Here is a 56,055-nt window from a genome sequence, read left to right on the forward strand (position 1 = left end):
CTCATCCGGGCGCTCTACACCGACCGGCGGCAGGCCGACGCGCTGGCTGCCTACCAGCGCTGCCGCACCCTGCTCGACCAGGAGCTCGGCCTGCTGCCGAGCCCGGAGCTGCGGGAGCTGGAACAGGCGGTGCTGCGGCAGGAGCCGCTGCCGGCCTCCCGGGTCGCCGTGGTCGCCGCCCCCGTCGAACCCCGCGCGGAGCCGCCCCGGCTCGTCGGGCGGGCGGCGCAGCACCGGCGCGTCCGCGACCGGGTCGCCGAGGCCGCCAAGGGGGCCGGCGGGGTGCTGCTGATCGGCGGGGAGGCCGGGATCGGGAAGACCACGCTGGCCGAGGCCGCCGCCGAACTGGCCGCGGAAGAGGGCTTCACCACCGCGTGGAGCCGCTGCGCCGAGGACGCGCCCGCGTTCTGGCCGTGGATCCAGGCCCTGCGGCTGCTCGACCCGCCGACCGCCGAGCGCCTGTCGGCCCCCGGCGAGGCCGCCGACCCCGACGCGGCCCGGTTCCTGCTGCTCGACGCCGTCGCCCGCGCCCTCGAACAGCGCGCCGCCCGGGGCCCGCTGCTGATCGTGCTGGAGGACGCCCACTGGGCCGACGCGGCCACCCTGAAGCTCCTCACGTTCCTCGGCGCCGACCTGCACCGCATCCCGGTCCTGGTGATCGTGACGGTACGCCACCACGACGCCCCCCAGCCGGTGGACGTGTTCGCCGAACTCGCCCGCCAGCGCGGCACCGAACGGCTCACCGTCGGCCCGCTGACCGCCTCCGACGTCGCCGACTACCTCGACGCCCGCGACCCCGGCCTGCTCGCTCACGTGGCCGTGCTCCACGACCGGACCGGCGGCAACCCCTTCTACCTGGGCGAACTCCTTCGTCTCGCGGCGAGCACCCGGTCACCCGACATCGCGGCGCTGCCCGTGCCCGACGGCGTCCGCGACGTCATCGCCCAGCGCGTCTCCCGCCTGCCCGAGGAGACCCAAGCGCTGCTGCGCACCGCCTCCGTCGCGGGCCGGGACGTCAGCTCCGACGTGCTCGCGGGCGCCGCCGGGATCGACCCGGCCCGGCTGCTCCTGCTGCTCGAACCGGCCGTCGCGACCGGCCTGCTCGTCGAGATCGACGGTGGCTGGGACTACCGCTTCTCCCATGCCCTCGTCCAAGAGGCCCTGTACGGCGAACTCACCCGCCTCCAGCGCGCCCAGCTGCACGGGAGGATCGGCGAGGCCGCCGAGTCCCTGGGGGGCGGCGACCTCGACCGCGTCCCGGTGCTGGCCCACCACTTCGCCCAGGCCGCCCGGGTCGGCCATGCCGAGAAGGCCGTCGCCTACGCCGTCAAGGCCGCCGAACAGGCCGCCGCCGGCCTCGCCTACGACGAGGCGGTGCGTTACTGGGAGCTCGCGCTGGCCGCGCACGGCCCGGCGGGCACCTCCCGCCGCTGCCGCCTGCTGATCGAACTGGGCCGGGCCCGCCGCCTGACCGGTGACGTGCTCGGCGCCCGCGCGCCCCTCGACGAGGCCGTCGACCTGGCCACCCGGCTGGGCGAGGACGACGCCGCGATCGAGGCCGCCAGCGTCTTCGGCGGCGTGACGCTGTGGAACTGGCGCTCCTACGGCGTCGTCGACCCGCGCATGGTCAGCGTCCTGCGCGACCAGCTGGCCAAACTACCGGAAGGCGACCTGCGCCGCCGCGCCGAACTCCTCGGCACCCTCGCCGTCGAGCTCTACTACGGCCCCCTGCGCGCCGAAGGTCTGGCGCACGCCACCGAGGCGGTCTCACTCGCGCGGCGGACCGGCGACCCGCACCTGCTGGCCAGGACCCTGAACAACTACGTCATCGCCGCCTGGTCGCCCGAGCGCGACGCCGACAGGTTCGCGGCGGCGGCCGAGATCCTCACCCTGCCCGGCCTGGCGAAGCTCACCGAGGTCATCTCGCGGCTGCACCGCATGCAGGGACTCATGCAGGACGGCCAGATCGCCGAGTACGACGCCGAACTGGCCCGCTGCCAGCGCCTCACCGGCGAACTGCGGATCCCGGAGATCACCGCCCAGGTCAACTACGCCGCCTCGGGCCGGGCCGTGCTGTCCGGCGATTGGGCCGAGGCCCGCCGCCTCAGCGCGCTGGCCAACGAGTGGTACCGCCGCACCAGCCTGTGGGGCCCCGACGTCATCGACCTGATGAGCGAGTTCTACTCCGGCTGGTCGGCTGGCGAGGTGCCGCCCGCCCTGGTCACGACCCTGGTCGACCGTGCCGACGACCCATCGGACCGGCTGCTGCGGCCGACGGCGATCCTGGCCACCTGGGAATCCGGGCGGCGATCGCTGTCGGAAGATCTTCTCGACCGCTGGGGCGCCACCATCGACCGCGACTGGTCATGGCAGTTCACCGCCTGGCAGTGGGCCCTCGTCGCGGCCCGCCTCGGCCGCCCGGCCCCCGAGACGATGCTCGGCACCCTGCTCCCGGTCGCCGGCCAGATCGCCACGTTGGGCACCGGCTGCGTCTCGTGGGGCTCGATGCACGAGGCCGTCGCCGAGCTGTACGAGGCCCTCGGCGACCCGGACCGCGCCCGCGACCACGCGCGGCAGGCGGCCCGGACGCACCGGGAACTGGCCATCCCCCACCTGGAACGCCGCAGCGCGGCGCTCCTTCAGCGGCTGGGCTAGACCATCGGGTCGGTCGTCGCGTCCCGCAGACGGCTCCACTTCAGCCAGTCGTTCCACTTCGGCTGCCAGTGGCCCCAGCCGTTGGTGGTCTCGAGCTGACGCGGCGAGCCGGTGAGGATGATCGGGTCGCCGATCAGGGTCTCGTCCTTGTACCACTGGGCGTTGCCGGGGCTGATGTTCACGCAGCCATGGCTGACGTTGGAGTTGCCCTGCGAGCCGACCGACCAGGGCGCGCCGTGGACGTACTCGCCGCTGTTGGAGATGCGGACCGTGTCGTACACCGTCTGGCTGTAGTAGCCGGCCTGGCCAGGACCGGCGTCGGGCGAGGTCATGACCGTGACGTCTTCCCGGGACATGGCCAGGTGGATGCCGCTGGTCGTGTGGTATTTCCACACGCCGCCCTTGCCGGCGCTGAACGGGATCTTCCGGATGGTCTTGCCGTCGCGGATCACGTCCATCGTGTGCTCGTTGATGTTTCCCTTGGTGATCTGCGAGCGGCCGATGGTGAAGTCGCGGACGACGTCCTTGGCGCCGTACGTGCCGACGTCGCCGCGGACACCGGCCATGCGGGCGGTGACCCGGACCTTGGTCCTGGCCGGCCAGAACTTCTTCGGCCGGTAGGCGATCGTCTTGTCGTCGAACCAGTGCCAGGCGCCGTCGACCGGCTTGGAGGCCTGGACGACCAGGTTGCGCTCGATCGACACCCGGTCCTTCACGGGGGCGTTGAAGGCGATCATGATCGGCATGCCGACGCCGACGGTCAGGCCCGTCATCTCCTTGTTCGGCAGCAGCGTCTCGATCTCGAACGACTTGGCGGCGGTCAGCGTGGCGAACGAGCTGGTCGCCCGCGCCGACCCGGCGGTGGCCGCGACCGTGTAGTGGGTGCCCGGCATCATCGGGCGGACGCTGCGCCACATCGTGCGGTCGGGGCTGTAGACGCCCTCGACGGCCTTCCCGCCCTCGGCGGTGACGGCGACCGACCCCAGCGCGGCACCCGACGCGTAGACCTTGATCGGAAGCTCCGGAGGCAGGTTCGCCGCCCCGTTGCTCGGAAAGATCATGACCGCTTCGGCCGCCTTCTGCTGGCTCGCCGCGTCCTCGCCCGCTGTGGCCGTAGTCGCACAACCGGTCACCATCAGCAGGGCCAACGCCCCCGCACCACGAGTTCGCACGCGGATCTCCCCCCAAGGGTCACCTTGATCACTATCTCTGAGTTATTACCCGATTACGGGGAGTTCGGTCGCCCGACACTCCTTTCGAAGGCAAAGAAAAAGCCCCGGTCCGCCCAAGGGCGAACCGGGACCAAGAGTTACGAACTAGTGGGAGAAGTGCCCACGGTAGTACTGGAAGACGAATCCGATCGTGCTCATGATCACCGCGAAGACGCCGATCATGAAGAGCCACCAGCCGATGACGAAGCCGAAGAACGTCAGCGCGGCCGACAGGGTCACGAACAGCGGCCACCACGAGTGGGGGCTGAAGAAGCCCAGCTCACCCGCGCCGTCACTGATCTCGGCCTCCTTGTCGTCCTCCGGCTGGTCGCCGATGCGGCGGGCCGTGAACAGCAGGTAGTAGCCGATCATGAGGGCCAGACCCACCGAGATCGCCATCGCGGTGGTGCCGGTCACCTCTTTGGACCAGAACCAGTAGACGATGTCCGCAGCGGCGAAGAACGCGCCGGTCAGGATGAACATCCATCCCTGCACCTTCACGACTTGTCCTCCTCGATCTCCGCCGTGGCCTTACCAGGCGTGATGTGCGGGTACTTGAGGTCGAACGCCGGCCGCTCCGACCGGATGCGCGGCAACCGGTGGAAGTTGTGGCGCGGCGGCGGGCACGAGGTCGCCCATTCGAGCGAACCTGCGTAGCCCCACGGGTCGTCGACCGTGACCTTGGGCGCGTTGCGCCAGGTCGTCCAGACGTTCCAGAGGAACGGCAGGGTCGAGGCGCCGAGCAGGAAGGCGCCCACCGAGCTGATCATGTTCAGGTCGGTGAAGCCGTCGACCGGCGAGTAGTCGGCGTAACGACGCGGGAAGCCGATGACGCCCAGCCAGTGCTGCACCAGGAACGTCAGGTGGAACCCGAAGAACAGAGTCCAGAAGTGGACCTTGCCGATCTTGTCGTTCAGCATCTTGCCGGTGAACTTCGGCCACCAGAAGTAGAAGCCGGAGAACATCGCGAACACGACCGTGCCGAACACCACGTAGTGGAAGTGGGCCACCACGAAGTAGGAGTCGGAGATCGAGAAGTCGAGCGGCGGCGAGGCCAGGATGACGCCGGTCAGGCCACCGAACAGGAAGGTGACCAGGAAGCCCACCGCGAAGAGCATCGGTGTCTCGAAACTCAGGTGCCCGCGCCACATCGTGCCGATCCAGTTGAAGAACTTCACGCCCGTCGGTACGGCGATGAGGAACGTCATGAAGGAGAAGAACGGCAGCAGCACCTGGCCGGTGACGAACATGTGGTGCGCCCACACCGTCACCGACAGACCCGCGATGGAGATCGTCGCGCCGACCAGGCCGATGTAGCCGAAGACCGGCTTGCGGCTGAAGACCGGCAGGACTTCGGTGATGATGCCGAAGAACGGCAGGGCGATGATGTAGACCTCGGGATGCCCGAAGAACCAGAACAGGTGCTGCCACAGCATCGCGCCGCCGTTGGCGGGGTCGAAGACGTGGGCGCCGAGTTTCCGGTCGGCCTCCAGCACCAGCAGCGCGGCCGCCAGCACCGGGAAGGCCAGCAGCACCAGGATGCTGGTGAGCAGGATGTTCCAGGTGAAGATCGGCATGCGGAACATCGTCATGCCGGGCGCGCGCATGCAGATGATCGTGGTGATGAAGTTGACCGCGCCGAGGATGGTGCCCAGACCCGACAGGGCCAGGCCCATCACCCAGAGGTCACCGCCGATGCCCGGTGAGGTGACCGCGTTGGACAGCGGCGCGTAGGCCGTCCACCCGAAGGCGGCGGCGCCGCCCGGGGTGAAGAAGCCGCCGACGGCGATGAGGCTGCCGAACAGGTAGAGCCAGTAGCTCACCATGTTCAGCCGCGGGAACGCCACGTCGGGCGCGCCGATCTGCAGCGGCATCAGCTCGTTGGCGAAGCCCGCGAACAGCGGGGTCGCGAACATCAGCAGCATGATCGTGCCGTGCATGGTGAACAGCTGGTTGAACTGCTCGTTCGAGACGACCTGCATGCCCGGCTGAGCGAGCTCGGCGCGCATGACCAGAGCCATGACGCCGCCGATGAGGAAGAACACGAACGAGGTGATCAGGTAAAGGTGACCGATGATCTTGTGGTCAGTGGTGGTCATCCACTTCACGACCACCGAGCCCTTGCGATCGGGCCGTGCGGACGCGAGGCCCGCGTTCTCCACTGTGGCGGTCACTGGGCGCCTCCCGCCGCGGACTGGGTGGTCATGTACTGGTCGAACTCCGCCTGCGGAACCAGCTTGACCGAGAACAACATCTTGCTGTGATCGACACCGCACAGCTCGGCGCAGCGGCCGAAGAACACGCCGGTCTTGTCGAGGGTGTCGAGCTCGAACTTGTTGTGCACGTTGCCGGGCATGACGTCCTGCTTGAACAGGAAGGCCGGAACCCAGAACGAGTGGATCACGTCGGGCGAGTGAAGCTCGAACTCGACCTTGGTCCCGACCGGCAGCACCAGCTGCGGGCCCTGGGGGTTGGTCACGCTCTGCTTGGACAGGTCGACCGGCACCCCCGCCACGCTCGCGGTCTTGCCCTCGGCCTCGGTCGTGAAGCGCCAGCTCCACTGGAAGCCCTCGACCTTGACCTTCACCGGGGCGGTGCCGGAGACCTTGATGATCTCCGTCTCGTCGCGCGCGGTGAAGTAGAAGAAGACCGCCACCATGACCAGCGGGACGAGCGTGTAGAGCATCTCGATCGGCAGGTTGTACCGCACCTGCGGCGGCAGCTGCTGGTCGGTGTGCTTGCGCCGCCGGTGGAACAGCACCGACCACACGATCAGGCCGAAGACGACGACGAACGTCGCGAGGGCGGCCGCCCACGAGCCCAGCCACAGGTCGAGCATCAGGTTGCCCTGCCGAGTTTGCGGCTCAGGCTGGGCCAGCCGCGACCACTGGTCGGCTGCCTCGGAACTACACGCCGTCGCGGACGCGACCAGCACCGCCACACCGGCGAGACTGAGCAGCCGGCGGCGGGCCAACGATCGCCGTGTCGTACGGCGGGTCGGACTCACGGATCGCCTACCCCACACTTCAAGCCCATGGGACTTACCCCTGGGCGGTTTTCGCGGATTCCACACAGCCGGGGGAATCTTCTCCCCCGCTTTACTTGATTCACTTCAATGCCGAGACACTTTAGCGCGGACCGGCACCGGTCCTCGTTCCAGCCCCCGTTAATGTCCTCACTGTGGCGTACCTCGACGCGGCATCGACCGAGCCCCTCCATCCAGCGGCCCGGGAGGCCATGATGGCCGCCCTCGACGTGGGGTGGGCCGATCCGGCGCGGCTCTACGGTTCGGCGCGGCGGGCGCGGCTCCTGCTCGACCAGGCGCGCGCCGAGATCGGCGAGGTGCTGGGCGCCCGCGCCGACGAGCTCTCGTTCACCTCGTCCGGCACCCAGGCCGTCCACCTGGGCCTTCTGGGCGCTCTCCAGGCCAGGCGGCGGGCTGGGCGGCACCTGGTGGTGAGCGCGGTCGAGCATTCGAGCGTGCTGCACGCGGCCGGGGTCCACGAGCGGGGGGCGGGAACCGTACAGACCATAGGTGTCGCGCTCTCCGGGCGCGTCGACCTGCCGGCCTTCACCGAGGCGATCGCCGCCGAGGGGGTCGCGGTGGCGGCGCTCCAGACCGCCAACCACGAGGTGGGCACGCTCCAGCCGGTGGCCGAGGTGGCCGCCGCGTGCCGGGCGGCGGGGGTGCCGCTGGTCGTCGACGCGGCCCAGTCGGCCGGGCGGCTGCCGATCCCGCCGGGCTGGTCGGTGCTGACCGCCAGCGCGCACAAATGGGGTGGTCCGGCCGGGGTCGGGGTGCTCGCGGTCCGCAAGGGCACCCGCTGGCGCTCGCCCTACCCGGAGGACGACAGGGAGCAGCGCCGGGTCCCGGGCTATGAGAACGTGCCCGCCGTGGTGGCCGCCGCAGCGGCGCTGCGGGCCCGCGCGGCCGAGGCGGCGGCCGAGAACGCCCGCCTGTCCGCGCTGGTCGACAGGATCCGCACCGAGGTCCCGCGCAGGGTCCCCGACGTCGAGGTCATCGGCGATCCGGTGGATCGCCTCCCCCACCTGGTGACCTTCTCCTGCCTGTACGTCGACGGCGAGGCTCTCCTGACAGAACTCGACAAAGCCGGTTTCGCCGTCTCGTCAGGAAGTTCATGCACGGCGAGTACGCTTCGTCCATCACACGTGCTGGAGGCGATGGGCGTGCTTACGCATGGAAATGTCCGGGTATCGCTGCCCCGTGGGATCCCTGAAGACGACGTCGACCGGTTCCTCGCCGTTCTCCCCGACATCGTGCTTCGTGTCCGCCAGCGTCTGGGGGTGCGGTGATCTGGCGTAAGAAGGCGCCTTCGCCTGTTGTCGAGAGTCCGGCCCCGGTCATCCCGGAGGCGGCGCTGACCATCGACGCCCTTGGCCGCAAGTGCCCGATACCGATCATCATGCTGGCCGAGCGCATCGGCGAGGTGCCCATGGGCGCGGTGGTCTCCGTGCTGGCCGACGACCCGGCCGCCTTCACCGACATCCCGGCCTGGTGCCGCCTGAAGTCCCACGAACACGTCGAGAGCTTCGACCTGCCGCAGGGCGGCGGCTGGGCGATCCACGTACGCCGGAAATACTGAAAAGGCCGCCCGATGGGGCGGCCTTCTCCTGTGTGACCTACGGGTGTGACCTACGGGCGCAGGCAGCGCAGGTGCGCGGCGATCTCCTCGGCGGCGTCCTTGCCGTAGCAGCCGCCGAAGCGCTCGAGGAAGTCGGCCTGGCCGAGCTCGTATTCCTGGCCGCCGACCCGCTCCAGCACGTGGGTGGCCGTGAGGTTGCCGATCTGGGCGCAGCGCTCCAGGCTCAGACCCCAGGTCAGGCCCGCGAGGAAGCCTGAGCGGAACGCGTCGCCGACGCCGGTCGGGTCGGCCTTGCCGCGCTCGGGGGCCGGGGAGACGTGGATCGAGGGCTCGCCCTTGCGGTCGATGCGGGAGCCCTTCGGGCCGAGCGTGGTGACCCGCACACCGACCCGGTCGAGGACCTCCTCGTCGGACCAGCCGGTCTTCTGCTCGATGAGCCCCTTCTCGTAGTCGTTGGAGAAGAGGTAGGCCGCGCCGTCGATCAGCTCGCGGATCTGCTCACCGGGCATCCGGGCGAGCTGCTGGGAGATGTCGGCGGCGAAGGGGATGCCGCGCGACTTGCACTCGGCGGTGTGACGCAGCATGGCGTCGGGGTCGTTGGGGCCGACCAGCACCAGGTCGAGGCCGCCGACGCGGGCGGCGATCGGGCCGAGCTCGATCTGCCGGGCCTCGGCCATCGCGCCGGTGTAGAACGAGGCGATCTGGTTGTGGTCCTGGTCGGTGGTGCACAGGAACCGCGCCGTGTGGTGAAGCTCGGAGACGTGGACGGAGTCGCAGTCGACGCCGTGCCGCTCCAGCCAGGACCGGTAGTCGGCGAAGTCGTCGCCGACCGCCCCCACCAGGATGGGCGAAAGACCCAGGCCACCCATGCCGAACGCGATGTTGCCGGCGCAGCCGCCGCGCCGGATCTCCAGCTCGTCGACGAGGAACGACAGCGAGACGCGGTCGAGCTGCTCGGCGATGAGCTGATCGCCGAAGCGACCGGGGAACGTCATCAGGTGGTCGGTCGCGATGGAGCCGGTGACGGCGATGCGCACGGGGTTTTCTCCTCGTTGTCAGCAGCGCGTGAAAGCCCGCCGGAGCGCGAGCCCCGCAAGAATACGCGATATTCGGGCTGACCCGAGACAGTGTGATGGCATGGCTAAACACCCGCGTGCCCCGAGCAGGCGCGCGGGTGTCTCGCCGGCGCTCCTAGTTGAAGGAGTCGCCGCAGGCGCAGGAACCCGTGGCGTTCGGGTTGTCGATCGTGAAGCCCTGCTTCTCGATCGAGTCGACGAAGTCGACCGTGGCACCGATCAGGTAGGGGGCGCTCATCCGGTCGGTGATGACCGAGACGCCGCCGAAGTCGGAGACCACGTCACCGTCCATCGAGCGGTCGTCGAAGTAGAGCTGGTAACGCAGGCCCGAACAGCCCCCCGGCTGGACCGCGACGCGGAGGTGGAGGCCCTCCTCGCCCTGCTGCTCCAGCAGGCCCTTGACCTTGGCGGCGGCCGCGTCGGTAAGGTTCAGACCCTGCCGCGTGGTCTCGCTGCTCTCAACCGTCATGTTGGTGACTCCCACCGTCTGAAACTGACGTCCTTCTAGAACGTTAGCAACACAGAAGCCCAGTCCCTACATTCCCGGGACGGACACCCTGCTGGAATACAACCCAAAGCGGATGTGTAATCTAGTAGTCGTCAGTTCGACGATAAGTCCCCAAGGGGGTGTGGTCGTGACGACCACGAGTCTTCCGCTCTTCGTCCTCGGGCAGGGCGTCGACCCGCACAGCGAGCGCGGAGTCGACTGTCCCGGCGAGTTGCCGCCCGCCTCGGACCCGGCGCTGGTGGCGCGGGCCCGCAAGGCCAAGGAGGCCCTCGGTGAGCGGCTTTTCGTGCTGGGTCACCACTACCAGCGTGACGAGGTCATCCAGTTCGCCGATGTGACGGGCGACTCCTTCAAGCTGGCCCGCGAGGCGGCGGCCCGGCCGGACGCCGAGTTCATCGTCTTCTGCGGCGTCCACTTCATGGCCGAATCGGCCGACATCCTGACCTCGGACGCCCAGAAGGTGATCCTGCCCGACCTGGGCGCCGGCTGCTCCATGGCCGACATGGCCACCTTCGACCAGGTCGAGGAGGCCTGGGAGGCACTGGAGGATGCCGGCATCGCCGGGGTGACGGTGCCGGTGACGTACATGAACAGCAGCGCCGACATCAAGGCGTTCTGCGGGCGGCACGGCGGCGCGGTGTGCACCTCGTCCAATGCCAAGAAGGCTCTCGACTGGGCCTTCGAGCAGGGCGAGAAGGTCCTGTTCCTGCCCGACCAGCACCTCGGCCGCAACACGGCGGTGCTGGAGATGGGCCTGAGCCTGGACGACTGCGTGGTCTACAACCCGCACCGCCCCAACGGCGGCCTGACCGTCGAGCAGCTCAAGAACGCCAAGGTGATCCTGTGGCGCGGCCACTGCTCGGTGCACGGCCGGTTCACCGCCGAGAACGTCGACGACATCCGCGCGCAGGTCCCCGGCGTCAACGTGCTGGTGCACCCGGAGTGCCGCCACGAGGTCGTGACCAAGGCCGACTACGTGGGCTCCACCGAATACATCATCAAGATCCTGGAGGCGGCCCCCGCCGGGTCGACCTGGGCCGTGGGCACCGAGCTCAACCTGGTGCGCCGGCTGGGGACGATGTTCCCCGACAAGCGGGTCATGTTCCTGGAGAAGACCGTCTGCTACTGCTCGACGATGAACCGCATCGACCTGCCCCACCTCGTGTGGGCGCTGGAGTCCCTCGTGGCGGGGCAGGTGCCGAACCAGATCACGGTCGACGCCGAGACCACCCACTGGGCGAAGGTGGCGCTCGACCGGATGCTGGCTCTGCCGTAGCGGCTAGCGCAGTTCGAACACGACCTTCACGCTGACGCCGACCGACTGGCGGCCCGGGGAGATCGACTTGTCCGAGGCCGCCATCAGGTGGATGCCCTCGAACGGGATCGGCGTGTGCCCGTCGCCGTTCTCCTGGAGGCTCAGCACCGCGCCGAGGGTCCGGCCGGTCAGCCCGGCGTACTGCCTGGCCTTGGCCAGGGCGTCTTTGTAGGCGGCGTCGCGGGCGGCCGACAGCGCGGTCGCGGGGTCGCCGATCTCGAAGGAGATGCCGTTCAGGCGGGCCTCCTCCCCGGCCGCGGCCACCGCGTCGACCACCCGGTCGGCGATGTCGAGGTCGCGGACGAGCACCTCGACGCCCTGCCCGGCGCGGTAGCCGGAGACCTTCGGGTAGTCGTCGTATTCGGGGCCGAGGGAGATCTCGCTGGTGCGCAGGTCGTCTTCGGCCACGCCGGCGGCCAGCAGGGCGGCCCGGAGGGCGGCGGCGGCCGTGCGGGCGCCACTGAACGCGGCCCCGGCGCTCGCGCGCCGGACCTCGACGCCGGCCTGGAGGCGCATGCGGTCGGGGGCGGCGGAAACGGTGCCGTTGCCGGTGACGGTGATCTTCGCGTCGTCTGCCACGATCCCGGCATACCCGGCGGGCGTCGCCGCGAACGCCGGGGCGGCCGTCGCGGACACCAGTCCGGCGGCGAGGAAGGCGGCCGCGGCCGCGTACCTGAGGTTGATCATGGGCGCGATCCCATCATCCACCTGGGCGGGCGAACCTCTCGCCACGCCTTACTTGGTCACATCCTGGTGTTGTCGGTCCAGCGCTTGAGCAGGGCGTCGTCGCCCTCGACGGCGTAGTCGCCGTAGCCCCGGCGGCCCCACATCAGCAGCAGGATGTCGGCGGCCGTGGCGGTGCGTACGGTCACCTCGCCCGGCATCGCGGAAAGCTCGTAGGTGAAGCCGTCGGGGTAGAGCGTGACCAGGAACCCGGCGCCGGTGTCCGACTGCCACGACAGGCGCTCGCCGTCACCGGTCAGGTCACGGGGGTTCCAGTCGGCGTGGGGCAGGGTGTCGAGCAGCTCGGAGACGCCGTCGGCGGCGACGCGCTCGTCGATCCTGAGCGTGTGGCCGAGGGCGATGTCGGCGTCGGCGCCGTGGACGGTGTTCTCGTGGAGCTGGCGGCGGGCCCACCAGATCACCGGACGGGGGCCCGCCCAGGTCCAGACGACCGTCGACGGGTCGTGGGCCGTCAGGCCCTGCCTGAGCGGCTCCGCGCCGGCCGCGAACCAGTCGGCGTAGCCAGCGTCTTCGGCGGGCAGGCCCAGATCCACGGAGTCGCGGTCGAGCCGCTCCTGGCGGGCCTCACCGGCCACGATCGCGGCCCTGCGGTGGGTGCTCCCGGTGTGCACGACCAGGTCGCGCAGCGTCCAGCCGGGACAGGTAGGCACGGGCTTGTTCAGGTCGTGACCCCGGATGACGTCGGCCATGCGCGTGATCTGCCCGACCGCCGCGTCGGCGTACTCCAACTGGTTCACTGGCTCCCCTACAGTCCGGGCGCTCCCCACACCGCGAACCAGCGGGACAGGTCGGCCTCGATGGGCAGGTCGCCCGCGAGCGTGCCGCGGGCCTGCAGTTCCAGGGCGTTGTCGCGCCGCTGGCCCGGCAGTGGGGCGAACGGGTAGAACGTGCCCTGCTTGTAGAGGTATACCAGGGCGAGCCGCCGCCCCGTGGGGTCGGCGAACACGACGGTCGTACACAGCAGGGAAGCGCCGAAGCCGGCGGCCTCCAGACTGGAGTTGGCCCCGTGGAGATTGGTCACCAATGACGAGACGTCGTCGTCGCGGACGGTCAGCCAGGTGAAGCCGTAGTCGTCCTGGGTGACCTCGGTGTCGCCGACGAGAGCGCGTACGTCCTCTTGAAGACGGGCGAACGCGGCGCCCTCGGCGGCGCGGAAGCAGACCGAGCCCACCCCGGCGGGCGCGAACGCGGTCGCGACCTGCAGCGTCACCGCGGCCGAGGGCAGCGCGAACAGCGCGTCGAGATCAGGCTCGGCCCGTTTCGACCGGCCGAGGAGCGCGTCGAACCAGCCCATCAGGCCTCCCTGCCGAGCTCGCCGGAGATCCGGGCGAGCTGTTCGAGCCGCTTCTCCAGCGGCGGGTGGGTGGCGAACAGCGCCGCCACGCTCGCCCGGTTCAGCGCCGGCGCGAAGTAGAACGCGTTGAACGACTGGGCCTCGCGCAGATCCCGCGTCGGAATGCGGGAGATCTCCCCGGTGACCTTCGTCAGCGCGCTGGCCAGCGCGGACGGACGCTGGGTCAGATAGGCCCCGGCCCGGTCGGCGGCCAGTTCGCGATAGCGCGACAGCATCCGGGTCAGCACGAAGCTGACGCAGTAGACCACGGTGGAGACCAGCACGATGATCAGGCCGATCGGCAGGCCGCCCTGGTTGTCGCGGTTGCGGCCGAGGCCGGTGTAGAGCGCGAACCGGGTCATCAGCCCGGCCACCACGCCGAGGAACGAGGCGATCGTCATGACCGCGACGTCACGGTGGGCCACGTGGGACATCTCGTGGGCCAGGACGCCTTCGAGCTCGGGTGGATCGAGCCGCCGGAGCAGGCCGGTCGTCACGCAGACGACGGCGTTCTTCTGGTTTCGCCCGGTGGCGAACGCGTTCGGTACGTCGCTGTCGGCGACGGCCACGCGGGGTTTGGGCATGTCGGCCAGGGCGCTCAGGCGGTCGATCACCGCGTGGAGCTGCGGGGCCTCCTGCGGCGAGACCTCTCTGCCGCCCATCGCGTAAAGCGCGATCTTGTCGGAGAAGAAGTACTGCACCAGCAGGAAGCCCGCGGCGATGACGAGAACGACGACCGCGCGAGCCCCGACGGCGATGAGCACCGCCACGAACACGACGTAGAGCAGGCCTAGCAGGAACATGGTCAGGACCATGCGGCGGGTCAGCCCGGAGTCGGGCCGGAACCGGGACACCGGTTAACCCGGGATGAGCCCCTGGTCGCCCAGCATCTCCCGGACTTCCTCGATAGAGGCATCCGCGGGGGGCAGGATCAGCTCAGACGGTTCCAGGGTGTCGTCCGCGAGGGGCTTGCCGACATGGCGGACCTTGTCGAGAAGCGCGTGCAGCGCGGAACGGAACGTGGGCTCGTCGTCGGTGTTGATGGCCGACTCGAGCTCGGTGTCGAGGGCGTTGAGCAGATCGAGGTCGCCGTCGGCGACCTGGACCTGCCCCTCCCCCATGATTCGGACGATCACTGTTATGCCTCCCCCGGCTGGCGGTACTGCTGGGTGTGCTGGGGCTGCGGCTGGCCGGGCGCCTGCCCCGGCTCAATGGCGCTCTTCGGCGCCGGGCCCTGGCCCAGCTCTGCCTTCATGCGGGCCAGCTCCAGCTCGACGTCGCCACCGGCGCCCATGCGGTCGAGCTCGGCCTGGATGTCGTCACGCGGGCTGCCGGAGTAGTCGTCGAGCGCGCCGCTGGCCAGCAGCTCGTCGATGGCACCCGCGCGGGCCTGCATTTGCGCCGTCTTGTCCTCGGCGCGCTGGATCGCCAGACCGACGTCGCCCATCTCCTCGGAGATGCCGGAGAAGGCCTCGTTGATCCGGGTCTGCGCCTCGGCGGCCGTGTAGGTGGCCTTGATGGTCTCCTTCCGGGTGCGGAAGGAGTCGACCTTGGCCTGGAGACGCTGGCTGGCGAGAGTCAGCTTCTCCTCTTCGCCCTGCAGGTTGTTGTACTGGACCCGCAGATCGGCCACCTGCCCCGCGATGGCGGTGCGGCGCGAAAGGGCGTCGCGGGCCAGGTCTTCGCGACCGGCGGCCAGCGCGCTCTTGGCCTGCTGCTCACGCTTGGCGGCCTCGGCCTCGGCCTGGTTGATCTGCAATTCGACCCGCTTGCGGCTGGTCGCCACGTCAGCCACGCCGCGCCGGACCTTCTGGAGCAACTCGAGCTGGCGCTGATATGAGTAGTCCAGGGTCTCCCGCGGATCCTCCATTTTGTCCAAGGCCTTGTTGGCCTTGGACTTGAAGATCATGGAAAGTCTCTTCATCACGCTCATGCGCGTCGGCCGTCCCCTTCTTAGGTTGTGCGTGGGTAACCCCAGCCGTTTCAAGCCCCGCGAAGGCGGCCAAGGCCGCCTGGGTTCACCCTACGCATAACGCACGGGGGCGTCACTAAGTTGCACTCCCGGTACGCTGGACAACGTGTTCCGACGTCGTACCCAGACCACCACGGACGCTACCCCCGTCCCTGATGTTGATCCTAAGCCTGCGGTGACCCCTGCGAAGGGCCGTCCAACGCCCAAACGCAGCGAGTCAGTAGGGCGCCGCCGTTCTCCGGTGACCGCTCCGAAGAATCGTAAGGAGGCCTATAAGCAGGCACGCGAACGCGACCGATTGCTCCGCGACAAGGCCCGCGACGGCATGATGCGGGGTGAAGACCGTTATCTGCCCGCTCGTGACCGGGGCCCGGTGCGGAAACTCGCCCGTGACTTCGTCGACGCCCGGCGCCTTCCGGGGCAGTACTTCCTGCCCGCGGTGCTGATCATCATGTTGCTGTCGATGGTCCCGTTCCCGCTCGAGATCCGCCGGGTGGTGCTCACCGTTTACACGATGTCGCTGCCGGTGGTGCTGGTCCTCGTGGTCGGCAGCTCCTTCTACGTGGCGGGCAAGGTCAAGAAGCTCGCGTCGGAGAGGTTCCCCGACGAGAACCTCAAGGGCGTCGGCTTCTACGCCGCCATGAGGTCGTCACAGATCAGGCGCCTGCGATTCCCGAAGCCGACCGTGCTCCCGGGTGGTGGCCAGGTCCCGGAAACGTCCCCCAAAAAGTAGCTGTTTATACCTTGTTGTCTAGAGTTGGCCCATGGAATTCCGCCACCTGGGCCGAAGTGGCCTCGTCATCAGCGAGATCAGCTATGGCAACTGGATCACCCACGGCTCTCAGGTCGAGGAGGACGCCGCCCGCGCTTGCGTGAAGGCGGCCCTCGACGAGGGCATCACGACCTTCGACACGGCCGACGTCTACGCGGGCACCCGCGCCGAGGAAGTCCTCGGGCGCGCCCTTCAGGGCGTCCGCCGCGAGTCTCTGGAGATCTTCACCAAGGTCTACTGGCCGACCGGGTCGGGCCGCAACGACCGGGGCCTGTCCCGCAAGCACATCATGGAGTCGATCAACGGCTCCCTGCGCCGCCTCCAGACCGACTACGTCGACCTTTACCAGGCCCACCGCTACGACGTCGAGACTCCTCTCGAGGAGACCCTGCGGGCCTTCGACGACGTCGTGCGCCAGGGCAAGGCCCTCTACATCGGTGTCAGCGAATGGCCAGCCGACAAGATCGCGGCCGCGCTGAAGCTCGCCGACGAGATGGGCCTCGACCGGATTATCTCCAACCAGCCGCAATATTCCATGCTGTGGCGGGTCATCGAGGGCGAGGTCGTGCCGCTCTGCGAGGAAGAGGGCGTCGGCCAGATCGTCTGGTCGCCGATCGCCCAGGGGATCCTGACCGGCAAGTACCTGCCCGGTCAGCCCGCGCCCGAGGGTTCGCGCGCCACCGACGAGAGCGGCGGCGGCGACTTCATCAAGCGCATGATGAGCGACGAACTGCTCACCCGCGTGCAGGAACTCAAGCCGGTCGCGGCCGACCTGGGGCTGTCGATGGCCCAGTTCGCGGTGGCGTGGGTGCTGCAGAACTCCAACGTCTCGTCGGCCATCATCGGCGCCTCGCGGCCCGAGCAGGTGCGCGACAACGTCAAGGCGGCGGGGGTGAAGCTCGACGCCGACGTCCTGAAGAAGGTCGACGACATCCTCGGCCCGGTGATCGAGAGCGACCCTGCTCTCACCACCACCAACACTCCCAAGAAACGCCCGTAAAACAAAAGGCCCGCCATTCACGGCGGGCCTTTTTCATTCCTGTGGACGCAGTGACATTCCCTTGTATTCGACCCGGTCGCCATCGAGCAAGGTCACCTGCTCAACCCCGGATTCCAGCAGCTCACGCCAGGCTTCCCCGAGCCACGACTCCGCGTCGGCCTGACTGGGAAATACCTCGCGCGACAATTCTGCGGCGGATACCTCACCACCATTAGCGTTTTCATAACGCCAGCGCCATGTCATGCCATACGCTCCTGTTCGCGGCCGCTCGTTCCCTCCAGGGGAATTCCGAAGGGTGCCTGGGAACCCTATCTCCCCGAGCATCGAAACCCGAGCACGGAGGCCATTCCATGCTGCCCTCACATCGTCACAAACTGTTGATCCGCGTCACTCTCGGCGCGCTGGTCCTGGCCGCGGTCTCGGCGTTCGCGCCCCAGCCCGGCCCCGACTCGCCCCGCGCCTGGACCTTCTGGCAGAGCGACGGCCTGGCCTGGCTGCTGCCGGAATCGGGCGTCGTGCCCGAAGACGGTGCGGTCATCGGCTGGCGTTTCGGCGTCTCCCCCGACGGCGCCGGCACCGACTCGCCCCGCGAGGTCCCCGTCTTCGACGACGTCTGCGGCAAGCAGGCCGCGACGTCCGGGCAGAAGCGGGTCGTCCTGGCGGTCGACTTCGGCGACGGCGAGGTCGACGCCTATCCCGGCGACACCCCGCCGCAGAGCACCGTGACCTGCGTCGTCGCCCCGGAGGCGGCGACGTCGCTGCAACTGCTGTCGTCAGACACGACCCGGCCTCGGGTCGACCAGACCGGGAACATCCTGGCCGTCAGCGGCTACCCGGCCAAGAACACCACGACCGGCAGGGAACTCCCGATCAGCCAGGCCGCCCCGGCCTCGGCCGCGTCCTCCTCCGCCGAGGAGGAGGGCGCCCCGGTCCTGCTCATCGCGGGCGGCGCCGCCGCCGTGGCGGCCGGGGTCGGCGTCTTCTTCCTCCTGCGCCGCCGCACCGGCTGAAACCTGTTTCCCCAGGCGTGAACCCGTTGGTTCCGACCGCCGCCCGGCCCTCTAGGGTTTCGGGCGGCGGTCTTCTTTTCGTACGAGTTCCGCCACCGCCTGGGGTTCCGGGGCGGTTTTCTGTACGAGTTCACGCCGTCCGTCGGGGAGCCCGGGGCTGCCGGGGTTCCCTGGCAGGCGGGTTCCTTTCCGATTTCGGGGACGGGCGGGGTCTCCGCCGGGATTCAGGGCCGGCGGAATTCCCCGTCGGCTTGGGCCGATCGGTTTGTCTTGGATGAGAGGACATGGGGTGAAGGTCGAACTGACCGGGACGGGCGGGCCCGATGGGTGGCCGTCCGATGGGTGCGCGTCGTGCCGGTCGGTGGGCCGGGAGCGCAAGCCTCTCTCCGTGGTCGTCGACGACAACGCCGCGCTCGACGGCTATGAGCTGGCGCGGACCGACGACGGAGACATCATCATCGGGCCCGACGGCGGGAGCCTCCTGTTCGCCAACGGCGACGGGGGGACGGGCCCCGGGCCCGGGTTCGACCTGGTGCTGATCGACCTGCTCGACGATCCCTTCCGGCTCGGGGCACTGCGGAGTCGTGGCCTGGTGAACCGGGCGACCCGGGTCGTGGCGGTGGGGCTGGATCACCGGGTGCGGTCGGAGGCCGAGCTCGACCGGCGGCTGGCCTACTGGGGCGCCGTGCAGGCGCCCGACGGGACGGTGCTGGAGACCTCCGATAGGGCGGCCCACGACTCGTCGAAACCCCACCGGATGATCGTCTTGGGCGGGACCCGGTCGGGGAAGTCGGAAGAGGCGGAGATGCGGCTCGCCGGGGAACCCGATGTCCTCTATGTCGCCACCGGCGACCCGCACGGCGACGCGGCCTGGACCGATCGGATCACCGCGCACCAGAACCGCAGACCCGCCCACTGGCGGACGCGGGAGACCCGCGACCTGGAAGACGTCCTGGCGACCGAGACCGGTTCGGTCCTGATCGACGGCCTCGGCACCTGGCTGGCGGGCGTCTTCGACGAGCTCAGCGCCTGGGAGGACCCGGGCAGGGTGCGCGGAGCCTGCGACGGGCTGGTGGCGGCCTGGCGGAGCACACGGGCGCGGGTCGCCCTGGTGAGCGACGAGGTCGGGCTCGGGGTCGTGCCGGAACACCCGTCGGGGCGAATCTTCCGCGACACGCTCGGCGAACTGAACCACCGCCTGGCCGACGAGTCGGAGGAAGCGGCTCTCGTGGTCGCGGGCCGGGTCACCTCGCTGCCATGACCGAATGAGGCCTCGTATGAAGCGGCGCGTGCGGGAGTTCGCCGATGCCTGGTGGCTGGCCGTCTCGTTGCTGAGTGTGCTGCCCGTCCCCCGGCACTCCGCTGTCGACGCGCGGACGGCGGGGCGGGCGATGGCGCTCGCGCCGCTGGTCGGGGTGCTGCTCGGGGTGATCGCCGCCCTGGTCGGGCAGGGGGCTCTGTGGCTGGGGCTGGGGCGGTTGACGTCCGCGCTGCTGGCCCTCGGGACGCTCGCGGTGCTGACCCGGGCGTTGCATCTCGACGGGCTGGCCGACCTGGCCGACGCGCTCGGGAGTGGAAAACCCGCGCCAGAGGCTTTGGCGATCATGAAGCGGTCCGACATCGGGCCCTTCGGAGTGGTCGCGCTCCTGTTCTGCGTGGGGCTCCAGGCCACCGCGTGGGGTGAGGTGGGACCCCATGTCATCTGGGCGTTGCCGATCGCCGTCGCGACCGGGCGGCTGGCCGTCACGTGGGCGTGCACGCCCCGTTTCCGGGCGGCCAGACCGGAGGGACTGGGCAGCCTCGTCGCGGGAACAGTGGGGGTGCCTGCGGCGTTGGCGTCTACTGGCACCCTGCTGATCGTCGCTATGATCGCGTTTCGCGACGTTCCGGTGCTGGTCAGCGCGGTGCCCATCGGGCTGGCCGCCGCCTGGTTCATCCTCGCTACCGCCGTCCGGCGGCTCGGGGGGATCACCGGGGATGTGCTCGGAGCGCTCGCCGAGGTCGCGACCGCGGCGTGCTTGCTCGCCAGTGCGGTGACGTTCACCGGCCCGTAAACATCCCCGAACCTATTGGTAGGACGAACCCGAGTTTATGAGTACGGAGAAAGCACAGCTAGCATCGGCTCACGTGACCACAGTGCGCGTCAATGCATCTGACACGGTCTCCATAGAGACCGATGCCCTCGTAATCGGCATCCACGCCACCCCGGAGGGCCCACAGGCCGCGGCCGGGGCCGCCGGCCTTGATCAGGCCCTGGGCGGACGGCTCGCCGCCACGCTGACCGCGATGGGTTTCGCGGGCAAGCCCGAGGAGATCGCCAAGTTCCCCACGTTCGGCGCGATTCCGGCGCCGCTCGTCGTCGCGGTGGGGCTCGGCGCCCCGCCCGCCGACGGTGAGTCCCTGGAACTGGAGACCCTCCGCAGAGCCGCGGGCGCCGGTGCGCGCGCGCTGGCCGGCACCGCGTCGGCGGCCGTCGCGCTGCCCACCGCCACGGCCGAGGAGGTCGAGGCGGTCGCCATCGGCACCATCCTCGGCGCCTACTCCTTCAGCCGCTACCAGACCAACGGGCAGCAGAAGGCGCCGCTGGCCGAGGTGGAGCTGGTCACCTCCGCGGCCGAGGCCGAGAGCGCCGTCCGGCGGGCCGCCACGCTGGCCGATTCGGTCACGCTGGTGCGCGACCTGGTCAACACGCCGCCGTCCGACCTGTGGCCGGCCCGGTTCGCCGAGATCGCCGAGGAGATCGGCGGCAAGAACGGGCTGGCCGTCGAGGTCCTCGACGAGATCGCGCTGAAGGAGAACGGCTACGGCGGCATCGTCGGCGTCGGTCAGGGCTCGTCCCGGCCGCCGCGGCTGGCCCGGGTGGCCTACTCCCACCCGCAGGCCACCAAGACGATCGCGTTCGTCGGCAAGGGAATCACATTCGACTCCGGCGGGTTGTCGCTGAAGCCGTCCGCGTCGATGGACTGGATGAAGTCCGACATGGGCGGCGCGGCCGCCGTGCTGGGAGCCCTGCTGGCGGTCTCCCGCCTCGGGCTCCACGTCAACGCCGTGGGCTACCTGTGCCTGGCCGAGAACATGCCGTCGGGCACCGCGCAGCGGCCCTCCGACGTGCTGCACACCTACAGCGGCAAGACGGTCGAGGTGCTCGACACCGACGCCGAGGGCCGCCTGGTGCTCATCGACGGCATCGCCCGCGCCGCAGAAGACTCGCCCGACCTGATCGTCGACGTGGCCACGCTGACCGGAGCCCAGATCGTGGCGCTCGGATGGCGTACGGCCGGGGTCATGAGCAACGACGACGACCTGCGCGGCGCCGTGGTCGAGATGGCCGGGGCACAGGGCGAGAGCATCTGGGGCATGCCCCTGCCCGGCGAGCTGCGCAAGGGGCTCGACTCGCAGGTGGCCGACATCGCCAACCTCCACCCCGAACGGTGGGGCGGCATGCTGGCGGCGGGCGTTTTCCTGCGCGAGTTCGTCCCCGAAGGGGTTGACTGGGCCCACATCGACATGGCGGGCCCGGCGTTCAACAAGGGCGAGCCCTACGGTTACACCCCCAAGGGCGGCACCGGAGCGATCACCCGCACGCTCGTCGCCATCGCCGAACGCTATGCGGGCTGAGCACACGATCATCCAAGACAAGTGAAAAGATGCCGTACCACGGCAGTATTCATTAGGGAGCTTTCCAGTGGCTGAAGGCAGCGGCCCCTTCGACATCGTTGTCCTAGGCGGCGGTAGCGGTGGCTACGCCTGCGCCCTGCGGGCGGCCGAGCTCGGCAAGAGCGTCGTTCTCATCGAGAAGGCCAAGGTGGGCGGCACGTGCCTCCATCAGGGGTGCATCCCCACCAAGGCCCTGCTGCACGCCGCGGAGCTGGCCGACCAGGCGCGCGAAGGCGAGTCCTTCGGCGTGAAGACCCGTTTCGACGGGATCGACGTGCCGGGGGTGCTGGCCTACAAGGACAAGGTGATCAGCGGGCTCTACAAGGGCCTGCAGGGCCTCATCAAGAGCAAGAAGATCACCGTGGTCGAGGGCGAGGGCCGGCTCACCGGTCCCAACCAGGTGACCGTCAACGGTGAGGTCTACACCGGCCGCAACGTCGTGCTGGGCACCGGCTCGGTGCCGAAGTCGCTTCCCGGCCTCGACATCGACGGCCAGCGGGTCATCAACAGCGACCACGCCCTGGTCCTCGACCGGGTGCCGTCGTCGGTCATCATCCTGGGCGGCGGCGTCATCGGCGTCGAGTTCGCCAGCGTGTGGCGCTCCTTCGGCGCCGAGGTGACCATCGTCGAGGCGCTGCCGCACCTGCTCCCGCTGGAAGACGAGTCCAACTCCAAGCTGCTGGAGCGGGCCTTCCGCCGTCGCGGCATCAAGTACGAACTCGGTCAGCGCTTCGAGAGCGTCAAGACCACCGACACCGGTGTCGTGGTGTCCCTGGAGGGCGGCAAGACCCTCGACGCCGAGATCATGCTGGTCGCGGTCGGGCGTGGCCCGGTCTCGGCCGGTCTCGGCTACGAGGAGCAGGGGATCTCGGTCGACCGGGGCTACGTCCTGGTCAACGAGTTCTGCCAGACCAGCGTCCCGGGCGTCTACGCCGTGGGCGACCTCATCCCCACGCTGCAGCTGGCGCACGTCGGCTTCGCCGAGGGCATCCTGGTCGCCGAGCACATCGCGGGGCAGAAGGTCATCCCGATCGACTACGACGGCGTGCCGCGCATCACCTACTCCGAGCCCGAGGTGGCCTCGGTCGGCATCAGTGCCGCGACCGCCCGGGAGCGCGGCCACGACGTGGTCGAGCTGAGCTACAACCTCGCGGGCAACGGCCGTAGCAAGATCCTGCAGACCCAGGGCGAGGTCAAGATCGTCGCCGAGAAGGACGGCGGCCGGGTTCTGGGCGTCCACATGGTCGGCGCCCGGGTCGGCGAGCTCATCGCCGAGGCGCAGCTCATCTACAACTGGGAGGCGACGGCGGGCGACGTGGCACAGCTCATCCACCCGCACCCGACGCAGTCCGAGGCCCTCGGCGAGGCCATGCTGGCCCTGGCCGGCAAACCCCTCCACGTCCACAACTAAGAGCCCTCTAAGGAAGACGAAGACTCACCATGCCTGTCTCCGTAACCATGCCCCAGCTCGGCGAGAGCGTGACCGAGGGCACCGTCACCCGCTGGTTGAAGTCGGAGGGCGACCACGTCGAGGCCGACGAGCCGCTGCTTGAGGTGTCGACCGACAAGGTCGACACCGAGATCCCCTCACCGTCCGCCGGGTATCTGACGAAGATCCTGGTCGCCGAGGACGAGACGGTCGAGGTGGGCGCCGAGCTCGCCGTCATCGACTCCAACGCCGCCGAGGGCGGCGCTCCGGCCGCTCAGGAGGAGCCGCCCGCCGCGGCCCCCGAACCTGAGCCGGAGCCCGAGCCGGAACCCGAGCCCGAGCCGGTGCAGCAGGCCGCCCCGCAGCCCGCGCCCCAGCCGGCCCCGCAGGCCGCTCCCGCTCCGGCCCCGCAGCCGGCGCAGCAGAGCGCGCCGATCTCCTCGATCCCGCAGCCCGCTCCCCCGGCAGCGCCGCAGAGCTACCAGCCGGCCCCGGCCGCGCAGCAGGCCCCGGCCGCCCCGGCTCCGGCGGGTGACACGCCCTACGTCACCCCGCTGGTCCGCAAGCTCGCCAACGAGCACGGCGTGAACCTCGAGGAGCTCGACGGCACCGGCGTCGGCGGTCGCATCCGCAAGCAGGACGTCATCGAGGCCGCCCGCGTCCAGCGCGAGCGGGCCGCCGCCGCCCAGGCTCCGGCTCCCGTGGCCGCCCCCGCTCCGGCCGCCGCCGCGGCCCAGCAGGCGCCCGCTCCGGCGCCGGTGCAGGTCGACACGACCCTGCGCGGCACCACGCAGAAGATGTCCCGCCTGCGCAAGGTCATCGCCGACCGCATGCTGGAGTCCCTGCAGACCTCGGCCCAGCTCACCACGGTCGTCGAGGTCGACGTGACCCGCATCGCGCGCCTGCGTGACCGGGCCAAGGGCGCGTTCGAGGCCCGCGAGGGCGTCAAGCTGTCGTTCCTGCCGTTCTTCGCGCTGGCGGCGGTCGAGGCCCTCAAGGTCCACCCGAAGCTCAACGCCGTCATCAACGACGAGACCAGCGAGGTGACCTACCACGACGTCGAGAACCTCGGCATCGCGGTCGACACCGAGAAGGGCCTCATCGTCCCGGTCGTGAAGGGCGCCGGTGACCTCAACATCGCCGGTCTCGCCCGCAAGATCGCCGACCTGGCTGAGCGCACCCGCACCAACAAGATCAGCCCCGACGACATCGCCGGCGGCACCTTCACGCTGACCAACACCGGCAGCCGCGGCGCCCTGTTCGACACCCCGATCCTGAACAAGCCGCAGGTCGGCATGCTCGGCACCGGCGGCGTCGTCAAGCGCCCGGTCGTCATCGACTCGCCCGAGGGTGAGGTCATCGCGGTCCGCTCGATGGTCTACCTGGCGCTGACCTACGACCACCGCCTGGTCGACGGCGCCGACGCCGCCCGCTTCCTGACGACGATCAAGCGCCGTCTCGAAGAGGGCAGCTTCGAGGGCCAGCTCGGCCTGGCGTAACCGATTTCCCCGAAACCCCCGTTCGACCTCCGGGCCGAGCGGGGGTTTTCGCGTCTAAGGCCGCCGAGGGCGTCCGGCCGCGTCAACCGCGCACCGTTCGAAGTGCTTTTTCATCTTCCGTTACGGCTCCGCCCACCCCGGCACCGACCACCGCCCCCGGCCCACGCCGTATCCGGCGCCAACCAGCCGCTCTCGGAGCGCCCCACTACGAACCATCTTGAACGCCATGGAGGAACAAGACCCCTCGCCCGTGCCGGTCAGGACGGCGGCGGTGTCCCGCGCGAACACGTCGGAGTTGTGCCGCGCGTCGTAACCGACCAGGCGACGGCCCGGCCCCAGCACGCTCGCCAGACCGGCCGCAGCGCACATCACGGTCACCCGGTTCATCCAATTGGGGCCCGCGCCCGGTTCGCCGCGCAGACCGCCCTGCTGGAGCGTGTCCGGTAGGACAATGCGGCGGGAGTGGTCAAGATCGCGGCAGGGTGCCGGGGCGTGATCCACCGATGGGTTTGAACGGGTTTCTGTCCGGTACGTCACCAAACGGGGGCGGGCTACGAAGGGGTAGACATGAAGATCGCGGTGACCGGGGCCTCGGGCCTCATCGGGACGGCGCTGACCGCGTCCCTGCGGCAGTCGGGACACGAGGTGCTCTCGCTGACCCGCAGTGAACCCACGAGCGCCGGGCAGGTGCGCTGGGACCCCTCTGGCGGGGTGCTGGATCCGGCCGACCTCGCCGGGGTGGAGGCGGTGGTTCATCTCGCGGGGGCGGGGATCGGGGATCACCGCTGGACCGACTCCTACAAGAGGGCCGTGCTGGAGAGCCGGAAGAAGGGGACCTCGACGCTCGTCAAGGCTCTCAACGCGATGGACAAGCCGCCCGCGGTCCTGTTGTCGGGGTCGGCGGTCGGCTACTACGGCGACACCCGGGATCGGGTCGTCGACGAGACCGCGCCTCGGGGGGCCGGGTTCCTGGCCGACGTGTGCGGGGCCTGGGAGGACGCCGCGCGGCCCGCCAGGGAGTCGGGGATGCGGGTGGTGACCATGCGGACCGGTGTGGTGCTGGCCAAGCGGGGCGGGATGCTGGGGCAGATCCTGCCGATCTTCCGGATCGGGCTCGGGGCGCCGCTGGGGTCGGGTGAGCAGTATCTGTCGTGGATCTCGCTGCCCGACTGGGTGGGGGCCGCGCGGTTCCTGCTGTCGGCCGACATCGACGGGGCCGTGAACCTGACGGCGCCCGAGCCGGTTACCAACCGGGCGTTCACGAAGGCGGTCGCGGCGGCGGTGAAGCGGCCGTCGATGCCGGTGCCCGTTCCGGGCATTGTTCTCAAGACGGCCATCGGGGGGTTCGCCGAAGAAGGGATCCTCATGGGGCAGCGGGTGGTGCCCGCGCGGCTGATCGCGGCCGGGCATCCGTTCACGCACCCGACGATCGGAGAAGCCCTGGCAGACGCCCTGCGGTGAGGGGGCGGGTCCCGTAGCATGGGCCCCCTTGTTTTGCCGATGACACGGGAGTGAAGCATGGGACGCAGCGGGCAGTCGCACATCGTCGCGATCGGTGGCGGGTCGTTCCGCCAGACGGCGCGGTTCGGGACGATGGAGGCCTCAGGCCTGCTCCGCTACGTGCTCGACCTGACCGGTGTCGACCGTCCCAAGCTCGGCGTGATCGCCACGGCGGTCGGCGACTCCCCCGAGTGGCTGCTCAAGATGTACGAGGCCTTCCGCTCCTTCGACGTCGACCTCAGCCACCTGTCGCTGTTCCCGATGCCCAACGTCGAGGACCCGCGCGAGTGGCTGCTGGAGCAGGACGCGATCTACGTCAGCGGCGGCAGCGTCGCCAACCTGATGGCCCTGTGGCGGCTGCACGGCCTCGACGAGGCGATGACCGAGGCGTGGGAGAGCGGGGTCGTCCTCTCCGGCCAGAGCGCGGGGGCCCTGTGCTGGCACGTGGGCGGCAACACCGACTCGTTCGGGCCCACGCTGCGGCCCTGGGCCGAGGGGCTCGGGCTGCTGCCCTTCTCCTGCGGGGTCCACTACAACAGCGACGACCAGCGCCGTGACCTGCTGCATCGGTCGATCGCCTCGGGTGAGCTGCCCGACGGGTACGCCGCCGACGAGGGCGTCGCGCTCCACTACGTGGGGACCGAGTTCATCCAGGCCGTGACGGTCGATCCCGAGGGTTACGCCTACCGGATCGAAAGAGATGGTGAAGAAGGGGTCAAGGAGTTCCGTATCGAACCACGGCGACTCGCGTCTACAGTTGACGTGTGAGGCTGGCGATCGTCCGACTTGGTGTCGATGTCCCCTATGAACAGGCCTGGAGCCTGCAGCGGGTGGTTCATCGGCGTCGGCTCGCCGACGAACTCCCCGATACGGCCCTTCTCCTCGAGCACGCGCCGGTCTACACGGCCGGCAAACGCACCCGTCCACAAGATCGGCCGTCCGACGGAACCCCCGTCATCGACGTCGACCGGGGCGGCAACATCACCTGGCACGGCCCCGGGCAGCTCGTCTGCTATCCGATCGCGAAGATCGACGACATCATCACCTACGTGCGCCTCCTCGAAGAGGTCCTGATCCAGGTGTGCGCCGACTTCGGCGTGATCGCCGGGCGGGTCGAGGGGCGGCCGGGGGTCTGGGTGCGCGGCGAGGCCCAGCACGGCATCCCCGACCGGCGTCTGGGTGCCATCGGCATCCGGGTGGAGCGCGGCGTGACGATGCACGGCTTCGCCCTCAACTGCGCCAACGACCTGAGCTGGTTCAACCGGATCGTCCCCTGCGGCATCCCCGACGCGGGGGTGACCTCGCTTTCGGCGGAGACCGGGCGGCGCATCACCGTCGACGAGGTGATCCCGTTCGCGGAGAAACGACTCGGAGTGGCGTTCGGCGCAGAACCGGTGTCGATGTTCGAAGAGGAATTGCTGGGCCGGAGGTAAGCGAGACGCGGACGGCCGAAGGCCGGCTGTGGCTCGGGCTGGGAATGGGGCTCGGAGAATAACTCATTGGAATTGGAACCCCAGGTGGCTGTGTTCCATGCCTAGACTGCGATCATGACGAACGGCGAACCTCGTCCGGACGCGATGCTGGATCATCTGATCGCCGTGCTCTCCCAGCTCACGACGGAAGACCCGCCGAGCGACCCGCAGGCGGCCGAAGCGCGGGCGATGCTGGAGCTCGGCATCGACGTGGCCTACCTCGACGATCCGGAGGGCGCGGCAAAGGCCGCGGAATGGCTGCAACAGCGGGTGAAGCTCATTTTGGGCCAGCTAGAGGAATGCCGAATGGGATTCGGTAAGTAGCGAGCCTTTCGGCTGAAGAGCACGACCGTCGAGGGTATGCCGACCCGTACTCTCAGCTCACGATCACCTCCCCGGCACCGGCGGCGCGGGTGCAGACGATCACCCGTCAACAGGGGGCGCCCCCCATCGCTCCAGAGCCTGATTTCGTTACACCGGCGCCACATTGGGCCTCACGGAAATCAGTTCCGGCATCGCGGAACGTCATAGACCCAGGCCGACGCGGGTGCCCCATTGGCCCTCGCGTTTCCCTATTGTTTACATCACGCCGGAAAGTAACTATCTTGCTCCATCATGGGCGGCGCCATGCGGCGCTCCCGTCATGCGTTCGGGGGCGCTGAACGTCGCTCTGAACGAGACGAGAGCCATGGGTTTCAATCGTGACACCATCAGGTCGAAGGCGTTCTCCCTCCTCGTCGTGCCCCTTCTCGCGCTGAGTGCCGTCTGGGCCTACGTCGCGGTCACCTCGGTCGCGGAAGCCACCGGTCTCTTACGGTCCGGTGAGCGCTACACGACCTATCTGCGGCCGGTGGAGGCACTGCGCGACGCCCTGCGGCAGGAACGCCGCTCCAGCGTCACCTCGCTCCACGACGAGCGGGAGAACGCCAGGGACGACCTGTCCCAGCGCCGGGCCGGCACCGATCGGGCGCTGGCCGACTTCCGCGAGGCGACCGCGAGCCAGGATCCGGCCACGCTGCCGACCACGACGCCGCTGCTGCTGGCCCGGCTCGACGGGCTCACGGCCCTGCGCGGATCGGTCGACGGAGGCGTGTCGACCGCGGTGACCACGGTCGGCGTCTACAGCGACCTGGTCGACGAGATCTACAACTTCTCCTCCAGCCTGGCCAAGGACGGCGGGCTGACCCCCGAGCAGTATTCGCAGGTGCGTTCACTGAACTCGCTGGAGTTCGGGCTCGACCTGCTGTCCCGCGAGCAGAGCCTCATCGGCTACGCCATCGCCGACAAGGACCTGTCACCTTCGGTGCACGCGTCGTTCGTCGAGATCGTCACCAGCCGCCGGTTCCTGCTGCGCAACGAGGCGTCGGCGCTGGACCCCGACGTCCGGGCGGGCCTGGAGGAGCTCTACGGCCGGCCCGTCTACAGCGCGCTGACCGAGGGCGAGAACCGCATCAACGCCTTCGTGCCGACCGACGGCGAACTCCCCTACGGCCTGGCGCAGTGGATGAGGGACGGCACCATCGTCACCGGCGAGGTCGACCGGCTGACCGGTGTCGCGCTGGAGCGGGCCATGGGCGCGGCCGGGCAGCGGGTCTCCGCCATCCTGTGGCAGACCGCCTTCATCACCGGGATCGGCCTGATCATCGTGGTCGTGTCGGTGCTGATCTCGGTCCGGTTCGGCCGCCGGCTGGTCCACGAACTGGGCGACCTGGAGCTGACCGCCGTCGACGTGGCCCGCTCCCGGCTCCCCGACCTGGTCAGGCGGCTGCGCGCGGGCGAGTCGGTCGATCCGGTGGCGGAGACCCCCAGGGTCGCCGAGGGCAGGACCGTCGAGATCAAGAACGTGTCCGGGGCCTTCAACCACGTGCTGGCGGAGGCCGTCCGGGCCTCGGTCGGGCAGGCCGAGCTGCGGCGCAGCATCGGGCAGGTGTTCCTCAACCTGGCCCGGCGCAACCAGTCGCTGCTGCACCGCCAGCTCTCGCTGCTGGAGGTCATGGAGCACCGGGTCGAAGATCCGGCGACGCTGGAGGACCTGTTCCGGCTCGACCACCTGTCGACCCGCATGCGCCGCCACGCCGAGAACCTGATCATCCTCTCGGGCGCGGCCCCGTCCCGCCGGTGGCGGGAACCGGTCCCCATTTTCGATCTCGTACGTGGTGCGGTCACCGAAGTCGAGGACTACACCCGCGTCGTGGTCCAGGAGATGCGGCAGGCGCCGACCGTGCAGGGCTCGGCGGTCAACGACCTGATGCACCTGGTCGCCGAGCTGATCGAGAACGCGACCGTGTTCTCCCCGCCCGGCACCCGGGTGTACGTCCGGGGCGAGATCGCCGCCAACGGCTACGCCCTGGAGATCGAGGACAGAGGCCTCGGCCTCGACCACGCCAAGCTGGAGACGCTCAACCAGCGGATCGCCGAACCGCCGGAGTTCGACCTGGCCGACAGCGAACGGCTCGGCCTGTTCGTGGTGGCCCGGCTGGCCGCCCGGCACGGCGTGCGGGTGCTGCTGCGGCGCTCGCCCTACGAGGGCGTGACGGCGATCGTGATGATCCCGCCGGCTCTGCTGGCGGTGCCGGACGAGCAGAAGGTCAGTTACTTCGCCTCGCAGGCCCCGCCCGTCCAGCCGCCGCCGGCGCGGCACACGCCGGCCCCGCCGCCACCGCCGATGGTCCATGACGACTTCGACATGGAAGGCCTGCCTCAGCGGGTTCCCCAGACGCATCTGGCCGCCCCCTTGCGGGGTGAGGCCCCGCAGAAAAGCGCACCACCACAGCAGGCCGAGGAGATCTCCGCCGAACGGCGGGCCGGTCTGATGACGTCCATGCAGCGCGGCTGGGAACGCGGCCGGCGCGAAACGGGGATTTGGAAGGACACGCCCAATGGCTGATCTCGGCAGGGAACTCGACTGGTTGCTGGACGACCTCATCCGGCGCGTACCGGGGGTGCGGCACGCGGTGGTGCTGTCGTCCGACGGGCTGGCGATGGGCGGGTCCCAGGGGCTGAGCCGGGAGGACACCGAGCACCTGTCCGCCATCGCGGCCGGGAGCCACAGCCTGGCGCAGGGCGCGGGCCGCCGGTTCGGCGTGGGCAACGTCCGCCAGACGATCATCGAGCTGGACGGAGCGTTCCTTTTCGTCACCGCCGCCGGGGACGGCGCCCGGCTGGCCGTCATGACGGCCCCCGACGCCGACCTCGGCGTGGTCACCTATGAGCTGACCATGCTCGTGAAGCGGGTCGGTGAGCACCTGAGCGCACGTCCAAGGGCGGTACATGGCCGCTGAGGAGGATCCGGACCCAGGACCCCTGGTCCGGATGTTCGCCGTCACCGGCGGACGCGCCCGCGCGGTGGGTGAGGCCTTCGACGTGATCGCCGTGGTGACCACGATCGGCATGCCGTACGACCAGGCCGGCCTCTCCCCCGAGCACCTGGCCGCACTCCGGGTCGCCACCCGGCCCACCACCGTGGCCGACATCGGCACCCGGCTGCGGCTCCCCCTGAACATCACCCGCGTACTGCTCAGCGATCTGCGGAGCGAGGGACTGGTGTCGATCGACCCTCCGGCGGCCACGGCCGGAGTCCTCAACGAGCGGATCTACCAGGAAGTGCTCAATGGACTACGCGCGCTCTGACGCTCTAGCGATCAAGATCCTGATCGCGGGCGGTTTCGGTGTGGGCAAGACGACCCTGGTCTCGGCGGTCAGCGAGATCCAGCCACTGTCCACCGAGGAACTGCTCAGCGACCGCGGCACCCGGGTCGACGACACCAGCGGCGTGGAGGCCAAGACGACGACCACCGTGGCGCTGGACTTCGGCCGGATCACCCTGCGCGAGGGCCTGTGGATCTACCTTTTCGGCACGCCGGGCCAGGACCGCTTCTGGTTCATGTGGGACGAACTGGCCATCGGCGCCCTCGGGGCGGTCGTCCTGGCCGACACCCGCCGTCTCGGCGACGCCTTCCCCGCGGTCGACTTCTTCGAGCAGCGCCACATTCCGTACATGGTCGCGGTGAACGAGTTCGACGGCGCCCGCCGCCACGACCCGAACGTGATCCGGCGCGCGCTGGCGGTGCCGGGCCACGTGCCGCTCATGGTGTGCGACGCCCGGGACCGGGAGTCGGCCAAGGAGGTCCTGCTGGCGTTGGTCCGGCACGCGAAGGACATGTCGGGCGTGCGGGCCTGATTGCCCAATTGGGACATCTCGCCCGGGTGACCCTGGCCGGGTCGGCCTCTCAGTCACCACAATATTGACATGTCTCGCGTTCTCGCCGTTCTGGTCTCCGTCGTCGTGCACCTGTTCACCCTCGGGTTCGTGGCGCTCGGGGTCCTGCTGATCGCCGCGACGCCGGGCTTCTTCTTGACCTGGCTGATCGGGGGCTTCCTGATCGCGGTCGGGGTGATGCTCCGGCCGCGCCTGGGCCGGGTGCCGCAGGAGACCGAGGTCCTCTCCGAGGCGTCGGCTCCCGCCCTGTACGCTCTCGCGGCCCGGGTGGCCGCGGAATCCGGCGTGCCCCGGCCGGTGGTGGCCGTCCACGACCTGGGCCTGGGCGCGACCTACGCACGGGTCGGGCTCCGGCGGCGGGCGGTGCTGACGATCGGGCTGCCCGTCTGGCTGGCACTGTCCCCCGCCCTGCGGGTCGCGCTGCTGGCTACGGCCTGCGCGCAGGACCGGTTCGACGAGGGCGTGATCGTGGGCGGCGCGAAGGCGACGCTCGCCGAGGTCAAGGTGGCCCTGTTCGGGCTCGGCGGGAGTCAGACCCGGCAGCGGGCCAACCTGGAGATGGCCATGTCACTGGGGGCGTGGGCGCCCGAGACGAGCTACGAGACGGCCTCCTGGTTCGGGCGGATGGTGGGCTGGGTCGTGGGATGGCCGGCGCTGGTGGCGGAGGTCGTCCTGATCAAACTGACGGCCGCCGATACGGCCCGCGCCGAAGCGGAGGTCGTGCGGGCGGCGTCGGCCGTCGCCGGCACCGACGCCATCACCGAGCTCGCCGAAGTGATCACCTCGCGGCGCTACCTGGCGCCCATGCAGGCGGGGGTGCTGCGCGGCGAGGACGTCGCCTCGCTCCGCCGGGCGGCGCTGGACCGGGCGGCGGTGCGCGAGATCTTCAGCGGCGAGTCGGGCGCTCCGGTGGTCGTGATCACCGAGTCGGAACAGATCGATCTCGAGCTGCGCACGCACTACGAACGGGCGGCGAGGGGCCTCGGGCTGCTGTCCTGAGGGAGGGCATAAGCTGTCAAGGTGAGTGTTGCCCCTGATGGTCGTAAGCTCCTCCGCCTGGAGGTGCGCAACAGCCAGACCCCGATCGAGCGCAAGCCCGCCTGGATCAAGACCCGGCTGAAAACGGGCCCTGAATACACCGAGCTGAAATCCCTCGTCCGCCGCGAGGGTCTCCACACGGTGTGCGAGGAAGCGGGTTGCCCGAACATCTACGAATGCTGGGAAGACCGCGAGGCGACCTTCCTCATCGGCGGCGACCAGTGCACCCGCCGGTGCGACTTCTGCCAGATCGACACCGGGAAACCGGCCGAGTACGACACCGACGAACCCCGTCGCGTGGCCGAGTCGGTCCAGCAGATGGGCCTGCGCTACGCGACCGTCACCGGTGTGGCCCGCGACGACCTGCCCGACGGCGGGGCGTGGCTCTACGCCGAGACCGCGCGGCAGATCCACGCGTTGCTGCCCGGGTGCGGCGTCGAGCTCCTCGTGCCCGACTTCAACGGGAACGCCGACCAGCTGGCCGAGGTCTTCTCCGCCAAGCCCGAGGTCTTCGCGCACAACATCGAGACGGTGCCCCGCATCTTCAAGCGGATCCGGCCCGCGTTCCGCTACGACCGGTCGCTCGGTGTGATCACCACGGCGCGTGAGGCCGGCATGGTGACGAAGTCGAACCTGATCCTCGGCATGGGCGAGGACCGGGAAGAGGTCGTCCAGGCGATGCGCGACCTGCACGAGGCCGGGTGTGACCTGCTGACGATCACCCAGTACCTGCGGCCCACTCCCCGTCACCACCCGGTGGAGCGGTGGGTGAAGCCCGAGGAGTTCGTCGAGCTCCAGGCCGAGGCCGAGGCGATCGGTTTCGCGGGGGTTCTCTCCGGTCCGTTGGTGCGGTCGTCGTACCGCGCGGGCAAGCTCTACCAGCAGGCGATCGAGCAGCGCGCTCGGGCCTGAGAAGCCACAACCTGAGGCGATCATGGAAACGGCCGGGGATCTTTCCCCGGCCGTTCCCCATGGGCAGCCGTTCGCGTGGCTACAGCGCGTCACCGGCTGCCTGGCCCACGGCTCGGGCGCTTCCGCGCCCGAAATTTCGGTGTATCGGCCCTGCTAAGGGGTGATCTCGAGGTAGGACACCCCGGGCATCGGGAGGTCGAAGGCGACCCGGACGATCGGGCCGCTCGTCGTCACCGGGGGGGTCAGTTCCTCCAGGACGTTCGACCTGCGCAGGGTCTCCCACTCCTCTTCCGTCGGCCAGTCGGTCTGGCCGTGCCAGTGGGCGCGGATGTTGGAGTGGCGATCGTCGATGCGGTGGTGGGTGAGGGTGTGGTCGCCTTCCGCCAGGTCGGTGATGGACAGGGTGATCGTGCGGGACAGGTCGGGGTCTCCGTCGGCTTTGGACTGGTTGAGGGTGCCGTTCCACAGCAGGATGCCGACGGTTCCGTCGTCGCGGCGGGCGGCCCAGACCTCCACTCCCCCGGCGTCGCCGTCGACCTTCGTGACCAGCTCCTCGTCGCCCAGGCGGTTGGCCAGGTCCAGCGCCCACCAGCGAGGTTTGCGCAGGTTGCCGACCGTCAGGAGGCCGAAGCCGCCGTGGAACAGCTTCGGTGGGCGGCCCAGCTCCTCGAAGTGGTCGGAGGCGACCCAGTGGGCCAGGGCTTCGAGCCGTCCCGCAGCCGACTTCATGCCGTGGAGCAGGAAGGACGCACCGAACGGGCCGTCGCCGATGCCGTGGAAGTGGGTGGGCGTCGGTCCCCATTCGGTCCACCAGATCGGGGTGCCGGCCAGCCCGTGGCGTTCGAGGGCCGGGCGCCAGTCGAGAGGCGCGTTGCCGTAGGTGTGGGTGGAGATGAAGTCGACCGGCAGGCCTCTCGCGATCAGCTCCTCGACCCAGCCGTTCGCGGCCGATGAGGGGCCGCCCACTCGCAGCGAAGAGTGCACATCCTTCACGGCGGCGGCGCTGATCTCGTACAGGCGGAAATAGTCTTCCGGCGTGCCGGACCAGAAGACCTCGAGGTTCGGTTCGTTCCAGACCTCGAAGGCCCAGTGGTCGATCAGTTCCTGGACGCCGTAGCGGTCGGCGCAGTGCTGGGTGAAGGCGCGGATCAGGTCGCCCCAGGCGTCCCAGTCCTTCGGGGGGCTGATGATCGCCTCGTAGCCGAAGACCGTCTTCGTGGGGTCGGAGGCCAGGTCGGCGGGCATGAAGGACAGTTCGACGATGGGGCGCATGCCGAGGCCGGTGATGGTGTCGTAGATCTGGTCGACCCGGGAGAAGTCATAGCCGTCGGGGAGGATGCGGACCTCGTCCAGGATGGCGTGGGCGCGCACGGTCGCCACGCCCAGCTCGGTGTGGGCCAGGCGGAGGGCCTCGATGAGTTCCTTCTCTTCGAGCATGTACGACAGATGCTCCGACCCGATCATGAACCGCCATGGCCTGGGGAGCTCCCGGGCGACATTTCCGGAAATGTCGACCTTGGTCACGCCTGACCCACCCGAAGAACCGTGGACGGGCGAACCGGCCGGTCCGTTCACCGCCGAGACGCGATACCAGCAGGGGTCCTGGCCCGTGTCCACGTATCGGCAGGAGGGAACGGCGGAGACATCCACGTCAGGCTGGCTCGTGACGGCGTAGGGCCCCTCGCGGAACGGGGACCGCTCGACCGTGTAGCCGGTCGCTCCCGGCACCGGCTCCCAGGTCAGGGTCACGCAGCCGCGCCCGGGGGTGGCGCGCAGGCCCCCCGGCGGGGGCAGGTCCACGGCCGGAGCCGTGGTCACCTCCCCCGACTGACGGTGGATACGTGCCTGCCAGTCGCGACGGGCCTTCACGGACGGACCTCCCACGTCTCCTGCGACAGCACCGGCTTCAGGGCCCTTTCGACGTCCCGCGACGCGAAGTAGCCGCGCAGCTTGTCCCTGGTCAGCCGGTTGCCGAGCGCGATCATGATCATGCCCTGGTCGAGGGCGAGGTACTGCTTGGCCACGGTCTTGCTCTTGACGGCGACGGCGTCGTAGAAGCCGCCGGGGCCGTACGAGTCGAAGTCCTTCTTGATCTTGGCCAGGTTGTCGAGCGCGTCCTTCTCGGCGTAGCGCAGCGCCAGGAAGGAGGCGTGCGGGGTCACGACGCCGTCGCCGTAGGAAGCGGGCTCGGGCTTGGCCGGGCGGCAGTCGCCGTAGCCGTAGTCGACCGAGGTCCGCTCCTGGTCGGAGGTGTAGCCGTCGGTGTCCATGCCGAGCGCGTCCACGCCGTATTCGCGGTAGCCGCCGGCCGGGTTGTTCGACGGGGAGAAGCCCCAGTAGCCGTACTTGGCATCGTCGAGCCCGTGAACCTTCTGAGCCTTCACGTAGACCGGATGGTTACGGCCCCAGGACTTCGCTCCCCAGACGTCCTCCGGTACGAGCTGCGGCACCATCAGCGCCTCGAACATGCTGCCGCCCCAGGTGGGAACCAGGCGCATGCCCTTGTAGCCGTAGGTGCCCTCGAACACCCGGACGCCCTCGAAGGTCTGCCAGGTCCCCTCGGCCTTCTGCTCGGCCCAGCTGAAGTCGCAGGTGTCGGAGGGATGGGTGCGCAGCATCCCGAAATAGTGCGCCTTGGGGATCTGGTTGAGGGCGATCCCGACATACGACGTGATCCGCGTCTCGGTCATCGCGCCGTAGTGGTGGCAGGTGGAGTAGACGGTCGTCCCGGAGTCGTTGTAGTCGCTCTCGGTGGAGCAGCCTTCGGGCTTGACCGGCCAGAACCCGCCCCTGAGCAGGCCCGTTCCCTGCGCGGCGGCGCCCTGCGGGTCGTAGTAGGACGAGAAGTCCATGCTCCGGACCAGCTTGTCGGCATCCCGCGCGACACTCGGCACCGCCGAGCGGATCATGAGTAAGGCCGCCCCGAGCCACCCGTTGTCGACACTGGACGCGAAGGCCGCGACCGGGTCGCCGCTGTCGGGCCAGGTCTTCACCAGGGCGAGGGTGTGCGGGTCGTACCAGTTGAAGAACTGGCCGGTCGGTTCGTGGCGTTCCAGCTTCTGTACGTTTTTCAGCACCTGGGAAACCCGGCGCTCCGCGTCACGGGCGGAGATGATCCCGGTGTCGCGGGCGGCGACCGTGCTCCACAGGTAGGTCGCGATGTTCGTCGGTGAGGTCACCTTCGCGCGGGTCGCCGGATCGAGGGTGCCCTCGATCTTGTCGGCCGGCAGGCCCGTGGCCGGGTCGACCATGGCCGTCATCGACTTCCAGGTGTCCTTCGCGTAGGTCTTCAGAACGTTGTCGGCAGGCGGAGCCCCCATGGGGGACACGGCCAGCAGAACGGCCAGCGCCATTCGCATACGCGCGGTTCCTTACTTGAGTCCGGTCGAGGCGATGCCCTGCACGAAGTACCGCTGCAGGAACAGGAAGAGCAGGAGGATCGGGGCGACCACCACGACGGCGCCGGCGATGAGCAGGCCGTACTGGGTCGCCTGGGCGTTGCTGAAGATGGCCAGCGCGACGGGCAGGGTGTACATGTCCTCGCTCTGGGCCACCACGGCGGGCCACAGGAAGTTGTTCCACGAGGTCATGAACGTGATCAGGCCGAGGGTCGCGAGGGCGGGGCGGCACAGCGGCAGCACGATCGAGAAGAAGATGCGGAACTCCTTGGCCCCGTCGACGCGGGCGGCCTGGATGAGCTCGTCCGGGATGTCGGAGATGAACTGCCGCATCATGAAGATCCCGAGCGGCGCCACCACGAACGGCAGCACGATGCCGAGGAACGTGTTGACCAGGCCCATCTTCGCGATCAGCACGAACTGGGGCACCATCACGACGATCGCGGGCACCATCATCTGCACCATGACCAGGCCGAACAGGGTGTTCCTGAACCGGAACCGCAGCTTGGCGAAGGCGTAGCCGACCATCGAGCACAGCAGCAGGTTGGCCACCACCAGGGCGATGGCGATGATCGCGCTGTTGAGGAACGCGGTGCCCATGTTCATCCGCTCGAACAGGCCGCTGTAGTTGCTCGTCGTCCAGTCGGCCGGGAGCAGGGCCGGCGGGTTCTGCCGGATCTCGCTTTCAGGCTTGAACGAGGCCAGCATCGTCCACGCGAATGGGAAGATCACCACGAGCAGCCCGGCGGTCAGCAGGACATAGGTGGATACCCGCCGTTTCATGAGCGCCTCCCGATCCGGAACTGGAGCAGCGCCAGCGCGACGATCACGGTGAACAGCACGGTGGCGGCGGCGCCGGCGTAGCCGTAGGCGCCCGCGCCGAACTGGTTGTAGATGGCCAGCGAGGCCGAGGTGGTCGCGCCCGCGGGGCCGCCCTTGGTCATGACCAGGGGCTCCTCCATGAACTGGGCGAACCCGATCGACGAATAGACCGTGCAGAACAGCAGCGCGGGCCGCAGCATCGGCACGGTGACCGACCGGAACCGCTGCCAGCGCCCGGCCCCGTCGATGTCGGCGGCCTCGTAGAGCTCCTTCGGGATCCCCTGGAGCGCGGCCAGCAGCACGACCATGTCGAACCCGAAGCTCCGCCAGGCGGTCATCACGATGATCACCGGGAGCGCGGTGTTCTCGTCCGACAGCCACGCGGGGCCGTCGATCCCGACCCAGCCGAGGACCTGGTTGATCGGTCCGGCGTCAGGGTCGAGCAGGAAGCGCCAGGCCACCGCGATGCCGATGATGCTGGTGATGTACGGGGTGTAGTAGCCCAGCCGGAAGAACGCGGCCGGCAGCCGGGCGATCCCCGAGTTGAGCGCCACGGCGGCGGCCAGGCCCAGCGCGATGGTCAGCGGCAGGGCGGTGACGACGAAGATGAGCGTGTTGAACGCGGCCTTGCGCATCAGTTCGTCGTTGAACAGCCGCAGGTAGTTCTCCAGGCCGACGACGTCGACCGCGAGCGGGTCGCGGACGTCCGTGCTGCGCATGTCGGTGAAGCTCATGCCGAGCCCGGCCAGCAGCGGACCGGCCCAGAACACGACGAACACGACGAGGAAGGGCAGCACGAAGATCCACGCGACCCAGGAGTTGCGGGGCTTCCTGAGTCTCGGCTTCGCCGCCTGTTTCAGGGCGGGTCTCTCCAGGGTGGTCGCCATGATCAGGCCCCGGTGCCGATCTGGTCGGCCTGCTCCTGCATGCGCTTGGCGGTGGTGGCCGCGTCCTGCTTGCCGAGGGCGTACTTCTCCAGCTCGACCTCCATCACCCGGGCCACCTGCTCCCAGGTCGGCACGGGCGGGGCCGACTTGGCGTCCTTGAGCTGCTCACCGAAGACCTGGACGCGTTCGTCGGCGGTCAGCGCCGGTTCCTGCCAGGCGGCCTCGACGCTGGGCAGCGCGGACGCCGTCGTGTACCACTCGGCCTGCACCTTCGGGTCGGTCAGCCAGGTCAGGAACTTCCAGGCGGCGTCGCGGTTGGGCTTGTCCTTGAAGACGACCATGTTGCTGCCGCCGACCAGGCTGGTGCCGCCGGCCGGGCCCTTGGGATAGGGCGCGACGGTGAACTTGTCCTTGAAGCCGTCGCCGCCCTCCTGCTCCATCGAGGTGATCATCCAGGGGCCGGAGTAGAACGCGCCGACCCGGCCGCTGACGAAGGTCTGCGGGAACGCGCCCGTCGGCTGGTTCGTCACGGCGAGTTCGTCCTTGAAGAAGGAGCCCCAGTGCTCCAGGGCCTGGGTCATCTCCGGGGTGTCGAGGGTCCACTTGCCGTCGGCCTGGAAGTCGCCCCCGGCCTGGTAGAGCAGCGGGGCCACCTCCTGCCAGGAGCCGGTCCGGAAGTTCTGCTCGACGCCCAGTTCGGCGCCGTTGTCCTTGAGAGTCTTGACGAAGCCGGTGACCTCGTCCCAGGTGGCCGGGGCCTTGGCGTCCTTGGCCAGGTCGGTTCGGTAGTAGAAGGCGCGGGTCTCGACGTACCAGGGGATGCCGTAGGCGGCGCCCTCGATGACGCCGGTGCCCCACGCGCCGGGGAAGAAGGCGTTCTGGTCGACCAGGGCGGCGGGGGTGGCCTCGATCGCGCCGGTCTTCACCATCTCGCCCATCCAGGTGTTGCCGATCATCGAGACGTCGGGGGTGGCGTTCCCCGCGATGGCGGCGGTGATCTTGTCGTGGGCGACGTCCCAGCCCAGGGCCGTGACGTTGACGGTGATGCCGGGGTTGGCCTGCTCGAACTTCTGGGCGAACGCGTCGAGCTTCTCCCCCTCGGTGCCCATCGCCCAGACGGTGACGGTTCCACTGGCCTTGGCGGTGTCGACGGCCTGCGCCTCTTCCGCGCCGCCACCGGAGTCGCGGCCGCAAGCGGTGGCGGCCAGGGCGACGGCGAGCAGGCCTATGGCGTACTTCTTCACTGTTCCTCCTGTGCTGGGGGGTGCGGGCCACAGCTCGACCTGATGACGAGGTCGGTGGCCAGAACGCGCGTGGTGTTCGTGGGCTCCACTCCGGCGATCAGCTCGTCCAGGACGCGGGCGGCGGCGCCGCCGAGCTCGCGCAGGGGCTGGCGCACGGTGGTGAGGGCCGGGCGGGCGTGGCGGGCGGCCATGATGTCGTCCCAGCCGGTGACGGCGACGTCGCCGGGAATCTTCAGGTTCAGTTCCTCGGCGGCCAGGATCACGCCGAGGGCGACCTGGTCGTCGGCGCACATGACCACGTCGGGGTTGTCCGGGAGCAGCCTCAGCCCGGCTTCGTAGCCGCCTTCGACCGTGTACGGGCACTCGACCGGTCGCGGCACCGGGATCCCGTGGAGGCCGAGGGTGCGGGCGACCGCTGTCCAGCGCTGGCTGACGTCGCCCTCGTCGTGGCCGCCGGCCAGCGCGAACGCGCGGTGGCCGTGGGCGATCAGGTGCACGGCCAGCGCCTCGGCGGCGCCTCCGTTCTCACTGCGCACGGCCTCGGTGCCCGGGTGGGCGTCGCGGGCCAGCAGCACCGTGGGCAGGCCCGATTCGGCCAGCTCGGTGAGCATGGCGTCGGAGAGCGTCTGACCGAACACGACGAGCCCGTCCACCCGGGTGGCCAGGTCTTTCACCGTCGCCGGGACACCGTCGCGATCGCGCGTGGACAGGATCAGGACCGACCGGCCGAGTTCGGCGGCGACCTCCTCGTATCCGAGGAGCACTTCGGCGAAGTAGGGCCCCGACAGGTCGGGGAAGACGATCCCGTTGGCGGCGTGGCGGCCCTCGGCGAGCGAGACGCCGAGGCGGCTGGGTGTGAACTTGAGCTGCTCGACCGCCCGCTGGACCTTCTCACGGGTCGCCGCCGACACCGGACCGGTGTTGCGCAGCGCCCGGGAGACCGTGGCGATGGACACCCCGGCCAAACGTGCGACTTCGTAGATCGTCGAGTCGGACACCCGTGCTCCTCGTGTGTGTAAGCGCTTCCACTGCCCCGACAGTGAAGCACGTCACACCGAGATTTATTACGGTTTTATAACTACGGCCCCGACCGGCGAAGGTCACGTTTTCACACTTGGAGCCGGGGATTTGTATCCTTCAGAGCATGGCGAAGGACTCGGCGAACCCAGGCCGCATCAAGCAGCTCAGGATGGTCGCGCAGATCATCAAGAAGGCCAATCCCAAGGGGATGCCGCTCGTATACCTGACGGTCGTCGGCGTGATCGCGCTGGCGGTCGTCATCGGTCTGCTGACCGGCGCGTTCTGGTATGTGATCATTCTCGGCATCCCGGTCGCGCTGCTGGCCGGCATGCTGCTGTTCGGCCGGTTCGCTCAGCGGGCCCAATATTCGATGCTCCACGGCCAGCCCGGCGCGGTCTACGCGATCCTCCAGGGCATGCGCGGGAACTGGATGGTCGAGGAGAAGCCGGTCGCGGTCAACCGCGAGCAGGACCTGGTCTTCCGCCTGGTCGGCTACCCCGGCGTCATCCTCGTCTCCGAGGGTCCGGGCACCCGCGTCCAGAAGATGCTGGTGGCCGAGAAGAAGCGGGTCCAGCGGGTCGCCATCGACGTGCCGGTCTACGACGTGCAGTGCGGCGACGCCGAGGGTCAGGTGCCGCTGGCCAAGCTGCAGCGCCACCTGATGAAGCTGCCGCGCAACCTGAAGAAGCCGGCCGTCTCCGAGGTCAACAACCGCATGCGCGCGCTGACCCCGTCGATCCCGATGCCCAAGGGCCCGCTGCCCAAGGGCGCGCGGCTGCCGAAGGGCGTCCGTCCCCGGTGACGACCCCGGACAGCTTGATCTCCTCGAAGGCCAACCGGGGCTACTGGGATTCCGCGGCCGACGACTACCAGGCCGAACACGGGTCCTTTCTCCGTGACGACGGGTTCATCTGGGGCCCCGAAGGGCTCGACGAGTCCTCGGCCTCGCTGCTCGGCGAGGTCCGGGGGCTCTCGGTTCTCGAGGTCGGATGCGGCGCGGGCCAGTGCGGGCGTTACCTCACCGCGCAGGGCGCGTCGGTGGCGGCGTTCGATGTGTCGCACCGGCAGTTGCAGCATTCCCGCCGCATCGATCTCGATTCCGGTACGTCTCTGCCGGTCGTCCAGGCCGACGCCGAGAAGATCCCGTTCCTGGACGACAGTTTCGACCTCGCCTGCTCGGCCTTCGGCGCGCTGCCGTTCGTCGCCGACGCCACCAACACGCTGCGCGAGGTCTCCCGGGTGCTGAAGCCGGGTGGGCAGTTCGTCTTCGCCGTGTCCCACCCGATGCGCTGGGCCTTTCCCGACGACCCCGGTCCCGGGGGGCTGACGAGCGACCGGTCCTATTTCGACCGCACGCCCTACCTGGAGCAGAACGAGGCGGGCGAGGTGACGTATGTGGAGCACCACCGCACGATGGGCGACTGGATCAAGGCGATCACCCGTGCGGGGCTGCGTCTCGACGAACTGGTCGAACCCGAATGGCCTGACGGTCACGACCGGATCTGGGGCGGCTGGAGCCCGTTGCGCGGCCGGCACTTCCCCGGGACGGCGATCTTCCGGGTCACTTCTCCCTGACTCGTCGGCGAGCTGGGCGGGCGCGGCCGGTTGGCGCCGGTCGCGGCGCCCGGCCGGGGGCGGTGGGCGGCGCATTGGCAGGCGGAGCCGTAACAGAGAAGAAGCTTTTACTTCTCGCGGACGACGACGGTTCCGGCGGAGCGGTCGTGGAGCCCGCGCTGGTCCTTGTCGAAGATCAGCGCCGGGATCGCCAGGACGAGCAGGACGGTCCGGATCAGCACCGATTTCGGGGAAGGCTGGCCGCCGGCCAGGGTCACGACCCTGATGTTGACCAGACGCATGCCGAAGGTCATGCCCATCGTGCCGACGAGCAAGATGTATTCGAGCGCGAGGATGCCCATCGTCACCCAGGCGGCGTCGGGGCCCTTGATGTTCAGCAGCCACTGTGTGATCGCCCAGGCGCAGATCAGCCAGTCGATCAGCAGTGCCGCCAGGCGCCGGCCGAATCGCGCGACCGAACCTTTACCCTGCTCGGGCAGGCCCAGCCGCTCGCCTGGATAGGCTTGAACGGCGGGCGTGCCGCTCAGCCAGGTCTGCGTCCAGCGGGGCTCTTTGCTCATGGATCCAGGGTAATGGCCCCCCTATTCGGTCGTCACGATGACCTGCGGCGACGGCGGCAATTACACCCTGCGGTCAGGTTTCGACAGCGTGCTTCCCATTAACACGTGTGAAACATACGAGACACCCGACGGTAACGGCACAGTCCTACTTTCAGTCTGCTAAGCCAGTGCCCCTGGGAGGTTCGAGAGTGTTTAACTCCGCCGACGACGTCCTGTCGTACATCCGGGACGAAGGCGTGCAGTTCGTTGACGTCAGGTTCACCGACCTGCCTGGGACGACTCACCACTTCACTTTCCCCGTCGAGAACTTCGGCCCCAACGTCTTCACCGACGGCCTCATGTTCGACGGGTCGTCGATCCGAGGATTCCAGGCCATTCACGAGTCGGACATGCTGCTGCTGCCCGACCCGTCCACGGCCGTCCTCGACCCGTTCCGCCAGCACAAGACGCTCAACATCAACTTCTTCGTGCACGACCCGCTGACCGGCGAGGCCTACAGCCGCGACCCGCGTAACGTGGCGCGCAAGGCCGAGGAGTACCTCAAGGGCACCGGCATCGCCGACACGGTCTACTTCGGCCCCGAGGCCGAGTTCTACATCTTCGACGACGTGCGCTTCCAGACCAACCAGCACTCGTCGTTCTACTACATCGACTCGATCGAGGGCGCCTGGAACACCGGCACCGCGACCGAGGGCGGCAACCTGGGCTACAAGCCGCGCTACAAGGGCGGCTACTTCCCGGTCCCGCCGATGGACCACTTCACCGACCTGCGCTCGGAGATGGTCCGCCGTCTGATCGACTCGGGCATCGAGACCGAGATGCAGCACCACGAGGTGGGCACCGCCGGTCAGGCCGAGATCGACTTCCGCTTCGGCACGCTGCTCAAGACCGCCGACAAGCTGATGTTGTACAAGTACATCATCAAGAGCACGGCCCTCGAATACGGCCACACGGTGACCTTCATGCCGAAGCCCATCTTCGGCGACAACGGCTCGGGCATGCACTGCCACCAGTCGCTGTGGAAGGACGGCGAGCCGCTGTTCTACGACGAGGTCGGCTACGCCGGTCTGTCGGACATCGCGCGCTACTACATCGGCGGCCTGCTCAAGCACGCGCCGTCGCTGCTGGCCTTCACGAACCCGACGGTGAACAGCTACCACCGGCTCGTTCCCGGCTACGAGGCTCCGGTGAACCTCGTCTACTCGCAGCGGAACCGGTCCGCCTGTGTTCGTATTCCGATCACGGGGTCGAACCCGAAGGCGAAGCGCATCGAGTTCCGGGTTCCCGACCCGTCGTGCAACCCTTACTTCGCGTTCGCGGCCATGCTGATGGCGGGCATCGACGGCATCCGCAACAAGATCGAGCCGCCGGAGCCGGTCGACAAGGACCTCTACGAGCTTCCCCCGGAGGAGGCGCGTTCGGTTCCTCAGGTTCCGGGTTCGCTGCCCGAGGTGCTCGAGGCCCTGGAGGCCGACCACGACTATCTCCTCGAGGGCGGCGTGTTCACGCCCGACCTCATCGAGACGTGGATCGCCTACAAGCGCGAGAACGAGATCGACCCGATCCGTCTCCGGCCGCACCCGCACGAGTTCGAGCTGTACTACGACGTTTAATCGTCACGTTTTCACAAAAGGCCGCCGGTTTCACCGGCGGCCTTTTGCGTTATCCGTCCGCCGGGAACCACGCCATGACGAGCATGGTGTCCGGGTGACGGTCCATCTTGACGAAGAAGGTTTCGATACGCCGGCCGTCGACCTGCTTTTCCACGCCGGCGATGACGGTACTTCCTTCTTGGGCCTCTTCGGCGACGCGGGCGGCGGAGACCTGACTCCATTCCAGGGGAAGGAACCTCTTCATCAGCTCATCCGAGGACGCGCCGTCGACGTACACGCTGATCGAGGGCTCCTCCTCGGGTGGAGCGCAGCCACTGTCTCCGTCGACCTGGCTACGGCCTTCCAAGGGAAGGATCGGCACGATGATCTCCGATAACCTCCCGATCTCCACCTCGCTCTCGCGCACGCAGTCCGGGTCCTCCCGTTGAAAGATGAACGCCAGGTAGCGGTCTATCCCGATGACCGCCACCAGACCGATCAGCACCACCACCGCCGCGATCGCCCCAACGAACAGCTTGAGTCGCACTGCACCTACTTGCGATAGTCACTTGGGGACTTCAACGCCCCGTCTGCCCATGCCTGCTCGCAGATGGCCTTGATCTCCTTGAAGTATTTTTTTATTCGGGCTTCTCTGGTTCCAGGGCCGGTCCGGATCTTCTCGATGCGATCTGCGTAGATGTATGCCAGGCCCTGTGCGACATTATTGTTCCATCGGTCGGCCTTGGTATCAGGATCGTTCTTGGAGTTTCCCTTTTCGTGATTCTCCGCGACCTTCTGTGCAACTTCCTCGCCACAGGTGTCCGTGAGCGCCATCTGCCAGATACAGTGCCTGATCGCGTTCACTTTGCACGGTTTGTTCCGCGAGCAGCCGTCTTTCTCGGAGTGACCCTTACCGCTCAGCTTCTGCGCGTATCTGCCCCACTCCATGACAATGAGGCACTCCCCCGCCGAAATTCCTCTGCACTCCGGAGGGAGGGGGACCTTTTTCAACCGGGCCGAGCTTTCCGCCATCCGCATTCCCAGGTTCTCCCCGAGTTCCGAGAGGATGGAGGACTCGCCTTCCGCCTCCTCCTCGGCAAGGTCGGGCAGCGGCTGACGCCTCGGGCAACCGGGGTCGTTCTCCTCTTCGTCGCAGCGATCGGCGTAGATCTCCACCGGGAGAAGGCCGGAGGGGTCGGTTTTGCCGAGCGGGTCACCGGCGGCGTACGAGTAGGAATTGCCAAGCCCAGGCTTGTCGATATCCAAGATCGGATCAGGGCTGATGAAGCGGGCCTGTCCGGGAGCGTAGAAGCGGGCGTTCATGTACACGAGTGACGACACCGGATCCTCCTGCTGACCCAGGAATCCTCTTGTCGTTCCGGGGATGTCGTCGCGGGAGCCGCGGCGTTCTCCGAACGGCAGATATTTCTGCCTTTCGACGGTTCCCGTCGCGCCCAGTGACAGTTCAATGCTTCCCGACAGGCCAGCCAGCAGCCAGGTGGGCTCCGCCTGTCCGCCCTGGCGCATCGCCAAGGTGATGCCGTCGGCCGCCTGGTAGTAGCGGCGTCCCACGACGGCGCCAGCAGTGGCTTCGAGCTCCATCATCCCCAGGTACAGAACCGATTTGCCGGCCTCGCGGCGCAGCAGCCGCTTGCCGGTCGAGGTGGCTGAGAACCGGCGGGCATGATCTCCTGGCACGAGCTCCTTGAGGACATGAACCGGCATAAGTCTGCAGCCGGCCCAGCGAGACCTGCGTGATCTCACGGTCGCGGGCACCATCGAAGCGGTCGGGCGTACCCGGGCCCGTTTCTACCCGGCTGGGCCTCGGTTCCCGCAGGACGTGCTGGAGATCGCGACTCACCGACCCTTGCCAGCAGCAGGTCCGAGCGCAGGGAGACTTTGTCGGTCGGGTCGTTAGGGTTCCGACGTGACCGCTTGGGATGATCTTCTACAGCTGGCCGGTGGCCCCGGGGTCAGCGAGGCCGACCTGCTCTTACACGAGGAGCGGCTGAGCGTGCGGCTGCCGCCGAGCTATCGCGAGTTCCTCATGGCCGCCGACGGGTGGGATCCGGAGAAGGCGCTGGCCCCGCGCCTGCGGCCGGTGGCCGAGGTCAGGTGGGCGCGGGACGTCGATCCGTATCTGGCCGAAGGCTGGGGTGATGATGATCTTCCGCGGGTTCCGGACGAGGAGTACTTCATCTACGGGCCCGAGCAGGACTGCTCGCTTCACTTCCGGCCCGAATACCTGCCGGACACGCTCTGCGTCTCCATCTGGGACGACGGGCAGATCGTCCTGCTCAACCCCGCGATCGTCTTCCCCGACGGGGAGTGGGAGGCCTGGGATCTCGCCTCCTGGCATCCCGGCGCGGTCCGGTATCGATCGTTCCGTGAGCTCGCTCTGGACATGTACGCGGACGAGACGGATTAGCGGCCTCCCGCTGGGGTGCTCATGAGGCCCATCTGAACGCGGTGCGGTGCTCGCGCATGAACCGGCGGCGGGTCAGCGCGAGGACGAGACGGATCAGCGGCCCGCCCTCGGTAAAGGCCGCCTCGAACTGCTCCGCCGGCACCTCCAGCACCGTCCACGGCACCGCGAAGGCGAGATCGGCGAACCTGAACTCGGCCCGCGCGGCCTTCTCGCTGTCGAGCCACGCCGCCATCGACAGGTGCCGCTGCACGAGCGGCAGCGCCTCGGTCTCCTCGTGGGCCAGGTGGTCGTCGAGCACCTCGCGGAAGCGGGCGACGTCGGCGGCCAGGCGGTCGCGGGTCGGGGCGTCGGGGATCCGGGTCATCCCGCGGAAGCCCTCGGCGCACTTCTCCAGCAGCGGGTCGATCAGGTCGTGCTCGGCCTCCATCGCCGCCATCGTCGCGGCCACGTCGGCGCGCTCCAGGACGCGGGGCCAGATCGAGGTGTCCTCGATCGTGTGGTGGTGGTGCAGGGTGGTCGAGAAGGCCGTCCAGCGGCGGGCGAGGGCGGCCCAGACCTCGTGGTCGGTGAGCGGGGTGGCGGGCACCGCGCGGGACAGGTCGCGCAGGTCGCGGCGGAAGGCGTGGTGCATCACGTACATGTTGCTCAGCGGGATCGAGCCCTCGGCCGTGTGCGCCTGGCCGAGCCGGGCCTGGCGGACGTTCGCGCGCCCCTCGACCAGGTCGGCGATGCGGTCGAGCGAGCGGGCCATGTCGGGGCGGCGGTCGCGGTGGCGGGGCAGCAGGAGTGCGGCCGTGCGCTGCCGGCCCGGGGTCAGCACGTGGACGATCTCGTAGGCGTGGGTGACCAGGGTGCCGCCCTCGACGGGCTCGAACCGGAAGGTCCACACGGTCGAGTCGGTGGTCTTGCCGGCCAGGATCGTCCGGAACGCGAACTCACGCCCGGGATCGGCGGTGACGACCTCGCACTCGCGGGTCCAGCGCCAGAACGACGACCGGTTGAGCCCTTCGAACCGCGCGCCCACGCCTCGTTCGTCGCCGAGCCAGGTGCACCGGCGGGTCTCCGGGCTCCATTCGGGTGTACGGGTGACGTCGGCCACCCACCGATAGAGGTGCGGCGGATCGGCGGCGATGACGCGCGACACGCTCCCCTTCTGGCGTAAGGCCTGGGGCGGGGTGGTCGATATGGCCGTCATCACGTCTCCTTTGCTAGTATTCGATCCAGTCAAACTTGAATGGATACATGATGACTGTAGCCAAAAATCCGGACCCGTCAAGGAGGTACCGTTCGCCCCTGCGCGAGGAGCAGGCCCGGCGAACGCACGCCGCCGTGATCGAGGCGGCGACCGCGTGTTTCGTGGAGAAGGGCTACGCCGCGACGACGATGAAGGACATCGCCGCCCGCGCCTCGGTGTCGGTGGAGACGGTCTACGGCCAAGGCGGCAAGGCGTCCCTGCTGCTCGCGGCGGTCGACCGCACCCTGACCGGCGACGACCTCCCCGAGCCCGTGATCGAACGCGCTCCGCTGCGCGGCGTCAGAGAAGCGCCCGACGCGCGGGAGGCGCTGCGCCGGTTCCGCGACCTCCTGGTCGAGGGCCTGCCGCGCGCATTGCCGCTCATGTACGTGTTCCACGTCTCGGCGGGGGCCGACCAGGAGATCGGGGCGGCGTACGCGACCTATGAGGAACGCCGTCTGGCCGACATGACGAAGATCGCCGAAGCCCTGGAGCCCGGCCTGCGCGTCCCGGTGGCGGAGGCGGCCGACGTGATCTGGGCCCTGGTCAGCACGGCCTCGATCCGCGCTCTGGTCGTCGACCGGGGCTGGGGCGTCGAACGCTGGGCCGACTGGGTGACGGCGACCCTGGAACGGACGCTGCTGGACGACATCAGCTAGGGCGGCCTCGCGGGACGTCGGCCACCAAATAGGGTCTAAGCCGCTGTGATCATCTGAAACCGGGAGTGAACGATGCCGCCCCTGACCGCGTTCGAGGAGTTCTCGGACAACCTCGACTCCGCCCAGCGCCTGATGTCCACCGGTGAGAGCCTGGGCGCCCTGGGCGCGGCGTCGATCCGCGACGTCGCCGACCTCTACCGGGCCGCCTGGTCGCAGGCCGTGGCCGGCCTCGACCACTGGATCGCGCGGGAGATCGCCGACCGGGCGGTGGCGCTCGCGCTCGACCCCGGCCTGCCCCGGCCGCGCGGATACCTCCGGCTGGACATCCCGATGGAGCTGTTCGAGCAGGTCCATCTGCGCGGGGCCGACCTCCGCGAGGCGCTGACTGCGCACTGGCGCGAGAGGTTCGCCCGCGTCACCTACCAGCGGCCGGACGCCATCGGCGACGGCCTCGCCCAGGTGGTGGACGGGGATCTGTGGCCGCGCGTGGCCGCGGAGATGACCGCGGCGGGCCGCGCCGTGACACCCGGCCAGGTCCGCGAGCGCCTCCACGGCATCGTCGACCGGCGTGACCGGATCGCGCACAGCGCCGATCGGAGTGCCTCCCCCGAGCCGGGGCGCACTCCGCTCTCCGCCGCCGACACGAGGGCCGCCATCGCGTGGCTGCGCGAGCTGGGGACGGCGGTCCTCGCCGTGCTGGGCGGCCCGATCGCGACGGCCGCACCGGCGGTTCCGAAGGCTCCGGTGGCTCCGGCCGTCGCACCCGCCGCCGGCCGCGCTCGGTCGGCGAAGCCGTTCTGGCGATCGGCGCTGGAGCGGCGTCTGTACAAATTCGCCCTGGAAGAGGGCTTCGAACTGCTGGAGGCCACGGACGAGGTGCTGTACCTGTACGGCGAGGACCGCAAGAGCGTCCTGTGCCTCGACCGGGAGCAGGCCTCAAAGGGGGCCGTGGTCGTGGCACTTCCGCCGACGACCGATCCGTCGGGCTTCGACGCCGATCCCGAGCTGACGATCGACAGGGAAGGGCGGAACGCGAACTTCGACGCGTTCCTCGGCGACATGGCCCCCAAGGGGTTCCTGATCGTCACCTGCGGCGGCAAGGACGCCTTTCAGCGGCTCCTCAAGACGGTGTGACCTGGGTCTTCGACTTCAGGCCCGTCACCCGGCGGAGCATGTCCCACCAGAACGACGAGCCGAACAGCAGGGCCACCAGCGTCAGCAGGAACCCCGGCCAGTGGCTCGGGCTCCTCAGCCGGTCCCACCAGTCGCCGCCGCCCCACTTCCAGACCGGGGTCCCCGTCGTGGGGATCTCGGCGCTGACCGGGGAGTGGGTGAAGATCTTCACGAAGGCGGGGGTGCTCAGGACCTCGGTCACGCACGCGTAGGTGTCCTGCTCGGGTGCGCACTGGTCCTTGATGGGCCCGAGGGCCGCCTCGCCCTGCTCGGCGAAGGCGGCGATGGCCGAGCGGTAGGCGCTGTCGTTGAGCAGGGTCTTGCCGTACTCCAGGGAGTCCATGCTGAACAGCAGCGTCACCAGCAGTGACAGCACCCCGACGGCCACCCGCACGAAGCGGCGGTAGAGGACCGTCAGCCGTTCCATCTCGCCGTTGAACCAGTCTTCGACGCCCTTCCTGAACGTCTCCAGGTCGACCCCGGCCTTGGCCCACATGCCCGCCAGCGGCCGGTAGAGCGGGGAGTCGAGCCGCTTCAGCTCGGCCAGCAGGGCGTCGACGCCGCCTCGTTCACTGGCGATCTCCAGCACCGCGACGCTGAAGCGCGAGGGCGGGATGTCGGCGATCGACGTCTTCCCCTGGCGGGACTCGTCGATCTCCTGGAGCCGCTCGTGGAGCAGGTCGGTGAAGCGTTCGCCCTGGTGGGCGGGCGCCTGTTCGGAGTTGGCGGGGGCGATGTCGACCGGGGCGGGGGTGGGGCTGAACTTCGGCCGGGGGTCCTTGCCGAAGGGGAGTTTGACGAAGACGCCGAGGATGGTCGCCGGCAGGCGCGACCGGGTGGCGTTGCGCAGCGGCGGAAGCAGGTCGGCGAGGGCGCTCCGGAGGCGTCGCCCCAGGGCGGACACCCCGCGCAGCCGCCGGTCGAGCCACCGCACGAAGCCGGACACGCGGTTGATCTGCTCGCCACCGTCGAGGGTGTCGCGCAGGTAGGCCCAGAGGAACTTGCTCCGGATCCCCAATAATCGGACGACGCCCTCATTCAACCCGCTGACGAGCAGGGATAAGAGCAGGAACGCGAGCACCAGCCCAATGGCCAGATCTACGTAGTACGAGACCATTGGACCGTGATACACCCCTGCCGTAAGCGCCGCAACCGGCTGATCACTCTTCGCACAGGACGCTTTCGACCATAGGTGGGTGATCAGTCCTCGTAGAAGACCCGCTCCACCACCGCGCGCGCCCGCCTCGTCGTCCTCCGGTAGTCGTCGATGAAGTCCTCCGACCCGTCCGGCGGGTAGCCGAGTGCCCTCGACACCAGCGCGCGTTCCCGGACCAGGCCGGGGATCGAGTCGGCCGAGCGGCCCTTCACGAGCATGATGGCGTCGCGCACCCGCGAGGCGAAGCGCCAGGCGTCGGCGAGGGTCTGTTCGTCCGTCGCGTCCAGCAGTCCCTCGCCGACTGCCGAACGCAACGTGTCCAGTGTGCGGGTGGTCCGCAGGGCGGGGACCATCCCGGCGTGCCGCAGCTGGAGGAGCTGGGCCACCCACTCCACGTCGGACAGGCCGCCCCGGCCCAGCTTCGTGTGCAGGGTGGGGTCGGCGCCCCGGGGCAGGCGCTCGGCCTCCATCCGGGCCTTCAGCTTGCGGATCTGCAGCAGCGCGTCGGGGGCCAGGCCCTCTTCGCGGTAGCGCAGCGGGTCGATCAGCGCCATGAACTCCGTGCCCAGGTCGAAGTCGCCCGCGCAGAACCGCGCCCGCAGCAGCGCCTGCGCCTCCCACGGAGACGACCAGCGCTCGTAATAGGCCCGGTACGAGGAGATCGTCCGCACCAAGGGCCCTTGCCGGCCTTCGGGGCGCAGGCCCGCGTCCACCGCGAGCGGGGGCTCGGGGGTCGGCAGGACCAGCAGGCGGCGCAGTTCCTCGGCCACCGCGTGGGCGGCGTCGGTCGCGTCCTTCTCCTCGGCGCCCTCGCGAGGGGCGTGGACGAACATGACGTCGGCGTCGCTGCTGTACGAGCACTCGAAGCCCCCCAGCCGCCCCATCGCGATGACCGCGATCCGCGTCGGGAACTCGCCGCGCCGTTCCTCGGTCACCTTGCTGATGGCCGCGTTCAGCGCGCCCTCGATGGTCGCGTCGTTGAGCTCCGACAGCGCCTGCCCGACGGCCTCGATGTCGAGATAGCCGGTCAGGTCGGCGCTGGCCACCCGGAACAGTTCCCGCCGCCGCAGCGCCCGGACCGCCGCCACCGACGACTCGGCGTCCTGCCCGTAGCGGGACACCGCCGCGTTGGCCTCGGCGTGCAGCGCCTCGACCGGGCGCACGGCCAGGTCGGCGGCCGAACCCAGCATCCCCACCGCGTCGGGGGAGTGCAGCAGCAACGTCGTGACATAACGCGACGTGCCCAGGAGCTTGGCCAGCCGTTCGGCCACGGCGGTCTCGTCGCGGAGCAGCCGCAGGTACCAGGGCGTCGACCCGAGCTTGTCGCTGATCTGCCGGAACCCCAGCAACCCCGCGTCGGGGTCGGGCGCGTCGGCGAACCAGCCCAGCATGACCGGCAGCAGCGTCCGCTGGATGGCCGCGCGCCGGGAGACCCCGCTGGTCAGCGCGCTGATGTGCCGCAGCGCTCCGGAGGGGTCGGCGTAGCCGAGGGCCTCCAGCCGCGCCTGCGCGGCCGAGGTCGACAGGCGCGTCTCCTCGGACGGCAGCCGGGCGGCGGCCTGGAGCAGCGGCCGGTAGAAGAGCTTCTCGTGCAGCCGCCGCACCTCCAGGGCGTGGCGCTTCCAGGTCGTGGTGAACTCGCCGACCGGGTCGGTGATCATGCCCAGCCCGCGCCCGATCCGCCGCAGGTCGGCGCTGTCGGAGGGCACCACGTGCGTGCGCCGCAACCGGTGCAGCTGGAGCAGGTGCTCGACGTGCCGCAGGAACGAGTAGGCCTCGGCCAGCGCCTTGGCGTCGTCGCGCCCGACGTAGCCGCCCCGCGAGAGGGCGGCGAGAGCGGGCAGGGTCGCCCGGCGGCGCAGCAGCGGGTCTGTCCGTCCGTGGACGAGCTGCAGGAGCTGGACCGCGAACTCGATGTCGCGGAGGCCTCCGGGCCCGAGCTTGATCTGCCGCTCGGCCTCGGAGACACGTACGTGCGCCTCGACCCGGCGTCGCATGGCCTGCACGTCTTCCACGAAGTTCTCCCGGGCCGCGGCTTCCCAGACCATGTCGTTGACGAGCTCGACGTATTCCTCGCCGAGCTCCATGTCACCGGCGACCGGACGCGCCTTGAGCAGGGCCTGGAACTCCCAGGTCTTGGCCCAGCGGCGGTAGTAGGTCAGGTGGCTGTCGAGGGTGCGGACCAGCGGGCCCAGCTTGCCCTCGGGGCGCAGCCCGGCGTCGACCTCCCACAGCGAACCCTCGGGGGTGCTCGTCGTGCACGCCCGCATCATCGCCTGGGCGAGCTTGGTCGCGGCCTTCAGGGCGAGCGTCTCGTCGACGCCCTCCTTGGGCTCGGCCACGAAGATGACGTCGACGTCGGAGATGTAGTTGAGCTCGCGGGCGCCGCACTTGCCCATGCCGATGACGGCCAGCCGCGCCTGGTCCCAGCCGGGCGTCTCGGCGCGGGCGATGGCCAGAGCGGCGTCGAGGGCGGCGGCGGCCAGGTCGGACAGCTCGGCGGCGATCTCGGCCAGGGTCAGCACGCCGGTCACGTCGAGACCGGCCAGGTGCAGCAGGCGGCCCCGGTAGGCGACGCGGAGCGTGTTGAGGGCGTTTTCGCCGGTGGCGACGGGCTCGTGGACGGCCGGGTCGGCGCCGACGGCGAACAGCAGTTCCTCGCGGTGGCTCAGCGGGTCTTCCGGCTCGGGTCCGGTGACGTGTTCGGGGTGGCGCACCACGTAGTCGCCCAGGGCGGCGCTCAGGCCGAGGACGCGCAGCAGGCGGCGGCGCAGACCGGGGTCGGCGCGGAGCGCGCCCAGCACGCTCGGGTCGTTCTCGACGAGCCGGCTCAGGGAGATCAGGGCCAGATCGGGGTCGGCGGCGGAGACCAGGTCGTCGAGCAGGTCGAAGTCGGCTACGGCCTCGGGTCCGAGTGCGTCCAGCAGCCGTTCGGCCCTGGCGCCATCGGCGAATCCGAGGCGGGCCAGGCGCCCGGCGGTGGTCTGCATCCGAAACGCGGCGTTCACCGACCCTTCCTCCGCCTCGATGTCCGCGACGTCAATGCGCAATGGTCTTCCTTCTCCAAGAGGAATCCTCGCGACACGACCACCCGACCGCTACCCCGCGTTTCTCAGTTTTCATGGCCATGTCGTCAACTTCCGCACACGGTAACCCCGAGGCTTGTGCGGCGTCGTTAGTGGTTTCGGACCGTAATCGAACCACTACGCGCGCTTTCCGCGACGATCGCCCCGAATGCTTCCGCCAGCGGCCTCCACGAGGCCACCAGACCAGCTTCGGCGGCACTGACCTGCTCGTTCAACTCTTCAGCGGGGTGTGTTGTCAATTCCGTCGTCCATTCCTCGAAAATGGCGGGAGTGGCCTCGGGATGAAATTGCACCCCCCACGCGTTCGCGCCGATCCGGAACGCCTGGTGTGGATACTGCGCGCCGGTGGCGATGAGGACCGCTCCATCCGGCAGAACCGTCATCGCGTCCTGGTGGTATTGGATCGCCCGGACCGGCCCGGTCAAATGCCCCAGCAGCGGGTCGTCGTTCACCAACGGAACGATCTCCCCCAGGCCGATTTCGAGCCCGTTCACACCGGGCACCACTTCGCCGCCGCAGGCGAGCGTCATGAGCTGGGCCCCCAGGCAGATGCCGAGCGTCGGCACCTCCCGTTCGACCGCGGTGCGCAGCAGCGCCCGGGTCGCGGGCAGCCACGGATAGCCCGCGTCGTCCCACGCCGAAGCCGCGCCGCCGAGGACCAGCAGCCCGTCACCGGGATCCTCCGGTACGGCTTCGCCCAGGTAGGGCCGGTACACCACGACGTCGCCCAGCCACCCGCCGAAATAGCCCAAACCGGCTTCGGCCTCGTGCTCGACGACGGTCACACGCGCGCTCACCCCACGAGCATAAACATGAGCCCTCGTGGGACAGGATGGCGGGATGTACGTAGAGAACGTCCCCGTACCCGGCGGCGAGCTCCGCCTGGCCCGGTTCGGCGGCGGACCCCGTCTGATCATCGCCGTGCACGGCATCACCGCGTCCCTGATGGCCTGGGCGGCCGTCGGTGAGGCCCTCCCCGAGGGGTGGACGCTGGCCGCGATGGACCTGCGCGGCCGGGGCCACAGCCGCGACGTCCCCGGCCCCTACGGCCTCCAGCGGCACGCCGACGACGTGGAGCACGTCGCCCGGCATCTCGGCGCCGACGAGACGACCGTGCTGACCGGCCATTCGATGGGCGCCTACGTGGCGGTCCTGCACTCGGTCGAGCGGGCCTACGCGAAGACGGTCCTGGTCGACGGCGGCCTGCCGCTGCCGCTCCCGCCGGGTGTGAGCGTCGATCAGGCCCTGGAGGCGACCCTCGGCCCGGCCCTCACCCGACTTAGCCAGATATTTCC

Annotated in this window: 55 protein-coding genes and 1 pseudogene (2 of these 56 running past the window's edge); 29 read left to right on the forward strand and 27 right to left on the reverse strand. The window is 69.3% G+C overall.

The genetic code is table 11. The features are described from left to right. Nucleotides 1-2,655 carry the 3' portion of an ATP-binding protein gene (locus tag AW272_RS08515; RefSeq protein WP_066362369.1) on the forward strand. It extends 600 nt beyond the left edge of the window, so only the last 2,655 of its 3,255 coding nucleotides appear in the window; its start codon lies off the left edge, out of view; it ends in the stop codon at nucleotides 2,653-2,655. Here AW272_RS08515 and AW272_RS08520 read toward each other — a convergent pair. From AW272_RS08520 to ctaC, 4 genes are all read right to left on the reverse strand, one after another. Next, entirely contained in the window at nucleotides 2,652-3,827 is a 1,176-nt protein-coding gene (locus AW272_RS08520) for a L,D-transpeptidase (RefSeq protein WP_245657278.1), read from the reverse strand. The genes AW272_RS08515 and AW272_RS08520 overlap by 4 nt on opposite strands. Before the next feature lie 144 nt (nucleotides 3,828-3,971). Continuing rightward, the gene (locus AW272_RS08525; RefSeq protein WP_066362371.1) at nucleotides 3,972-4,367 is read right to left on the reverse strand and encodes a cytochrome c oxidase subunit 4; all 396 of its coding nucleotides are present in this window, start codon (nucleotides 4,365-4,367) and stop codon (nucleotides 3,972-3,974) included. Beyond that, the gene (gene ctaD / locus AW272_RS08530) at nucleotides 4,364-6,040 is read right to left on the reverse strand and encodes an aa3-type cytochrome oxidase subunit I (RefSeq protein WP_066362373.1); all 1,677 of its coding nucleotides are present in this window, start codon (nucleotides 6,038-6,040) and stop codon (nucleotides 4,364-4,366) included. Before ctaD ends, AW272_RS08525 begins: the two co-directional genes overlap by 4 nt. Continuing rightward, entirely contained in the window at nucleotides 6,037-6,873 is an 837-nt protein-coding gene (ctaC, locus tag AW272_RS08535; protein ID WP_066362375.1) for an aa3-type cytochrome oxidase subunit II, read from the reverse strand. The genes ctaD and ctaC overlap by 4 nt, the downstream gene beginning before the upstream one ends. 173 nt (nucleotides 6,874-7,046) lie before the next feature. Between ctaC and AW272_RS08540 the strand changes: the two genes are divergently transcribed. Next, a complete protein-coding gene (locus AW272_RS08540; protein ID WP_066362382.1) occupies nucleotides 7,047-8,180 on the forward strand; it encodes a cysteine desulfurase family protein in 1,134 nt (377 codons plus the stop codon). Further along, on the forward strand, nucleotides 8,177-8,470 hold the full coding sequence (locus AW272_RS08545) for a sulfurtransferase TusA family protein (protein WP_439649137.1): 294 nt from the start codon (nucleotides 8,177-8,179) through the stop codon (nucleotides 8,468-8,470). The genes AW272_RS08540 and AW272_RS08545 overlap by 4 nt, the downstream gene beginning before the upstream one ends. 50 nt (nucleotides 8,471-8,520) lie before the next feature. Here the strand turns inward: AW272_RS08545 and AW272_RS08550 are convergent, their stop codons facing one another. Both AW272_RS08550 and erpA read right to left on the reverse strand, forming a co-directional pair. Further along, nucleotides 8,521-9,507, reverse strand: coding sequence for a carbohydrate kinase family protein (locus AW272_RS08550; protein ID WP_066362383.1), 987 nt, complete (start codon nucleotides 9,505-9,507; stop codon nucleotides 8,521-8,523). Between the two features lie 154 nt (nucleotides 9,508-9,661). Further along, a complete protein-coding gene (gene erpA, locus AW272_RS08555; RefSeq protein ID WP_066362615.1) occupies nucleotides 9,662-10,015 on the reverse strand; it encodes an iron-sulfur cluster insertion protein ErpA in 354 nt (117 codons plus the stop codon). A 112-nt stretch (nucleotides 10,016-10,127) separates the two neighbouring features. On the opposite strand from erpA, the gene nadA reads away from it, so the two are divergent. Beyond that, nucleotides 10,128-11,330, forward strand: coding sequence for a quinolinate synthase NadA (gene nadA / locus AW272_RS08560; protein ID WP_083958105.1), 1,203 nt, complete (start codon nucleotides 10,128-10,130; stop codon nucleotides 11,328-11,330). 3 nt (nucleotides 11,331-11,333) lie between these two features. On the opposite strand, the gene AW272_RS08565 is transcribed toward nadA, so the two are convergent. From AW272_RS08565 to AW272_RS08590, 6 genes are read right to left on the reverse strand one after another with little or no spacing between them, the layout of a single operon-like run. Next, nucleotides 11,334-12,056, reverse strand: coding sequence for an SIMPL domain-containing protein (locus AW272_RS08565; protein WP_066362385.1), 723 nt, complete (start codon nucleotides 12,054-12,056; stop codon nucleotides 11,334-11,336). 56 nt (nucleotides 12,057-12,112) lie between these two features. Then, the gene (locus AW272_RS08570; protein WP_066362387.1) at nucleotides 12,113-12,850 is read right to left on the reverse strand and encodes a maleylpyruvate isomerase family mycothiol-dependent enzyme; all 738 of its coding nucleotides are present in this window, start codon (nucleotides 12,848-12,850) and stop codon (nucleotides 12,113-12,115) included. Between the two features lie 8 nt (nucleotides 12,851-12,858). Further along, entirely contained in the window at nucleotides 12,859-13,407 is a 549-nt protein-coding gene (gene pspAB, locus AW272_RS08575; protein WP_066362388.1) for a PspA-associated protein PspAB, read from the reverse strand. After that, entirely contained in the window at nucleotides 13,407-14,300 is an 894-nt protein-coding gene (gene htpX, locus AW272_RS08580; RefSeq protein WP_275527282.1) for a zinc metalloprotease HtpX, read from the reverse strand. Before htpX ends, pspAB begins: the two co-directional genes overlap by 1 nt. A gap of 3 nt (nucleotides 14,301-14,303) precedes the next feature. Further along, on the reverse strand, nucleotides 14,304-14,582 hold the full coding sequence (gene pspAA, locus AW272_RS08585; protein ID WP_066362390.1) for a PspA-associated protein PspAA: 279 nt from the start codon (nucleotides 14,580-14,582) through the stop codon (nucleotides 14,304-14,306). A 2-nt stretch (nucleotides 14,583-14,584) separates the two neighbouring features. Then, complete coding sequence (locus tag AW272_RS08590) at nucleotides 14,585-15,379, reverse strand: PspA/IM30 family protein (protein WP_083958106.1); 795 nt, start codon at nucleotides 15,377-15,379, stop codon at nucleotides 14,585-14,587. Between the two features lie 280 nt (nucleotides 15,380-15,659). Between AW272_RS08590 and AW272_RS08595 the strand changes: the two genes are divergently transcribed. Beyond that, entirely contained in the window at nucleotides 15,660-16,151 is a 492-nt protein-coding gene (locus AW272_RS08595) for a DUF3043 domain-containing protein (RefSeq protein WP_245657287.1), read from the forward strand. A 31-nt stretch (nucleotides 16,152-16,182) separates the two neighbouring features. Continuing rightward, a complete protein-coding gene (locus AW272_RS08600) occupies nucleotides 16,183-17,190 on the forward strand; it encodes an aldo/keto reductase family protein (RefSeq protein WP_066362395.1) in 1,008 nt (335 codons plus the stop codon). A 33-nt stretch (nucleotides 17,191-17,223) separates the two neighbouring features. Here the strand turns inward: AW272_RS08600 and AW272_RS40435 are convergent, their stop codons facing one another. Continuing rightward, nucleotides 17,224-17,433, reverse strand: a complete 210-nt coding sequence (locus tag AW272_RS40435) for a hypothetical protein (protein WP_083958107.1) — start codon at nucleotides 17,431-17,433, stop codon at nucleotides 17,224-17,226. Between the two features lie 107 nt (nucleotides 17,434-17,540). Between AW272_RS40435 and AW272_RS08605 the strand changes: the two genes are divergently transcribed. From AW272_RS08605 to sucB, 6 genes are all read left to right on the forward strand, one after another. Beyond that, on the forward strand, nucleotides 17,541-18,200 hold the full coding sequence (locus AW272_RS08605) for an SCO2322 family protein (protein WP_066362396.1): 660 nt from the start codon (nucleotides 17,541-17,543) through the stop codon (nucleotides 18,198-18,200). Between the two features lie 289 nt (nucleotides 18,201-18,489). After that, nucleotides 18,490-19,461, forward strand: coding sequence for a bifunctional adenosylcobinamide kinase/adenosylcobinamide-phosphate guanylyltransferase (locus tag AW272_RS08610; RefSeq protein ID WP_245657290.1), 972 nt, complete (start codon nucleotides 18,490-18,492; stop codon nucleotides 19,459-19,461). Between the two features lie 16 nt (nucleotides 19,462-19,477). Beyond that, nucleotides 19,478-20,254 carry an adenosylcobinamide-GDP ribazoletransferase gene (locus AW272_RS08615; RefSeq protein WP_066362397.1) on the forward strand — a complete coding sequence of 259 codons (777 nt, stop codon included), beginning with the start codon at nucleotides 19,478-19,480 and terminating at the stop codon, nucleotides 20,252-20,254. A gap of 37 nt (nucleotides 20,255-20,291) precedes the next feature. Further along, a complete protein-coding gene (locus AW272_RS08620) occupies nucleotides 20,292-21,818 on the forward strand; it encodes a leucyl aminopeptidase (protein WP_083958109.1) in 1,527 nt (508 codons plus the stop codon). A gap of 67 nt (nucleotides 21,819-21,885) precedes the next feature. Further along, entirely contained in the window at nucleotides 21,886-23,268 is a 1,383-nt protein-coding gene (gene lpdA, locus AW272_RS08625; protein ID WP_066362400.1) for a dihydrolipoyl dehydrogenase, read from the forward strand. A gap of 29 nt (nucleotides 23,269-23,297) precedes the next feature. After that, nucleotides 23,298-24,785, forward strand: a complete 1,488-nt coding sequence (gene sucB, locus AW272_RS08630; protein WP_066362401.1) for a 2-oxoglutarate dehydrogenase, E2 component, dihydrolipoamide succinyltransferase — start codon at nucleotides 23,298-23,300, stop codon at nucleotides 24,783-24,785. 246 nt (nucleotides 24,786-25,031) lie between these two features. Here the strand turns inward: sucB and AW272_RS44875 are convergent. Next, a pseudogene (locus tag AW272_RS44875) lies at nucleotides 25,032-25,208 on the reverse strand (phospho-sugar mutase); the annotation flags it as partial. A gap of 144 nt (nucleotides 25,209-25,352) precedes the next feature. Between AW272_RS44875 and AW272_RS08640 the strand changes: the two are divergent. From AW272_RS08640 to lipA, 10 genes are all read left to right on the forward strand, one after another. Next, nucleotides 25,353-26,246, forward strand: a complete 894-nt coding sequence (locus tag AW272_RS08640) for a TIGR01777 family oxidoreductase (RefSeq protein ID WP_066362403.1) — start codon at nucleotides 25,353-25,355, stop codon at nucleotides 26,244-26,246. Nucleotides 26,247-26,303: 57 nt separating this feature from the next. Continuing rightward, the gene (locus AW272_RS08645) at nucleotides 26,304-27,053 is read left to right on the forward strand and encodes a Type 1 glutamine amidotransferase-like domain-containing protein (RefSeq protein ID WP_066362404.1); all 750 of its coding nucleotides are present in this window, start codon (nucleotides 26,304-26,306) and stop codon (nucleotides 27,051-27,053) included. Continuing rightward, complete coding sequence (gene lipB / locus AW272_RS08650; protein WP_066362406.1) at nucleotides 27,050-27,718, forward strand: lipoyl(octanoyl) transferase LipB; 669 nt, start codon at nucleotides 27,050-27,052, stop codon at nucleotides 27,716-27,718. Before AW272_RS08645 ends, lipB begins: the two co-directional genes overlap by 4 nt. Before the next feature lie 114 nt (nucleotides 27,719-27,832). Next, nucleotides 27,833-28,081, forward strand: a complete 249-nt coding sequence (locus tag AW272_RS08655; protein ID WP_157518436.1) for a hypothetical protein — start codon at nucleotides 27,833-27,835, stop codon at nucleotides 28,079-28,081. Nucleotides 28,082-28,445: 364 nt separating this feature from the next. Further along, complete coding sequence (locus AW272_RS08660; protein ID WP_169807510.1) at nucleotides 28,446-30,644, forward strand: sensor histidine kinase; 2,199 nt, start codon at nucleotides 28,446-28,448, stop codon at nucleotides 30,642-30,644. After that, a complete protein-coding gene (locus AW272_RS08665; protein ID WP_066362412.1) occupies nucleotides 30,637-31,038 on the forward strand; it encodes a roadblock/LC7 domain-containing protein in 402 nt (133 codons plus the stop codon). Before AW272_RS08660 ends, AW272_RS08665 begins: the two co-directional genes overlap by 8 nt. Next, entirely contained in the window at nucleotides 31,028-31,387 is a 360-nt protein-coding gene (locus tag AW272_RS08670) for a DUF742 domain-containing protein (protein WP_066362413.1), read from the forward strand. Before AW272_RS08665 ends, AW272_RS08670 begins: the two co-directional genes overlap by 11 nt. After that, nucleotides 31,368-31,937, forward strand: a complete 570-nt coding sequence (locus AW272_RS08675) for a GTP-binding protein (protein ID WP_066362415.1) — start codon at nucleotides 31,368-31,370, stop codon at nucleotides 31,935-31,937. Before AW272_RS08670 ends, AW272_RS08675 begins: the two co-directional genes overlap by 20 nt. Before the next feature lie 69 nt (nucleotides 31,938-32,006). Beyond that, nucleotides 32,007-32,975 (forward strand): M48 family metallopeptidase, encoded by a 969-nt coding sequence (locus AW272_RS08680; RefSeq protein ID WP_066362416.1) that lies wholly within the window; start codon nucleotides 32,007-32,009, stop codon nucleotides 32,973-32,975. Between the two features lie 21 nt (nucleotides 32,976-32,996). Next, nucleotides 32,997-33,926 (forward strand): lipoyl synthase, encoded by a 930-nt coding sequence (gene lipA / locus AW272_RS08685; protein ID WP_066362418.1) that lies wholly within the window; start codon nucleotides 32,997-32,999, stop codon nucleotides 33,924-33,926. A gap of 153 nt (nucleotides 33,927-34,079) precedes the next feature. Here the strand turns inward: lipA and AW272_RS08690 are convergent, their stop codons facing one another. The 6 genes from AW272_RS08690 to AW272_RS08715 are packed head-to-tail and all read right to left on the reverse strand — an operon-like array spanning nucleotide 34,080 to nucleotide 41,275. Next, entirely contained in the window at nucleotides 34,080-35,795 is a 1,716-nt protein-coding gene (locus AW272_RS08690) for a GH39 family glycosyl hydrolase (RefSeq protein WP_083958111.1), read from the reverse strand. Beyond that, nucleotides 35,792-37,285, reverse strand: coding sequence for a glucoamylase family protein (locus AW272_RS08695; RefSeq protein WP_157518437.1), 1,494 nt, complete (start codon nucleotides 37,283-37,285; stop codon nucleotides 35,792-35,794). The genes AW272_RS08690 and AW272_RS08695 overlap by 4 nt, the downstream gene beginning before the upstream one ends. A 12-nt stretch (nucleotides 37,286-37,297) precedes the next feature. Further along, the gene (locus AW272_RS08700) at nucleotides 37,298-38,107 is read right to left on the reverse strand and encodes a carbohydrate ABC transporter permease (RefSeq protein WP_066362421.1); all 810 of its coding nucleotides are present in this window, start codon (nucleotides 38,105-38,107) and stop codon (nucleotides 37,298-37,300) included. Beyond that, complete coding sequence (locus AW272_RS08705) at nucleotides 38,104-39,033, reverse strand: carbohydrate ABC transporter permease (RefSeq protein ID WP_066362422.1); 930 nt, start codon at nucleotides 39,031-39,033, stop codon at nucleotides 38,104-38,106. Before AW272_RS08705 ends, AW272_RS08700 begins: the two co-directional genes overlap by 4 nt. Nucleotides 39,034-39,035: 2 nt before the next feature. Continuing rightward, nucleotides 39,036-40,277 (reverse strand): extracellular solute-binding protein, encoded by a 1,242-nt coding sequence (locus tag AW272_RS08710; protein ID WP_066362424.1) that lies wholly within the window; start codon nucleotides 40,275-40,277, stop codon nucleotides 39,036-39,038. Then, nucleotides 40,274-41,275 carry a LacI family DNA-binding transcriptional regulator gene (locus AW272_RS08715; protein WP_066362426.1) on the reverse strand — a complete coding sequence of 334 codons (1,002 nt, stop codon included), beginning with the start codon at nucleotides 41,273-41,275 and terminating at the stop codon, nucleotides 40,274-40,276. The genes AW272_RS08710 and AW272_RS08715 overlap by 4 nt, the downstream gene beginning before the upstream one ends. Before the next feature lie 146 nt (nucleotides 41,276-41,421). Here AW272_RS08715 and AW272_RS08720 point away from each other — a divergent pair, with 146 nt between their 5' ends. Beyond that, nucleotides 41,422-42,099 carry a DUF4191 domain-containing protein gene (locus AW272_RS08720; RefSeq protein WP_066362427.1) on the forward strand — a complete coding sequence of 226 codons (678 nt, stop codon included), beginning with the start codon at nucleotides 41,422-41,424 and terminating at the stop codon, nucleotides 42,097-42,099. Then, nucleotides 42,096-42,872 carry a class I SAM-dependent methyltransferase gene (locus AW272_RS08725; RefSeq protein ID WP_066362428.1) on the forward strand — a complete coding sequence of 259 codons (777 nt, stop codon included), beginning with the start codon at nucleotides 42,096-42,098 and terminating at the stop codon, nucleotides 42,870-42,872. The genes AW272_RS08720 and AW272_RS08725 overlap by 4 nt, the downstream gene beginning before the upstream one ends. A 107-nt stretch (nucleotides 42,873-42,979) precedes the next feature. Here AW272_RS08725 and AW272_RS08730 read toward each other — a convergent pair whose 3' ends face one another. Then, nucleotides 42,980-43,432 (reverse strand): RDD family protein, encoded by a 453-nt coding sequence (locus AW272_RS08730; protein ID WP_066362429.1) that lies wholly within the window; start codon nucleotides 43,430-43,432, stop codon nucleotides 42,980-42,982. A 188-nt stretch (nucleotides 43,433-43,620) separates the two neighbouring features. Between AW272_RS08730 and glnA the strand changes: the two genes are divergently transcribed. Next, on the forward strand, nucleotides 43,621-45,045 hold the full coding sequence (gene glnA, locus AW272_RS08735) for a type I glutamate--ammonia ligase (protein WP_066362430.1): 1,425 nt from the start codon (nucleotides 43,621-43,623) through the stop codon (nucleotides 45,043-45,045). 49 nt (nucleotides 45,046-45,094) lie between these two features. Here the strand turns inward: glnA and AW272_RS08740 are convergent, their stop codons facing one another. Beyond that, nucleotides 45,095-45,571 (reverse strand): hypothetical protein, encoded by a 477-nt coding sequence (locus AW272_RS08740; protein ID WP_066362431.1) that lies wholly within the window; start codon nucleotides 45,569-45,571, stop codon nucleotides 45,095-45,097. A 5-nt stretch (nucleotides 45,572-45,576) separates the two neighbouring features. Next, nucleotides 45,577-46,749: an RHS repeat domain-containing protein gene (locus AW272_RS08745; protein ID WP_066362433.1), complete on the reverse strand. Its 1,173-nt coding sequence runs from the start codon at nucleotides 46,747-46,749 to the stop codon at nucleotides 45,577-45,579. 202 nt (nucleotides 46,750-46,951) lie between these two features. Here AW272_RS08745 and AW272_RS08750 point away from each other — a divergent pair, with 202 nt between their 5' ends. After that, nucleotides 46,952-47,452: an SMI1/KNR4 family protein gene (locus AW272_RS08750; protein WP_066362434.1), complete on the forward strand. Its 501-nt coding sequence runs from the start codon at nucleotides 46,952-46,954 to the stop codon at nucleotides 47,450-47,452. A gap of 19 nt (nucleotides 47,453-47,471) precedes the next feature. Here the strand turns inward: AW272_RS08750 and AW272_RS08755 are convergent, their stop codons facing one another. Next, nucleotides 47,472-48,647: a hemerythrin domain-containing protein gene (locus tag AW272_RS08755; protein ID WP_083958113.1), complete on the reverse strand. Its 1,176-nt coding sequence runs from the start codon at nucleotides 48,645-48,647 to the stop codon at nucleotides 47,472-47,474. 50 nt (nucleotides 48,648-48,697) lie between these two features. Here AW272_RS08755 and AW272_RS08760 point away from each other — a divergent pair, with 50 nt between their 5' ends. After that, entirely contained in the window at nucleotides 48,698-49,345 is a 648-nt protein-coding gene (locus AW272_RS08760) for a TetR/AcrR family transcriptional regulator (RefSeq protein ID WP_218010818.1), read from the forward strand. 72 nt (nucleotides 49,346-49,417) lie between these two features. Further along, on the forward strand, nucleotides 49,418-50,479 hold the full coding sequence (locus tag AW272_RS08765; protein ID WP_066362441.1) for a hypothetical protein: 1,062 nt from the start codon (nucleotides 49,418-49,420) through the stop codon (nucleotides 50,477-50,479). Here AW272_RS08765 and AW272_RS08770 read toward each other — a convergent pair. From AW272_RS08770 to AW272_RS08780, 3 genes are all read right to left on the reverse strand, one after another. After that, nucleotides 50,466-51,635 carry a hypothetical protein gene (locus tag AW272_RS08770; RefSeq protein WP_066362443.1) on the reverse strand — a complete coding sequence of 390 codons (1,170 nt, stop codon included), beginning with the start codon at nucleotides 51,633-51,635 and terminating at the stop codon, nucleotides 50,466-50,468. The two genes, AW272_RS08765 and AW272_RS08770, sit on opposite strands and share 14 nt — an antisense overlap. 83 nt (nucleotides 51,636-51,718) lie before the next feature. Continuing rightward, nucleotides 51,719-54,664 (reverse strand): bifunctional [glutamine synthetase] adenylyltransferase/[glutamine synthetase]-adenylyl-L-tyrosine phosphorylase, encoded by a 2,946-nt coding sequence (locus tag AW272_RS08775; RefSeq protein ID WP_066362620.1) that lies wholly within the window; start codon nucleotides 54,662-54,664, stop codon nucleotides 51,719-51,721. A 185-nt stretch (nucleotides 54,665-54,849) separates the two neighbouring features. After that, the gene (locus AW272_RS08780; protein ID WP_066362444.1) at nucleotides 54,850-55,557 is read right to left on the reverse strand and encodes a type 1 glutamine amidotransferase; all 708 of its coding nucleotides are present in this window, start codon (nucleotides 55,555-55,557) and stop codon (nucleotides 54,850-54,852) included. Nucleotides 55,558-55,600: 43 nt separating this feature from the next. Here AW272_RS08780 and AW272_RS08785 point away from each other — a divergent pair, with 43 nt between their 5' ends. Then, nucleotides 55,601-56,055: the 5' portion of an alpha/beta hydrolase gene (locus AW272_RS08785; protein WP_066362445.1), read on the forward strand. It continues 409 nt past the right edge of the window; the window shows 455 of its 864 coding nt (coding positions 1-455); it begins with the start codon at nucleotides 55,601-55,603; its stop codon lies beyond the right edge, outside the window.

The sequence above is a fragment of the Herbidospora mongoliensis genome (assembly GCF_001570545.1).
Taxonomy (GTDB): domain Bacteria; phylum Actinomycetota; class Actinomycetes; order Streptosporangiales; family Streptosporangiaceae; genus Herbidospora; species Herbidospora mongoliensis.

Excerpts from the sequence above, each read along its gene's own strand:
- erpA (WP_066362615.1), bottom strand. The coding sequence starts at position 10,015 with ATGACGGTTGAGAGCAGCGAGACCACGCGGCAGGGTCTGAACCTTACC.
- nadA (WP_083958105.1), top strand. The coding sequence starts at position 10,128 with ATGTGTAATCTAGTAGTCGTCAGTTCGACGATAAGTCCCCAAGGGGGT.
- AW272_RS08565 (WP_066362385.1), bottom strand. The coding sequence starts at position 12,056 with ATGATCAACCTCAGGTACGCGGCCGCGGCCGCCTTCCTCGCCGCCGGA.
- pspAB (WP_066362388.1), bottom strand. The coding sequence starts at position 13,407 with ATGGGCTGGTTCGACGCGCTCCTCGGCCGGTCGAAACGGGCCGAGCCT.
- AW272_RS08590 (WP_083958106.1), bottom strand. The coding sequence starts at position 15,379 with ATGAGCGTGATGAAGAGACTTTCCATGATCTTCAAGTCCAAGGCCAAC.
- AW272_RS08600 (WP_066362395.1), top strand. The coding sequence starts at position 16,183 with ATGGAATTCCGCCACCTGGGCCGAAGTGGCCTCGTCATCAGCGAGATC.
- AW272_RS40435 (WP_083958107.1), bottom strand. The coding sequence starts at position 17,433 with ATGACATGGCGCTGGCGTTATGAAAACGCTAATGGTGGTGAGGTATCC.
- AW272_RS08605 (WP_066362396.1), top strand. The coding sequence starts at position 17,541 with ATGCTGCCCTCACATCGTCACAAACTGTTGATCCGCGTCACTCTCGGC.
- AW272_RS08615 (WP_066362397.1), top strand. The coding sequence starts at position 19,478 with ATGAAGCGGCGCGTGCGGGAGTTCGCCGATGCCTGGTGGCTGGCCGTC.
- AW272_RS08620 (WP_083958109.1), top strand. The coding sequence starts at position 20,292 with ATGAGTACGGAGAAAGCACAGCTAGCATCGGCTCACGTGACCACAGTG.
- sucB (WP_066362401.1), top strand. The coding sequence starts at position 23,298 with ATGCCTGTCTCCGTAACCATGCCCCAGCTCGGCGAGAGCGTGACCGAG.
- AW272_RS08640 (WP_066362403.1), top strand. The coding sequence starts at position 25,353 with ATGAAGATCGCGGTGACCGGGGCCTCGGGCCTCATCGGGACGGCGCTG.
- AW272_RS08645 (WP_066362404.1), top strand. The coding sequence starts at position 26,304 with ATGGGACGCAGCGGGCAGTCGCACATCGTCGCGATCGGTGGCGGGTCG.
- AW272_RS08655 (WP_157518436.1), top strand. The coding sequence starts at position 27,833 with ATGACGAACGGCGAACCTCGTCCGGACGCGATGCTGGATCATCTGATC.
- AW272_RS08660 (WP_169807510.1), top strand. The coding sequence starts at position 28,446 with ATGGGTTTCAATCGTGACACCATCAGGTCGAAGGCGTTCTCCCTCCTC.
- AW272_RS08665 (WP_066362412.1), top strand. The coding sequence starts at position 30,637 with ATGGCTGATCTCGGCAGGGAACTCGACTGGTTGCTGGACGACCTCATC.
- AW272_RS08670 (WP_066362413.1), top strand. The coding sequence starts at position 31,028 with ATGGCCGCTGAGGAGGATCCGGACCCAGGACCCCTGGTCCGGATGTTC.
- AW272_RS08675 (WP_066362415.1), top strand. The coding sequence starts at position 31,368 with ATGGACTACGCGCGCTCTGACGCTCTAGCGATCAAGATCCTGATCGCG.
- AW272_RS08680 (WP_066362416.1), top strand. The coding sequence starts at position 32,007 with ATGTCTCGCGTTCTCGCCGTTCTGGTCTCCGTCGTCGTGCACCTGTTC.
- AW272_RS08695 (WP_157518437.1), bottom strand. The coding sequence starts at position 37,285 with ATGCGAATGGCGCTGGCCGTTCTGCTGGCCGTGTCCCCCATGGGGGCT.
- AW272_RS08700 (WP_066362421.1), bottom strand. The coding sequence starts at position 38,107 with ATGAAACGGCGGGTATCCACCTATGTCCTGCTGACCGCCGGGCTGCTC.
- AW272_RS08705 (WP_066362422.1), bottom strand. The coding sequence starts at position 39,033 with ATGGCGACCACCCTGGAGAGACCCGCCCTGAAACAGGCGGCGAAGCCG.
- AW272_RS08720 (WP_066362427.1), top strand. The coding sequence starts at position 41,422 with ATGGCGAAGGACTCGGCGAACCCAGGCCGCATCAAGCAGCTCAGGATG.
- AW272_RS08730 (WP_066362429.1), bottom strand. The coding sequence starts at position 43,432 with ATGAGCAAAGAGCCCCGCTGGACGCAGACCTGGCTGAGCGGCACGCCC.
- AW272_RS08745 (WP_066362433.1), bottom strand. The coding sequence starts at position 46,749 with ATGCCGGTTCATGTCCTCAAGGAGCTCGTGCCAGGAGATCATGCCCGC.
- AW272_RS08755 (WP_083958113.1), bottom strand. The coding sequence starts at position 48,647 with ATGACGGCCATATCGACCACCCCGCCCCAGGCCTTACGCCAGAAGGGG.
- AW272_RS08760 (WP_218010818.1), top strand. The coding sequence starts at position 48,698 with ATGACTGTAGCCAAAAATCCGGACCCGTCAAGGAGGTACCGTTCGCCC.
- AW272_RS08765 (WP_066362441.1), top strand. The coding sequence starts at position 49,418 with ATGCCGCCCCTGACCGCGTTCGAGGAGTTCTCGGACAACCTCGACTCC.
- AW272_RS08770 (WP_066362443.1), bottom strand. The coding sequence starts at position 51,635 with ATGGTCTCGTACTACGTAGATCTGGCCATTGGGCTGGTGCTCGCGTTC.
- AW272_RS08775 (WP_066362620.1), bottom strand. The coding sequence starts at position 54,664 with ATGCAGACCACCGCCGGGCGCCTGGCCCGCCTCGGATTCGCCGATGGC.